Here is a 57671-nt window from a genome sequence, read left to right as displayed (position 1 = left end):
TGTCAGTAGTCAAAATACTCTTCCTGTCAAATGTACTAAGTAGCAATAATAACACGGCCTGCCGGTTTATAAGAAAGCCGACAGGCCGAGAAGTTTAGCGTTAAAACGGATGAACGCTTAGTCTTGTTGATCGATCTTGCGCTCGATGGCTTTGAGGCGCTTGCTCATATCATCAATATTCATTACCAGCGCTGCGGTTTTACGCCATACCTTGTTAGGTTGTAGCGGGATACCGGAGGAATAAATGCCGGGTTCAGTAATAGGACGCATCACCATGCCCATTCCTGTTACCGTAACCTTATCGCAAATTTCCATATGGCCGTTGATCACGCTGGCACCGCCGATCATGCAATAGCGGCCAATTTTCAGGCTGCCAGCCATGATAACGCCACCCGCAACAGCGGTATTGTCGCCAATCACAACGTTATGTGCAATCTGACACTGGTTATCGATAATAACACCGTTACCAATGATGGTGTCGTCGAGCGCACCGCGGTCAATCGTCGTACACGCGCCGATTTCAACGCGATCGCCAATGATCACGCGACCCAGCTGTGGGATTTTAACCCAGTTACCGCGATCGTTAGCGTAGCCAAATCCGTCCGCACCGATCACGGTGCTGGAGTGAACAAGGCAGTTTTCGCCAATCTCAATATCATGGTAAACGGACACATTGGCCCACAGGCGGGTTCCTGCGCCGATTTTCGTATTTTTCCCAACAAAGCAGCCGGGGCCAATGACGACGTTATCACCCAGCACGACGCCGGATTCGATAACGGCATTGGCACCTACGGCCACGTTGTTGCCCAGCGTCGCCGTCGGATCAATGGCTGCACTGGCAGCGATGTTCTGTGCCGGCTGCGGCGTGGTATCAAGAATTTGGGCCATACGCGCATAGGTCAGGTAGGGATTTTTCACTACCAGCGCGCTTCCCGTGGCAAACGGAAGATCGTCCTGCGTCAACACGACGGCGGACGCCTGGCACTGAGCCAGATGTTCACGGTACTTAGGACTTACCATGAAGGTAATGTTGCCCGGTTTAGCAGATTGCATGGACGCAACAGCGGTGATGACGAGATCGCCATCACCGTGTAATTCTGCATCCAACTGCTGAGCTAAATCAGCCAGTCGAATTGAAGGCATTACTTATTTAACCTGTTTCAGCACGTCAGCGGTGATGTCTTTAACATCGCTGCTGTTGAAAGCTACGGCGTTCGCATCAACAACCAGATCGATGCTCTGATCGGCAGCCACTGATTTAACAGCTGACTGGATACGAGTAACCAGTTTGCCACGCTCTTCGTTGGAACGACGCTGACGATCCTGCTCGAAAGCCTGCGCTTTCTGAGAGAAGGTCTGGCGTTGAGCCATCACGTCTTTTTCCAGCTTGCTACGATCGCTCGCTTTCATGGTAGAACCATCGCGCTGCAGACGCTGCATTTTGCTCTGCAGATCGCTTTCCATACGTTGCAGCTCGCTTGCACGGCCTTTGAACTCGTTTTCCAGCGTAGCAGAAACACCCGTTTTCTGAGCGACCTGCTGGAACAGATTACCCATGTTAACGATCGCAATTTTGTCGGCTGCCTGAGCAGACGTTACCATCGCTAAACCAAGACCTGCAGCTAATAACCACTTTTTCACAATAAACTCCTTACCATCCCATTGGTGCCCGAAGGCACCGTTCTTTGCGTGGCAAGGCGATCGTGTTACGGATCGCCGGTTGTCAGCGCTACACTGCCAACGCATTCCTTTGCAGCGGATTATTACCAGGTTTTACCAATGTTAAACTGGAACTGTTCCGCTTTATCTCCTTCGTATTTCTTAAACGGCTGGGCGTAGGAGAAGACCAACGGCCCCAACGGTGACATCCATTGTAATGCGATACCTGCAGACATGCGAATGTTGCTCGGATCGCTGTAGTCTGGAATATCGCTTGGCATACCTGTAGTACTCCAGTGGGTATCCCATACTGTACCCGCATCCACGAAGAAGGAGGTACGCACCGAGTTAGCATATTTATCGCTGATAAACGGCGTCGGAGTGATGAACTCCATGCTCGCAACGGCCATGGCATTACCGCCGACGGCATCGTCAGAGCTACACACTTTTCCAGCGCCCTGGTTACAGTTATCCGGATCGTTACCGCCGTAGTAGACCGCTTTCGGACCAATGTTGTTGGACTGGAAGCCGCGAACGGTGCTTGACCCACCCGCATAGAAGTTTTCATAGAACGGCAGTTCTTTACCGCCTAAGCCATCACCATAGCCCCAGCGGGTACGACCCAGAACAACCCATTTGTGATCGTCATCAATTGGGAAGTACGACGCGGTATCCAGCGTAACCTTGTAGAACTCGTTATCGGAGCCCGGAATGGTCACTTTACCGTTCAGGTTAACGCGCGAACCTGACGTCGGGAAGAAGCCACGGTCAAGACGGTTGTAGGTCCAACCGTAGTTAAACGTGAAGTCATCCGCGGTGAAACCGTTGTTGTCGCTGGTTGTGCTCGCCGACTGGCCGATAGAATCCAGATAACGCCACATCGCCACCTGCGGCTGCATGTTGGACAGGTCGTTGTGCACGTAACCTAAACCAGCACGCAAGGTGTTGTATTCGTTGATCGGGAAGCCCAGCGTACCGTCTAAGCCGTAGCTTTTGTTGGTATAGGTGGACAGATCGGCGTCATCGGCTTTGAAGTCGTTATAGAAGATTCGACCGCCCAGGCTTACACCGTCAACGGTGAAGTAGGGGTTCGTCACCGAGAACTCAGAGTAGGTCTGGTAGTCGTTTTTCGTGCCGTTGATACCGACAGAGTAACCTGTACCCAGCCAGTTATCCTGCTGAACGCCGACCTGGAAGCTCACGCCGCTTTCGGTACCGTAGCCAACACCAAAGTTGAAGCTACCGGTGTTACGCTCTTTCACTTTATAAACGACATCAACCTGATCCGGACGGCCCGGTACGCGCTGCGTGTCGGTATCAACCGTTTCAAAGTAGCCCAGACGGTTCAGACGCTCTTTCCCCTGGTCGACCAGGTCACTGCCCAGCCATGCCCCTTCCATCTGACGCATTTCGCGACGAAGAACGGAATCTTTAGAGGTGTCGTTACCTTCGAAGCGGATCTTACGCACGTAGAAACGGTTGCCCGCGTCAACGTTAACGTGAAGCTTCACGGTTTTATCCGCGTCGTTAATTTCAGGCTGAGTCTGTACGCGCGGATAAGCGTAACCATAGCGGCCGAGCAGCTTCTTAATGCTGTCTTCCATTTTGGTGACTTTAGAACCGCTATACAGCTCGCCCGGCTGAATCTTGGTCAGCGATTCGATCTCGGCAGAGTGACCGGCCAGGTTACCACTCACATCCACACCGGAAAGCTTGTACTGATCGCCTTCAGTGATGTTGATCGTGATGTAGATCCCTTTCTTGTCCGGCGTCAGGCTGACCTGAGTCGAGTCGATGTTGAAACGCGCGTAGCCGCGATCCAGGTAGTAACTGCGCAGGGTTTCGAGGTCACCCGCCAGCTTCTGTTTCTGGTACTTACGATCGCCAACGACGTTCCACCACGGCACTTCGTCGCGCAGCTGGAAGGTGGAAATCAGTTCATCGGTGCTGAACGCATGGTTACCCACGATGTTGATCTGCTGGATCTTCGCAGACACACCTTCCTGGAACACCAGCTTCAGGTCTACACGGTTACGCGGCAGCGGTGTAACAACTGCCTTCACGCTGGCGCTGTATTTACCGACGCTGTAGTAGAAATCTTCCAGACCTTTTTCAATATCCGAAAGGGTTGTACGGTCAAGGGACTCCCCGACACGCACGCCAGATGCTTCAAGGTTTTGCTTGAGCATGTCATCTTTCACCGACTTGTTGCCGGAGAAGGTGATACTGGCGATCGTTGGACGTTCTTTCACCTGAACCAGAAGCGTATCACCATCGCGCAGGACGCGAACATCCTCAAAGTTGCCGGTGGCAAACAGAGCACGGATGGTGTTACTGATATCTTCATCATTAACCGTATCGCCAGGGCGCACAGGCATGCTGAGGAGGGCCGCACCAACGGCGACACGCTGAAGGCCTTCGAAATGAATATCTTTCACTACGAACCCGTCAGCACCGTATACGGTCGCGCTGCTAAACAGCAGCGACGCTATGAGCAACTTTTTCATCGCCATCGTTATTATGCGTTCTTCCTAACTAACTCTCTTACAACCGAGAGAAATCATTGAAAAGTGCAAGCCCCATTAACAGCACCAGCAAAATCGAGCCGATGCGGTAACTAAAGTCTTGAACTCGCTCGGATACCGGTCCGCCTTTTAGCTTTTCAATCGCTAAAAACAGCAGATGGCCCCCGTCTAAAACGGGAAGCGGGAACAGGTTGATTATCCCGAGGTTCACGCTAATGAGCGCAAGAAACATGAGATAGTAAATCACCCCGAACTCCGCTGACATCCCAGCCCCTTGAGCTATCGAGATCGGCCCACTGAGGTTGTTCAGTTTGACATCACCGGTTATCAATTTCCCCAACATGTTGACCGTTAGCTTCATCAGTTGCCATGTCTTATCCGTGGCTTCAAGAATGGCGCTAAACGGCCCATACTGGCGTATTGTCTTGTACTCATCCGGCAGAGGGATCACTTTTGGCACTACGCCTGCGAACCCTTCCGCCTTACCGCTTCCCGATTTCGTATCCGGAATCAGCGTCAAAGAGAGCGGACTCCCTTGCCTTTCAACTTCCAGCGCAAGCGATGTGCCCGGATTATCACGCACCAGAGTAACAAAGGTCATCCACTGTGTTAATGGCTGACCATCGACTTTAACGATCCTGTCCCCCGCTTGCAAACCCGCTTTGCTCGCTGCCGAATTTGCCTGTACTTCGGCTAATACCGGCTCAAGCTGCGCGCTGCGCGGTCGAATCCCCAGTGAAGCCACCGGATCTTCTTTGTCAGGCTCGAAACGCCAGTGGCGTAAATCCAGCACTTTTTCCTGCCGCTGGTCAGTGCCAAACGGCGCTACGCTGACGGTTGTCTTTGCATCACCGATTTTGGCCACCAGCTGAAGGCGCACGGCATCCCAATCAGGGGTTTCGATACCATCAATCGCTTTAAGTTCCATTCCCGGCGTAATTTGCGCACTCGCCGCGATAGAGTCTGCCGCAATTTCACCCACCACCGGGCGCACGCCGGGAACACCGATGATAAACACCAGCCAGTAGGCAAAAATAGCAAAGATGAAATTGGCTACCGGACCGGCAGCGATGATAGCGGCGCGTTGCCCAACGGTCTTGTTGTTGAACGCGCTGTGTCGGAGTTCCGGGGCGACAGGCTCGACGCGCTCGTCGAGCATTTTGACATAGCCACCCAGAGGGATCAGCGCAACGACAAACTCAGTACCGTGCTTGTCGGTGCGTTTCCAGAGTGATTTACCAAAGCCAATGGAGAAGCGTTCTACGCGGACGCCGCAGCGCCGAGCAACCCAGAAATGGCCAAATTCGTGCACGGTAATCAGCACACCCAGTGCAACTATGAACGCCGCCAGATTCCAGAGAATGCTCAGCATAAAACCTTCCGTTAAATCGTCCCAAACACCAGTAAAAGCAGACAAGCGAACACAGGAACAGCCGCAGTCAGGCTGTCAATGCGATCCAAAATACCGCCGTGCCCTGGAATAAGGTGACCACTGTCTTTAATCCCTGCTTCGCGCTTAAACATACTTTCGGTGAGATCACCGAGTACCGATGCCAGCGCAGCGAAAATTGAGCACACAAGCAGCGTTGACGGCGCGACTTCCAGATTCGCCCAGACGCCGTAGCCCCAGGAGATTATCGCCGCCGTTACAAGGCCACCGAAAAATCCTTGCCAGGTCTTACCTGGAGACACTTTCGGTGCCAGCTTATGTTTGCCGAACAGTTTACCAAACATATAGGCCCCGGAGTCAGCCCCCCAGACGAGAATCATCACATAAAGCAGCCATAGCGCCCCGCTATAGTGATTATCGTCGTAGTGCCAGGCGCGAAGCGCGAGCATACCCCAGAAAAATGGAACAATAGTGAGCAGGCCAAATATAAGCCGTAATATTTTAGAATTACGCCAGATGGCCGCCGAACCGGGATAGAAAAGCACCAGCAAAAGGGCCCCTATCCACCAGGCAAGGGAAATCCACAATGAGCCTGCGATCAGCGGCTGGTGAATATCATGGTGATATTCCGGCAGAGTAAAGAGCATAAGGGCCAGTAAAAAGCCGCAGAGCACCGCCAGCCAGACTCGCTGAGTTCGCGACGTAAAGCCGCTAAGCTGCCCCCACTCCCACGCGGCGAGCATGCACACCACCAGCGTTAGAATAGCGAATCCCACCGGGGGCAGTAAAAACAGCGCCGCAATGACAATGGGTATTAAAACAAAAGCGGAAATCAGGCGATACTTCAGCAAAAGCTACCCCCATCAGGCGTTGTCGCCACCAGGCTCGGTGCCGCCGAAACGACGCTCTCGATTGGCAAAGGCATGCAGCGCACCTTCAAAGTCTTGTTCATCAAAATCGGGCCAAAGAACATCTGTAAAGTAAAGTTCGGCGTAGGCAATTTGCCAAAGCAAAAAGTTACTGATGCGATGCTCTCCCCCTGTCCTAATTACCAAATCCACAGGCGCCAGCTCATTCATGCAGATTTGCTGACCCAGCGCCTCTTCATCAATTTGGTCGGGACTTAATAGCCCTTCCTGAACCTGCTCGGCCAAATGCCGAACGCCCTGAATAATGTCCCAACGTCCGCCGTAATTCGCCGCAATGTTGAGCGTCAGGCCGGTGTTATTTTCCGTCAGCGCTTCTGCCTTGCGAATACGTTCCTGCAAACGTGAGTTGAAACGACGGGTATCGCCGATGATGCGCAGGCGGACGTTGTGGCGGTGCAGGCTTTTTACTTCGCTATCGAGCGCCCACACAAACAGCTCCATCAACGCACTCACTTCCTGCGCCGGTCGATTCCAGTTTTCACTGCTAAAAGCATAGAGCGTTAACGCATCAATGCCGTTATTGGCGGCAAAAGAAACGGCGCGGCGAACGGACTTCGCCCCAGCTTTATGCCCAAAGGCTCGTATCTTCCCTTGTCTTTTCGCCCAGCGGCCGTTGCCATCCATGATGATTGCAACATGACGGCAGCCATGTGCTGGCAAGTTTTCGCTTATTGGTTGATTCGCAGACAGCATAACGCGTTTTTAGTCCCTGAAAAGGATTTAACGGTACTCAGGAATACTGAAGCCTATACATAAAAAAGCCGTGTCAAACCACGGCTTACCTGACCACATTAAGTCAAATACCTGCGATCAGGTGGCGCAGACTATATCACCGAAGCCCAACGCTAACAAATAGCACGACAATTAGTGGTTGCTTTATCACCAGCCTGCGAGGCGCGTCACCTGTTTATGTGCCGCCCTACGCGCTTCTGCATCCACTTTCAGCACGTCTTCCACGCTTTGCGGCTCGCGCAGATCCATCTCGTCCAGCACCGCCTGATTCAATGCGGCAATTTCCGTAAAGCGGATCTGCTGCTTCAAAAATGCGTCAACGGTGATTTCATTGGCGGCATTCAGCGCCGTCGTAGCCGCCTGTCCACGATCGAAAGCGGTCATCGCCAGCTTCAGGCACGGATAGCGATCGTAGTCAGGCTCGCTAAAGGTGAGTGAGCTGAGCTTGCAGAAATCGAGCGGTTTCACCCCGGATTTCACGCGATTTGGCCACGCCATGGCGTGTGCAATAGGCGTTCGCATATCCGGCTCACCCAGCTGCGCCAGTACGCTACCGTCCTGATAACGCACCATTGAGTGAATCACCGACTGCGGGTGAATAAGCACTTCCATCTGATTCGCCGAGGCGTTAAACAGCCAGCGCGCTTCAATGTATTCCAGACCTTTGTTCATCATGGTAGCGGAGTCGACGGAAATTTTACGGCCCATCGACCAGTTCGGATGACGGCACGCCTGATCCGGCGTCATAGCGCGCAGTTCAGACAGGGGCGTTTCCCGGAACGGGCCACCAGACCCGGTGAGCAGAATTGATACAACGCCATTCTGCTCCAGGTCAGCGTAACCCAGGTTCTGTTGAAAAGGTTGCGGCAAACTCTGAAAAATCGCGTTGTGTTCGCTATCAACAGGTAAAAGACGCGCCCCGCGCTGCTTAACCGCCTCCATAAACAGGCGTCCGCAGGTCACCAGCGACTCTTTGTTCGCCAGCAATACCTCTTTACCAGCATCGATAGCGGCAAGCGTCGGCAGAAGCCCTGCCGCCCCGACGATTGCCGCCATCACCTGATCAACTTCATCCAGCGCTGCCATTTCGCAGGCGGCCTGCTGCCCGCTCAATACCTCGGTGCGGCTGCCCTGCTCTTTCAACAGCGATTTTACCTGGCGAGCACTTTCCTCGTCATCCATCACCGCGTAGCGGGGAGTAAACTCCAGACATTGCTCGACCATACGCTGTACATTCCTACCGGCAACAAGCGCGGTCACCGTATAGTTTTCAGGATTGTGGCGAACAACGTCGAGAGTGCTGCAACCGATAGAGCCGGTTGAGCCAAGAAGAGTTAAATGCTTCATGAAATGCCCGGAAAAAGTTAGACCAGATAAAAGCAAAACGCCGCCAGCAAGACATGAAGCCCTCTGAACGGCGTTTATCAGTGTACGACAGAAATCAGAACTGCATCAGTTCCGCTTCTTTTTCTGCCAGCGCCGCATCAATTTTCTTGATGGCCGCGTCAGTCATCTTCTGAATGTCGTCCTGAGAACGACGATCGTCGTCTTCGCTGATCTCTTTGTCTTTCAGCAGCGCTTTCACTTTGTCGTTCGCATCACGACGCACGTTACGCACGGAAACACGCCCCTGCTCGGCTTCGCCACGCACGATTTTGGTCAGGTCTTTACGACGCTCTTCGGTCAGTGGAGGCAGCGGAACGCGAATGTCAGCGCCCGCAGAGCTTGGGTTCAGGCCCAGGTCCGACGCCATGATCGCTTTTTCAACAGCCGGGCTCATAGAGCGATCGAATACGTTGATTTTCAGCGTACGGCTGTCTTCTACAGTCACGCTCGCCAGCTGACGCAGCGGCGTAGGCGTACCGTAATATTCTACGATGATGCCATCCAGCAGGCTTGGAGAAGCGCGGCCAGTACGGATTTTGCTGATTTGGTTTTTGAACGCTTCAACGCATTTGTCCATGCGTACTTCAGCATCTTTTCTGATGTCGTTAATCACGTTACGAATCCTTGAAAACTTGTCTCAGGCAGACTATCCGCCAGCACAGCGCTACAGGTGTGCTAAGTATAGTCGCGTTTATTTCATGACAGCGCCAATGGCGCGTCCAGGTAAAAAATCACTACAAAATAAAGCGGAATCTTACCTGTATTTATCGCCGACGGAAATTATTCCGTGATCAAAGTGCCTTCTTTTTCACCCATGACCACGCGGCGCAGCGCACCTGGCTTGTTCATGTTGAAGACACGGATCGGCAGTTTGTGGTCACGAGCCAGCGTGAAAGCGGCAAGATCCATCACTTTCAGCTCTTTATCCAGCACTTCGCTGTAGGTCAGCTGATCGTACATGGTTGCAGCAGGATCTTTTGCCGGATCGGCAGTAAACACGCCATCGACTTTGGTCGCTTTGAGCACCACGTCGGCTTCGATTTCGATCCCGCGAAGGCAGGCCGCGGAATCAGTGGTAAAGAACGGGTTACCCGTACCGGCGGAGAGGATCACCACGCGGTTGTTGCGCAGCAGGCTGATCGCTTCTGCCCAGCTGTAGTTATCGCACACGCCATTCAGTGGAATAGCGGACATCAGGCGGGCGTTCACATAGGCGCGATGCAGTGCATCACGCATTGCCAGGCCATTCATCACGGTTGCCAGCATACCCATGTGGTCGCCCACAACGCGGTTCATCCCCGCTTTCGCCAGACCAGCACCACGGAAAAGGTTGCCACCGCCAATCACCACGCCAACCTGGATACCCAGTTCGACCAGTTCTTTGATTTCCTGTGCCATGCGGTCAAGGATGCTTGCGTCAATACCGAAGCCTTCCGTTCCCTGCAGCGCTTCGCCACTCAGCTTAAGCAGAATGCGTTTGTACACGGGTTTTGCATTGGTAGCCATGTTTCTTTCCTGAGACTGTCAACGATTAAGATGGGGGTTAATTCTGGCGACATGTTATGCCGCAAATCAGCATAGCGGTAGTAGAGCCTGTCTGATTTTGTATGACGGGTGACAAAAAGAAGCCGCCCTCAGGCGGCTCCTTTTCAATCATTAAGACTGCTTGGACATGGCAGCAACTTCTGCTGCGAAGTCAGTCTCAACTTTCTCGATGCCTTCGCCCACTTCGAAGCGGATGAAGCCAGTTACGTCAGCGTTGTGCTCTTTCAGCAGCTGAGCAACAGACTTGCTTGGGTCCATTACGAAAGGCTGGCCAGTCAGAGAAACTTCGCCGGTGAATTTCTTCATGCGGCCTTCAACCATTTTCTCTGCGATTTCTTTTGGCTTGCCAGACTGCATGGCGATGTCCAGCTGAACCTGGTACTCTTTTTCTACAACTTCAGCAGACACGTCTTCTGGCTTAACGAATTCTGGCTTGCTAGCAGCAATGTGCATTGCCAGCTGCTTAACCAGCTCTTCGTCAGCGCCTTTAGCCGCAACCAGAACACCGATACGCGCGCCGTGCTGGTAAGAGCCCAGAACGTCACCTTCCAGGGAAGCAACGCGACGGATGTTGATGTTCTCACCGATTTTAGCAACCAGCGCAACGCGTTCTTCTTCGAACTGTGCTTTCAGCACTTCAACGTCAGTGATTTTGCCAGCAACAGCTGCGTCCAGAACTTTGTTCGCAAAGGCCTGGAAACCAGCATCTTTAGCCACGAAGTCAGTCTGGCAGTTAACTTCCAGAATGATGCCGTAGGTGCCGTCGATTTTGGTGATGATCACGCCGTCAGCAGCAACGTTGCCTGCTTTCTTAGCTGCTTTGATCGCACCGGATTTACGCATGTTTTCGATTGCCAGCTCGATGTCGCCGTTCGCTTCGGTCAGCGCTTTTTTGCAATCCATCATGCCTGCGCCAGTACGCTCACGCAGCTCTTTTACCAGGGATGCGGTAATTTCAGCCATTCTTAAATCCTCGGGAGATGTGAACTGCCCGGCCAGAAGCCAAACAGTATAAATTGAAAAAAGGGGCCGAAAATTGGCCCCTATTCATACACGGTACTAATAAGGGGTAAAACCTTATTATTCAGCTTCTACGAAGCTTTCTTCCGCCTGAGAAGCCAGATCCTGGGAACGGCCTTCACGAACGGTAGCAGCTACAGCGCTCAGGTACAGGCTAACAGCACGGATTGCGTCGTCGTTACCCGGGATAACGAAGTCAACACCGTCCGGATCGGAGTTGGTATCAACGATAGCGAATACCGGGATACCCAGGTTGTTAGCTTCTTTAATTGCGATGTGCTCGTGGTCTGCATCGATTACGAACAGCGCGTCTGGCAGGCCGCCCATATCTTTGATACCGCCCAGGCTGTTTTCCAGCTTGTCCAGTTCACGAGTGCGCATCAGCGCTTCTTTCTTAGTCAGCTTATCGAAAGTACCGTCCTGAGACTGGGTTTCCAGATCTTTCAGGCGTTTGATGGACTGACGAACAGTTTTCCAGTTGGTCAGCATGCCGCCCAACCAGCGATGGTTCACGAAGAACTGGTCGCAGCTGTTAGCAGCATCTTTCACAGCTTCGCTTGCAGCGCGCTTAGTACCAACGAACAGAATCTTACCTTTACGGGAAGAAATCTTGTTCAGCTCAGCCAGGGCTTCGTTGAACATTGGTACAGTTTTCTCAAGGTTGATGATGTGAACTTTGTTACGCGCGCCGAAGATGAAAGGCTTCATTTTCGGGTTCCAGTAACGGGTCTGGTGACCAAAGTGAACACCAGCCTTGAGCATGTCGCGCATGGAAACAGTTGCCATGTTTAAAACCTCTATAGTAAAAGTTGGGGTTATGCCTCCACGTATCCCATATTACCGACCCCAAAGGGCACCCCGGAATATGTGCCGATACGTGTGTGTTGTTACACAAAGTGAGATTATCGCTTCCGTCCAGCCTGTGTATCTGAAATGGATCGGAAGTCCGGCGCGCTTTATACCACAAAACACGACCAGAAACCAACAGTTGTTGGCTGTGAGTGCTGTTAATGATTCTCAATTTGGCACGAGGTGCGCCCGACTGATACCATTGACAACACTTAGACTGGTATTGTCGAAAAAATCGACGCTGATGGACAGATTACATGGCTATCTCTATTAAAACCCCTGAAGAAATTGAAAAGATGCGCGTCGCCGGTCGTCTGGCCGCTGAAGTGCTGGAAATGATCGAGCCGCACATTAAGCCGGGCGTCAGCACCGGCGAGCTGGACCGTATCTGCAACGACTACATCGTGAATGAGCAGCACGCGGTTTCTGCCTGCCTGGGCTATCACGGCTTCCCGAAATCGGTCTGCATCTCTATTAATGAAGTGGTGTGCCACGGCATTCCGGATGACGAAAAGCTGCTGAAGGACGGCGACATCGTCAACATCGACGTGACCGTGATTAAAGACGAATACCACGGCGACACCTCGAAGATGTTTATCGTCGGCAAGCCGACCATCCTCGGCGAGCGTCTGTGCAAAGTGACGCAAGAGAGTCTCTATCTTGCGCTGAAGATGGTGAAGCCAGGCATTCGTCTGCGCACAATCGGCGCGGCGATTCAGAAATTCGTTGAAGCTGAAGGTTTCTCCGTGGTGCGCGAGTACTGCGGTCACGGCATTGGTCGCGTCTTCCATGAAGAGCCGCAGGTTCTGCACTATGATGCGGATGACGGCGGCGTAGTGCTGCAAAAAGGCATGACCTTCACCATCGAACCGATGGTCAACGCGGGCGACTACCGCATTCGCACCATGAAAGACGGCTGGACGGTGAAGACCAAAGACCGGAGCTTGTCTGCGCAGTACGAGCATACTATTGTGGTAACCGACAACGGCTGCGAAATAATGACGTTGCGCAAGGATGACACCATCCCGGCAATACTGACGAACAATGAGTGATAAGAAGCCGGCGATTGCCGGCTTTTTTAATGGCGATAGCTTTTCCTTATGGGTGGCGAACGATGAGCAATCTTTTACCTGAACAGTATGCAAATACGGCACTTCCCACCCTGCCCGATCAGCCCGACAACCCGGGCGTCTGGCCGCAGCGCGAGTTAACCTGCGCCGACATTAAGGCCCATATGGACGTCTTCCAGCGCTGGCTCAGGAGCGCGTTCGATGCGGGCATCTCCGCTGAACAGCTTATCGAAGCGCGCACCGAATTTATCGACCAGCTTCTGCAGCGCCTGTGGATAGACTATGGGTTCGGGCAGGTCAGCGACGTCGCGCTGGTCGCCGTAGGCGGCTATGGCCGCGGCGAGCTGCATCCCCTCTCAGACATTGACCTGCTGGTTCTGAGCCGTAAAAAGCTGCCGGACGAGCAGGCGCAGAAAATTGGCGAGCTGCTGACGCTGCTCTGGGACGTCAAGCTGGAGGTTGGCCACAGCGTGCGTACGCTGGAAGAGTGCCTGCTGGAAGGGCTATCCGACCTGACCGTCGCCACCAACCTGATCGAGACCCGCCTGCTGATTGGCGACGTCGCGCTGTTTCTGGAGCTGCAAAAACACATTTTCAGCGACGGCTTCTGGCCTTCTGAAAAGTTCTTCGCCGCCAAGGTTGAGGAGCAAAATCAGCGCCACCAGCGCTATCACGGCACCAGCTACAATCTTGAACCGGACATCAAAAGCAGCCCGGGCGGCCTGCGCGACATCCACACGCTACAGTGGGTGGCCCGCCGCCACTTTGGCGCCACCTCAATGGACGAGATGGTCGGCTTTGGCTTTTTAACCGAGGCCGAACGTAACGAACTGAACGAGTGCCTGCATCTGCTGTGGCGCATCCGTTTTGCCCTGCATCTGGAAGTGACCCGCTACGATAACCGCCTGCTGTTTGACCGTCAGCTCAGCGTGGCGCAGCGTCTTAATTATCAGGGCGAAGGCAACGAGCCGGTTGAACAGATGATGAAGGATTTCTTCCGCGTCACCCGCCGCGTCACTGAGCTCAACCAGATGCTGTTGCAGCTGTTCGATGAAGCGATTCTGGCCCTGCCCGCCGACGAAAAACCGCGTCCGATTGACGACGAATTTCAGCTGCGCGGCACGCTTATCGATCTGCGCGACGAAACGCTGTTCATCCGCGAGCCGGAAGCGATCCTGCGCATGTTCTATACCATGGTGCGCAACAGCACCATTACCGGGATCTACTCCACCACCCTGCGCCATCTGCGCCATGCCCGCCGCCATCTGAAACAGCCGCTGTGCTATATCCCGGAGGCGCGTTCACTGTTCCTGAGCATGCTGCGCCATCCGGGGGCCGTTAGCCGCGGTCTGCTGCCAATGCACCGCCACAGCGTGCTGTGGGCCTATATGCCCCAGTGGTCGCACATCGTCGGCCAGATGCAGTTCGATCTTTTCCATGCCTACACCGTGGATGAGCACACCATCCGCGTGATGCTCAAGCTGGAAAGTTTTGCAAAAGAAGAGACGCGCGCGAAACACCCGCTGTGCGTAGAGCTGTGGCCTCGCCTGAACCACCCCGAGCTGATCCTGATTGCCGCCCTGTTCCACGACATCGCCAAAGGCCGCGGCGGAGACCACTCGGTGCTGGGCGCGCAGGACATCCTTAAATTTGCCGAGCTGCACGGCCTGAACTCGCGCGAGACGCAGCTGGTCGCCTGGCTGGTGCGCCATCATCTGCTGATGTCAGTCACCGCCCAGCGCCGCGATATCCAGGACCCGGAGGTTATCAAGCAGTTCGCCGAAGCGGTGCAAACGGAAAATCGCCTGCGCTATCTGGTCTGCCTGACGGTGGCGGATATTTGCGCCACCAACGAAACCCTGTGGAACAGCTGGAAGCAGAGTCTCTTGCGCGAGCTGTATTTCGCCACCGAAAAACAGCTGCGCCGCGGGATGCAAAACGTCCCGGACATGCGCGAACGCGTGCGCCACCACCAGCTTCAGGCCCTGGCGCTGCTGCGGATGGACAACATTGACGAAGAGGCGCTGCACCAGATTTGGTCGCGCTGTCGCGCCAACTATTTCGTGCGCCACACGCCAAACCAGCTTGCCTGGCACGCCCGGCACCTGCTGAATCACGATCTGTCCAAACCGCTGATCCTTCTTAGCCCGCAGGCCACGCGTGGGGGAACCGAGATTTTCATCTGGAGCCCGGACAGGCCGTATCTCTTTGCCGCCGTCTGTGCCGAACTGGACCGGCGTAACCTGAGCGTTCACGACGCGCAGATTTTCACCACCCGCGACGGCATGGCGATGGATACCTTTATCGTGCTGGAGCCGGACGGCAGCCCGCTGTCGTCGGACAGGCATGAAGCGATACGCTTTGGGCTGGAGCAGGCCATAACCCAGCGCAGCTGGCAGCCGCCCCAGCCGCGCCGCCAGCCCGCAAAACTGCGCCACTTTACCGTCGATACCGAGGTCAATTTCCTGCCGACCCATACCGACCGTAAATCGTTCCTGGAACTGATCGCGCTCGACCAGCCTGGGCTGCTTGCCCGCGTTGGCCAGGTTTTTGCCGATCTGGGAATTTCGCTTCACGGCGCCCGAATTACAACCATTGGCGAGCGAGTAGAAGATTTATTTATAATCGCCACGGCCGACCGACGTGCGCTTAATAATGACCTTCAGCTTGAAGTACAACAACGGTTGACAGCAGCCCTCAATCCAAACGATAAAGGGTGATATGTTTTTTAGTGAAATGGAAAGAGTAAACAATGCAGCAGTTACAGAACGTTATTGAGTCCGCTTTTGAGCGTCGCGCCGAGATTACCCCGGCAAATGTGGATACCGTGACCCGTGAAGCGGTAAACCAGGTGATTTCCCTGCTGGATTCCGGCGCGCTGCGCGTGGCAGAAAAAATCGACGGTCAGTGGGTGACTCATCAATGGCTGAAGAAAGCCGTGCTGCTCTCTTTCCGCATCAACGATAACCAGGTTATCGACGGCGCCGAAAGCCGCTACTTCGATAAGGTGCCAATGAAATTCGCCGACTACGACGAAGCGCGTTTCCAGAAAGAAGGCTTCCGCGTGGTGCCGCCTGCGGCGGTTCGCCAGGGCGCGTTCATCGCCCGCAATACCGTGCTGATGCCCTCCTACGTGAACATCGGCGCCTACGTTGACGAAGGCACCATGGTTGATACCTGGGCGACCGTCGGCTCATGCGCGCAAATCGGTAAAAACGTTCACCTGTCCGGCGGCGTCGGCATCGGTGGCGTACTGGAACCGCTGCAGGCTAACCCAACCATCATCGAAGACAACTGCTTCATCGGCGCGCGCTCTGAGGTGGTCGAAGGCGTGATCGTGGAAGAAGGCTCCGTGATCTCCATGGGCGTTTACATCGGTCAGAGCACCCGTATTTACGATCGCGAAACCGGTGAAGTTCACTACGGCCGCGTTCCTGCGGGCTCCGTGGTGGTGTCTGGCAACCTCCCGTCAAAAGACGGTAAATACAGCCTGTACTGCGCGGTCATCGTGAAAAAAGTGGATGCGAAAACCCGCGGCAAGGTGGGCATCAACGAGCTGCTGCGCACCATCGATTAATCGGATATCGATAAAAGCGGGGGCCACCCCGCTTTTTTTATATCTGAAGGTGGCGGAAATAGATTTTTTCGTTAATTATTCAAAGGTTATGTTGAGATCAAGGGTACCGCTATGTACGATAATCTGAAAAGTCTGGGCATTACCAATCCTGATGAAATCGATCGTTATAGCCTCCGTCAGGAAGCCAACAACGATATTTTGAAAATCTATTTCCACAAGGACAAAGGAGAGTTTTTCGCCAAAAGCGTGAAGTTTAAATACCCACGCCAGCGTAAGACCGTTGTTGCTGACGGCGTAGGTCAGGGATACAAAGAAGTTCAGGAAATCAGCCCTAACCTGCGCTACGTGATCGACGAACTCGATCAAATCTGCCAGCGCGACCGCACCGAAGTCGATCTCAAACGTAAGATCCTTGAGGATCTGCGCCATCTTGAAAACGTTGTCACCAACAAGATCAGCGAAATTGAAGCGGATCTTGAGAAGTTGACGCGGAAATAAAAGCAAAACGGCAATCCTTGATTGCCGTTTTTAATGTTTGCGCCCTCTCCCGTGGGAGAGGGATGAAATGAGGGCACCAGACCGCACTCAGTCACCGCTGCTCATCCAGCTGAAGCGCCACATACAGCAGCAGCCTGTCGTCAAAGTTTCCCAGATCCAGCCCCGTCAGCTCCGAAATCCGGTTTAACCGATACTCAAGCGTATTGCGATGGATAAACAGCGCTTTTGACGTCGCCAGCGGCTGCACGTTATGGCGGAACCACGCCTGAAGCGTGCGGCGCAGCAGGCCGTTATTATCCATTGCCTTCAGGCGAACAAGCGGACGCGCCAGCTCGTTGGCCTGCCAGCCGCCGCGCAGGCTATCAAGCAGCACCGGCAGCATCAGGTCCTGGTAGAAATAGCTACGGCTTTCCGGCATCCGCTGCTTGCCCACCATCATGGTGGTTCGCGCCGTTCGCCACGAGCGCGCAATGCTGCCCGGCCCGGTAAAATAGTTGCCCAGCGCCACGCGAAAGCGCAGCTGGCCGTTCTCCTTCATGCGCGAGATCAGCAGCTCCACGCGCCGACGGTGGTCTTCCGCATCCCAGCGTCCAAACGCGTTAAGCGCGGGCTTCAGCACCACCATCTCCGTCAGGGAGACAATCGCCACCAGGTTATCACGCTCCGGCGTCGCCAGCGCGTTTTGCAGCTGCTGGAGTTCCGTCATGGCGCTGTCCACGCCGAGCTGGCCGCTATCGACCTCAATCACCGCCACGACGCGCGGCTGATTGAGGTCAATGCCCAGGCGCTGCGCCCATTCGCTCAGTGCGGGCGTCTGCTCCTCGGCCTGGATCAGGTTCATGACCAGCTCTTCGCGCAGGCGGCTGTCCTGCGCCAGCAGGTGCATCAGGCGCGACTGCTCAAGCATCATCTCGGCCGTCATGCAGACCAGCTCGCCGTACTTTCTCAGCGATTCGGGCTCTCCAGTGAGGCCGATAACGCCCACAATTTCCCCCTCAAGCCGCAGCGGCAGGTTAATCCCCTGACGCACGCCGTGAAGGTGCCTGGCCACCGCGTCATCAATGTCCACCACCCGCCCCTGGGAGAGCACCAGCAGCGCGCCTTCGTGCAATTCCCCAATTCGTTCACGATCGCCGCTGCCGATAATGCGCCCACGGGCGTCCATAACGTTAATATTGGTGTCGATGATGCGCATCGTGCGCGCCACGATATCCTGCGCCATTTTGGTATCAAGATGCCAGCCAGCCATGCAACCCTCCTCTGAGCAGAGCTCAAGCATAGGCGAGTGAAGGGCATGCCGCACTGTGCAGATGCACAAAGTCAGAGGGAGAACTATGGACTTGTGGAAAAGGTCACAGAAATGAAAAAGCCCCCGCCGGACGCATCCGGCGGGGGCTTGAAGGATTACCGCATTACTGCATCAGCAGGTAGATTGAAGTATCACCACGCTGGATATTCAGCGCCAGCACGGAAGGCTTGCCGTCGAGAATTTTGCGCAGTTCAGCAATGTTTTTCACAGGCTGCTGGTTAGCCCCCATGATGACATCGCCTTTCTTCAGGCCGATACGGGCAGCCGGTGAGTTCGCCTTCACGTTATTCACCACGACGCCTTTATCTTCACCCTTGTTGCTCATCTCAGCGCCTTCGATCCCGCTGAAGATGGTGCTGGAATCAACCTGATTCTGGCTGCTCTGCTGAAGCTCAAGGCTGACGTTAACCGGCTTGCCGTCGCGCAGCAGGCCAAGCGTGACTTTGCTGCCGATCGGCATTGAGCCTACTTCGGCACGCAGAGCGGCGAAGCTGCTGATCGGCTTACCGTTCAGGGAGGTAATCACATCACCCGCCTTGATACCGGCTTTAGCGGCCGAGGAGTTTGGCATTACCTGGCTCACAAACGCCCCGCGCTGCGCGTCAACCTTCATCGCTTTCGCCAGCTCGGAGTTCAGTTCCGTGCCCATGATGCCCAGCTCGCCGCGTTTCACCTGGCCATACTTCACCATCTGCTCGGTCAGGTTTTTCACCATGTTGCTTGGAATAGCAAAGCCGATACCGATGTTGCCGCCGTCCGGTGCAAGAATCGCGGTGTTAATCCCGATCAGCTCGCCGTTAAGGTTAACCAGCGCGCCGCCGGAGTTACCGCGGTTGATCGCGGCATCCGTCTGGATAAAGTTTTCGTAGTTTTCAGCGTTCAGGCCGCTACGGCCCAGCGCAGAGACGATGCCGGAGGTCACGGTTTCACCCAGGCCGAACGGGTTACCGATCGCCACGGTGTAGTCGCCCACGCGCAGCGCGTCGGAGTCGGCAAGCTTAATCGCCGTCAGGTTTTTCGGGTCCTGAATCTGAATCAGGGCAATGTCAGAGCGCGGATCTTTACCGACGACTTTGGCATCAAACTTGCGGCCGTCGCTCAGCTGAACCTTAATAGTGTTCGCATTATCCACCACGTGGTTGTTGGTCACGACATAGCCTTTGGCCGCGTCAATGATAACGCCCGAACCCAGCGCCATGAATTTCTGCTGCTGGCCGCCACCGTTATCCGCGGCGCCGCCGCCCTGGCAGAACGGGGAGCTCTGGAATGGAGAACCGTCCTGGCAGAACGGCGAGTTATCGCCAAAGAACTGCTGGAAGTTACGCGGCATGCGCGGCGTATTGACGGTGGTGCTGCCTTCAACGTTGATACTCACCACCGATGGCATCACTTTTTCGAGCATCGGTGCCAGGCTTGGCATTTGCTGCGCGGTCGCTGCCGAAGAGGCAGTCTCAGCAGCCGTTGCTGCCACAGGAGACAGCGCTAAACCTAAACTCAGAGCCAGTGCACTCATTGCTAATGTGGTTTTTTTCATGTTTCTCATTCTCGATTCACAGATAACGCAAAATTGCTGTGTAACTCAGATTCATTTTATACCGCTTAGTTCCGGAATTAAGTTTATGGAAAAAGTAAAAATTTATTGGTCGTCTTTACAAAACTACCGACTTATTCCACGGCCATCAGCTTGCGGTATTCATCCCAGGCATACAAATCGGTCATGCCGCTGATATAGTCCTGGATCAGGCGACAGCGATAATAATATTCCATCACCGGCCACTGCGCGGAGTGGCGCTCAATTTTACTGACTGATTCGATGTAGGCCAGTCGATGACGGGTAGAAAGTTTCTGATACAACCGCGATTCAATTGGCAAACGGCGCACGCGCTCTTGTTCCACCAGCTCGCTAAACTCATCAACGGATAATTGCAGTAAAGGCCGATAAATTTCCAGCAGCCCGCTTATCACGCGGTATCCCTGTAATTCCAGCTGCTCAACGTCGGGATGGCTGAAAACATGGCGGACGGCCACATTTTTATATAGCTCAAGGAGCTGGCTGAAGCTGCTGTCATCTTCCAGCAGGGCATGATTAAATTCCCCGCTAAAAATCATCGGCAGGTTGTCAATGAACCGCGCGGCGGCATACGGTACCAGCTTATTAAGGGTATTGACCCGAAGATACATAAAGAATTGGTCTTCGGTGCTGCGGCTCAATGAATTTGAGCGCGATTTTTCCCATGCGTTTTCGACGACCTGGGCAAATAAAGAGCCTTTTTCATGCGGCCCCCAGGCGTCATAAAGATGCTGATAAAGTTCTTCGACGCTGAATATCCGTTTCTCAACGGCGTCTTCCAGATCGGCAACGCAATAAGAAATATCGTCAGCGGCCTCCATAATCCACGTCAATGGGAAACGGCCGTTTGGCGTCAGGGAAAGTTCTTTACGCAACCGCTCAATATAGGTTTCTTCAGAAAGGTAATAGCCCGGTTTTTTCATCAGGTAGCTGTGGGACGCCGGAGGATCGCCCATCCACCAGGCCGGACGCGTATATTTCAAAATGCAGCCAACCTGCGCCCAGGTGAGGTTCATCCGCATCAGGGAATGTACCAGCCGAATCCCTTGCGCATTGCCTTCGAAGTGGCACAGGTCCTGGCGCACCTTGCGCCGCAGGTCGTTCAGGCTCTCCTCTCCCTCGCGCAGTCGCAGCTCCCGCACCGTGCAGCGGTCATCGCTGAGCGGCTGGCTTTTGGCATCCGTTGGGTAGAGACGCTGCTTGAACCAGTCATTAATCGCCGCCTCGCCAAAATGGCCGAACGGCGGGTTGCCAATGTCGTGCATCAGGCACGCCATCTCGACGATGCTTTCAAACGGCCCGGTGAGCTCGTCCAGGCCATACGTTTCCAGCAGCCGTTGCTCTTTGAGGCGGCTTAAAATCTCTTTGGCGATATAGCGGCCAACCTGCTGAACTTCCATGGAGTGGGTCAGGCGCGTACGCACCGCGGCGTTACGCTCAAGCGGGAAGACCTGCGTCTTCTGCTGAAGGCGGCGAATGGCGGGAGAGTTAATGATGCGCCCGCGATCGCTTTCGAAGATGCGCAGGATTTCATGTTCATTCTTTACGCCCTGCGGCGACCGAAACCGCCGGTGCCAGTTAATTTTGCTGCGAAAATCGATCTGCGCCATGTGCTCCCCCGCGTGAGAAATGCGCTTCCACTAAAGCCCATGATAGACTATGCATCTTAACAAGGCACATCGCGAGTAAATCTATGAAAATCGGCATTATTGGTGCAATGGAAGAAGAAGTTACGCTGCTGCGTGACAAAATTGAGAACCGTCAGACTCTCGCTTTAGGTGGGTGTGAAATCTACACCGGCCAGCTGAACGGCGTTGACGTTGCTCTGCTGAAATCAGGCATCGGTAAAGTGGCAGCAGCACTGGGCGCAACGCTGCTGCTAGAGCGCTGCAAGCCAGACGTTATCATCAACACCGGTTCTGCGGGCGGCCTCGCGCCGACGCTGAAAGTGGGTGATATCGTGGTGTCCGACGAAGCGCGTTACCACGATGCGGACGTGACCGCATTCGGCTATGAATACGGCCAGCTCCCGGGCTGCCCGGCGGGCTTCAAGGCTGATGACAAGCTGATTGCCGCTGCAGAAGGCTGCATCGCCGAGCTAAACCTGAACGCCGTGCGCGGCCTGATCGTCAGCGGTGATGCGTTCATCAACGGCTCCGTCGGCCTGGCCAAAATTCGCCATAACTTCCCGCAGGCCGTGGCGGTTGAGATGGAAGCCACCGCGATTGCCCACGTTTGCCATAACTTCAGCGTGCCGTTCGTGGTCGTTCGCGCCATTTCCGACGTGGCCGATCAGCAATCTCACCTGAGCTTCGACGAGTTCCTGGCCGTTGCGGCAAAACAGTCCACCGTGATGGTGGAAACCCTGGTGCAGAAACTGGCTCGTGGGTAAACACAACATCAGGGCGCTTGCCGCCCTGCTTCTGATCATCCCGGCGTGGCTTGTCGCCGCGCCGCGGGTGATAACACTTTCCCCTGCGAATACCGAGCTGGCCTTTGCCGCCGGGATCACCCCGGTAGCCGTCAGCAGTTTTTCTGATTATCCCCCCGAGGCGGCCAGTATCGAACAGGTTGCCACCTGGCAGGGGATGAACCTCGAACGCATCATAGCGCTCAGGCCCGATCTGGTTCTGGCCTGGCGCGGCGGCAACGCCGAACGGCAGGTTAATCAGCTGACCTCGCTGGGCATTAAGGTAATGTGGATTGACGCGGTGAGCATTGAGCAGGTCGCTCAGGCGCTGCGCACTCTGGCGCCCTACAGCCCCACGCCCAAAAAAGCCGAGCAGGCCGCGCAGCAGATGCTAAGCGACTACGCTGCGCTAAAGAACAAATACGCAACGCAGAATAAAAAACGCGTTTTCCTGCAGTTCGGCAGCCAGCCGCTGTTTACCACCGGAAAAGGCTCCATTCAGAACCAGGTGCTGGAGGTCTGCGGCGGTGAGAATATCTTTGCGGCCAGCCGGGTGCCGTGGCCTCAGGTCAGCCGGGAACAGGTTCTGTCACGCCAGCCGCAGGCCATCGTCGTGGTCGGAAGTGCGGGCGAGATTCCTAAAATCGAACAGTTCTGGCAGCGCCAGCTCAAAATTCCGGTGATTGCCCTTCATAGCGACTGGTTTGAACGAGCCGGCCCGCGTATTATCCTCGCCGCTAAACAACTCTGTGCCGCGCTGGCCGAGAGTCAAACATAGACCTGAACGTTCGAGGATTTCACGATGCTCGTATATTGGCTGGATATTCTTGGCACAGCCGTTTTTGCTATCTCCGGCGTTTTACTCGCGGGAAAACTGCGCATGGACCCTTTTGGCGTGCTGGTCCTCGGCGTCGTCACGGCGGTTGGCGGCGGGACCATCCGCGACATGGCCTTAGCCAATGGTCCCGTTTTTTGGGTGAAAGATCCCACTGATTTAGTAGTGGCGATGGTCACCTGCCTGCTGACGATTGTGCTTATCCGCCAGCCGCGCAGGCTGCCCAAATGGATACTGCCGGTCCTGGATGCCGTGGGGTTGGCCGTGTTTGTGGGCATTGGCGTGAATAAGGCTTTCCTGGCGGGAACCGGCCCCCTGGTCGCTATCTGTATGGGCGTGCTGACCGGCGTGGGCGGCGGGATTATTCGCGACATTCTGGCGCGCGAAGTGCCGATGATTCTGCGAACGGAAATCTACGCCACCGCCTGTATCATCGGCGGGATCGTTCATGCGACGGCGTACTACACCTTCGCCGTCCCGCTGGAGAACGCAGCCATGCTGGGGATGCTAGTGACGCTGGTTATACGCCTGGCGGCGATACGCTGGCACCTGAAGCTGCCGACGTTTGCACTGGATGAAAACGGAAGGTAAAAGCAAAAACGGTAACCTGAAGGTTACCGTTTTTTTATGTTTACTCCCTCTCCCCGTCGGAGAGGCCCGGGGTGAGGGCATCAGCCCGCACCGCCAGAAACATTAAATACTGAACGACGAACCGCACCCGCAGGTGCTTGTCGCATTGGGGTTGGTCACCACAAAGCGCGATCCTTCCAGGCCCTCGGTGTAGTCAACCGAACCGCCCACCAGATACTGCAGGCTCATCGGGTCAACCACCAGCGCGACGCCCTGCTTCTCAATGGTCATATCGCCATCGTTCACCTGATCGTCAAAGGTAAAACCGTACTGGAAACCGCTGCAGCCGCCGCCGGTAATATAAACGCGCAGTTTCAGATCCGGATTGTCTTCGTCGGCAATCAGGGTTTTCACTTTATTGGCCGCTGCTTCGGTAAACTGCAGCGGCAGCGCTACGTCATCACTCATCTTATGCTCCCATGAATACTGCCATTGGGTAAAAATCACCCAATTCTTATCGTCATTATCTAATACCCTGGTAATTCATTCAAGTATTCTGCTGAGCCTCCTGCTTCGCCAGGGTGCGAGCAAGAATGGTGGAGTATAGCGGTTTTCCCCCCAGGAATTGGGCTAATAGTGTCGCGCCGAGGCAGGTAATGATCATTGGCAAAATGAGCTGATAATTGTCCGTCATCTCCAGAACCAGCACGATACCGGTTAGCGGCGCGCGAAGCGAGGCCGCCAGCAGCGCGCCCATTCCCGCAATCGCAAACGTCCCCGCCTCCAGATGGTAGGCCGGAAATCCTGCCGCCGCCGCCATGCCAAACGCGGTGCCCAGCAGCGTGCCGAGCGCCAGCATCGGCGCAAAAATACCGCCGGGCGCGCCGGATGAGAAGCAGAGCACGGTGGTAATCACCCGGGAGATAAACATAAACAGCAGCAGGCCCATGCTGAAATTACCGGCTGCCGCAATCGGGATCAGCCCGAAGCCGCCCCCCGCCGCGTTGGGTTCAGCAAATCCGAGAATGCCGCAAACGCCGCCAAGCAGGCCGCCCACCAGCACCCATTTCGTCGTGTTGCCGCCGTGGATGCGCTGGAACATATCCTGCGCGCGCAGGATCAGCGTATTGAACAGCGGGCCGACGACGCCGAAAATCATGCCAAGGATCAGATACAGCCACAGCGTGTTCACCGGGGCATTGGTCAATTTCCCGACCTCAATCACCGCCCCTTCGCCGTTGAACAGCCGGAAAACGATGCTCGACATGATCACGCCGGTAAAGACAGCCTTAATGGAGATCAGGTTGTAGCGGAACTGCGCGCGCATCTCTTCGATGATGAACAAAATGCCCGCCAGCGGGGCGTTAAACGCCGCGGATAGCCCTGCCGCCGCGCCCGTTGCCAGCAGCGTATGGCGCGCTTCGGCGCTGCGCATCCGAAAAAGATCCCCCACCATGCGCCCCACGTTCCCGCCGAGCTGTACCGTTGGCCCTTCGCGCCCGAGCACCATGCCCGCGCCGAGGGTTCCCATGCCGCCGATAAACTTCACGGGGATCACGCGCCACCAGCGCACCGGGCGCAGCTCTTCCAGCGCGCCTTCAATCTCTGGAATGCCCGACCCGCCCGCTTCCGGCGCAAACCGGCGCACCAGAAAATAGCCCACCATCGCCAGCAGCGCGGAGAAGCCGAATGCGAAAACCCAGACCAGCGCGCCGCTGTCGGCAAACCCGGCCACCGTTCCAATGCGCCAGTTCAGCACCGCATTGACCGCTTTTTCGAACGCGACGCCAACCAGCCCGGCCAGCGTACCCACGACGGCGGCGGCCAGCAGGATCGCCAGCGGCGTTTTGTCGCGCTCCAGCAATCGCCGAATACTGATGCGGTGACGCGCGCGCGCAAACTGCTGTTCTTCAAAAGAGGGAGTATCTGCTTTCATTACCTGCTCACTATCATCATACAAATCGCCGCGAGGATTTTAGCAGAGTCACTCTCCCCGTCAGCCGAAAAAACCTTAACAATTGTTTAGAGGGGAACGGGCAAAAATTTCATTACCTTCCGCGTATCGCATAGAATAGTGTGCTTATCTTCTTTTTACGAACCAGGAACGACGCCATGAGCAAGTCTGAAAACCTCTACAGTGCAGCCCGCGAGCTGATCCCGGGCGGCGTAAACTCGCCCGTTCGCGCCTTTACCGGCGTAGGCGGAACGCCGCTGTTTATCGAACGCGCTGACGGCGCGTACCTGTACGATGTCGATGGCAAAGCCTATATCGATTATGTCGGCTCCTGGGGCCCGATGGTGCTGGGCCACAACCACCCCGCCATTCGCAACGCGGTGATTGAAGCGGCGCAGCGCGGCCTGAGCTTTGGCGCGCCAACCGAGATGGAAGTGAAAATGGCGGAGCTGGTGACCGAGCTAGTGCCAACCATGGACATGGTGCGCATGGTTAACTCCGGTACCGAAGCGACCATGAGCGCCATCCGCCTGGCGCGCGGTTTTACCGGCCGCGACAAAATCATTAAGTTCGAAGGCTGCTACCACGGCCACGCGGACTGCCTGCTGGTGAAAGCGGGCTCCGGCGCGCTGACCCTCGGCCAGCCAAACTCGCCGGGCGTGCCTGCTGACTTTGCTAAGCACACCCTGACCTGCACCTACAACGATCTGGACACCGTGCGCGCGGCGTTTGAGCAGTATCCGCAGGAGATCGCCTGCATCATCGTTGAGCCGGTCGCGGGCAACATGAACTGTATTCCACCGCACGCTGACTTCCTGCCGGGCCTGCGCGCCCTGTGCGACGAGTTCGGCGCGCTGCTGATCATCGACGAAGTGATGACCGGCTTCCGCGTTGCGCTGGCGGGCGCACAGGATTACTACGGCGTCGTGCCGGACCTGACCTGTCTTGGCAAAATCATCGGCGGCGGCATGCCGGTGGGCGCATTCGGCGGTCGTAAAGATGTGATGGACGCGCTGGCGCCAACCGGACCGGTTTACCAGGCGGGCACGCTCTCCGGCAACCCGATCGCGATGGCGGCCGGTTTCGCCTGTCTGACCGAGGTGGCGCAGCCGGGGATCCATGAAACCCTGACCGACCTGACCACGCAGCTGGCAAACGGCCTGCTGGAAGCAGCTGAAGAAGCCGGGATCCCGCTGGTGGTGAACCACGTGGGCGGCATGTTCGGGATCTTCTTCACCGACGCGAAAACCGTGACCTGCTACCAGGACGTCGTGAAGTGCGACGTGGAACGCTTCAAGCGCTTCTTCCACCTGATGCTGGAAGAAGGCGTCTATCTGGCGCCTTCGGCGTTTGAAGCGGGCTTTATGTCCGTGGCGCACAGCAAGGACGATATCAACAATACCGTCGACGCGGCGCGCAGGGTGTTTGCGAAGCTGTAAGATGTGCGGCTTGATGCCCTCACCCCAACCCTCTCCCACGGGGAGAGGGAGCAAATATTAAAACGGCAATCTAAGGATTGCCGTTTACTTTTATTACCGACTCTGCTTTCTCAACAGATAAATAAAGTACGGCGCACCGATAAAGGTCGACAGCAAGCCCGCCGGGATCTGATACGGGAACAGCACCATCCTGCCGCACCAGTCGGCAAAGACCAGCATCACGCCGCCCGTCAGGGCGGACATCACGATATGCGGCATCGTCCGGCGGAAGCCGAGCATTCTGGCGATGTGCGGCGCCATCAGCCCAACAAAGCTCAGCGGACCAATGGTCATGGTTGCCGTGGCCGTCAGGCAGGCCGCCAGCAGCAGCAGGCCAACGCGCGCTGGCGTGAGCGCAATTCCCACGGCGCGCGCGGTTTCGCCGCCGAGCGGCAGAATGGTCATCCAGCGGCGGCACAGCGGCACGATTGCCAGCAGCACCACCATCGCCAGCCCGGTAAACACAACCTGACCTTCGGTTGCCCGGTAGGTCGAGCCGGAAATCCACGTCAGGATCTGCGCCATGCGCGGATCGCCGCTGGCCTGCAGCATCATCAGCAGCATGGTAAACGCGGTGCTTAGCGCCATCCCCGCCAGCAGCATGCGGTGCGGAGAAAAGCCCCCGCGACCGGCGGCGATCATGATGATCAGCAGCGTGACGGCCGCGCCGAGGCTTCCGGCAGGCATCAGCCAGCCAAAGGCGTTGCCCGGCACGAAGAACAGCATCAGGACCACGCCGAACGCCGCGCCGGAGCTGATCCCCAGCACTTCCGGGCTCGCCATCGGGTTGCCGGTCAGACGCTGAATAATGCAGCCCGCGACCGCCAGCATCACGCCCGCAATCAGCGCGGCGCCGATGCGCGGCCAGCGCCACTGGAGCAGATCGTTGAGCAACGTACCGCTCGCCCAGTGCCAGCCCGCCGCGTCGCGCCCTAAAGAGAGCGCGGCCACCGCGGCCAAGAGCAGAACCGCCATGCCCGCCAGCGCATACCACAGCAGATGCTGGCGCTCGGTGTATACTTTGTCGCCGGCATCCATCGCCGGAGCGCTCATGCTGCGAAGGCGCGGCAGCAGCCACAGCAGCAGCGGCGCCCCGATCAGCGCGGTCACCGATCCGGTGGAGAACTCCATCCAGACCCGCGCCAGCCAGAGAATGATTTGGTCGGAAAGCCAGAGGATCAGCGCGCCGATCATCGGCGCCAGCACCAGCCGCGCCAGCAGGCGACGCGCCCCGAGCATTTTCGCCAGCAGCGGCGCAAACAGGCCGATAAAGCCGATGATACCTACCGCGTTCACCAGCAGGGCGCTTAGCACAATCGCCAGCGTCAGGGCCGCCAGGCGCGCCAGCGACAGCGCCAGGCCGAGGTTGCGCGCAACGCCGTCGTCCAGCCCCATCAGCGTGAGCGGGCGCAGCAGCAGCAGGGTCAGCACCACGCCGCCGATCAGCTGCGGCCACAGGCGATCGACGATGTCCCAGTCGGTCTGGGTCAGCGTCCCCGTACTCCACAGGAACATGCTTTGCAGCTGATCGTGGTGGAACAGCACCAGCAGCTGGTTGATTGCCCCGCAGTAGAGGCTCACCACCAGCCCCGCCAGAATCAGCGTGACGGGCGAGAGGCGTTTGCCCCAGGCAACGCCGAAGACCACGGCCCCAACAACGCACGCCCCCGCCAGCGCGGCAAACTGAGAGGTTAACGCCCCCGGCAGCGCCCACAGCGTCGTAATCGTGATCCCGAGCTGCGCGCCGGTGGCGACGCCCAGCGTAGTGGGCTCTGCCAGCGGGTTACGCAGCACCTGCTGGAACAGCACGCCCACCAGCCCCAGCCCGGCCCCGACCAGCAGGGAAATTACCAGGCGCGGCAGCAGGCTGTAGTGGAACAGCATTTGCTGAATATTATCAATATCCGGGGTCGCGAAGGCCTCGCCCCACTGCCCGCGCGGTAAGGCCGCCGACAGGTTGAGCCAGGTCAGCGCGAGGGCGACGAGAAAAATCAGCCCCAGCAGCAGCGCCGGAAAACGAGCGATGCGGGTGCTCATGCTTTTCCTCCCAGCGCGTTGTCCAGCACGCGCGCAAAATGCATCGCCGACAGCGTCGCGCCGTAGAACCACACGGCGGGGGCGCGCTGGAAGCGCCCTTCGCGCACGAACGGCATCGCCTGCCACAGCGGGGTTGCCATCAGCGCCTGCATCTCGCGCTCGTTGCCGTGATCGAAGCACAGCACGTCCACGTCCCGGAACGCCGCCAGGCGGTCAATGCCCACGGCGGTGCTGCCCCAGAAGGTCATCTCCCCTTCCCAGGCATTGCGAATGCCGAAGCTATCAAGCACTTCCTGGAACAGGCAGTTTTTCCCGAAGACCAGCATATGGCGGGCATCCAGCAGCGTGACCATCAGCAGAGGCCGATCGCCGCGGTTGGCAAAGCGCGGCCTGAGCGAGTCAATCAGCGCGTCAAATTCCGCGAGATGCGTTTTCGCCTCGGCTTCGCGATTGAGAAACTGCGCCATTTCGTTGATGGACTTTTTCGCCATCGCCAGCGGCTTTTTGCCGTCGCTGAAGGTGAAGCCGCGGCCGGGCGCAATGCGCGACATGATCGCTTCCGACGGGCCGTAGCCCGCCGACCAGAATAGAAATGACGGCTTCATTTGGGTGAGAAGCTCAAGGTTAGGCTCGGTGCGCAGGCCGATGTCGATAACCGACTCCGGCAGCTTCGGCTCGTTCACCCACAGGTTGTAGTTGGGAATATCGGCGACGCCGTAGGGCGTGACGCCCAGCGCCATCATCAGCTCGACGGGAAGCCATTCCAGCGCCACGATGCGGCGCAGATCGATGTTCTCCGCGCGCGCCGTATTCATCTTCAGCAGCAGCGGAGAGAGCGCCATCGCCGTCAGCAGGCGGCGGCGGGTAATGCGTGTATTGTCCAGCATCAGTAAACAAAGCTCACCGGTGCAGCCCCGGCAGGGTGAGGCAGGATACCCATTGGAATACCGTAGATGTGTTCCAGCGTTTCGCTGCGCATCAGCTCGGACGGCGAGCCCTGGGCAATCATCTCTCCGCCGCGCAGCGCCACGAGGTAGTCACAGTATCGCGCCGCCATGTTGATATCATGCAGGACCGCGATCACCGTCAGGCCGCGCTGCTGGCTCAGGCGATGCACCAGCGCCAGCACGTCGACCTGATGGGCAATGTCCAGCGCGGACGTTGGTTCATCAAGCAGGAGGCAGCGGCTGTCCTGCGCCACCAGCATCGCAATCCACGCGCGCTGGCGTTCTCCGCCCGACAGGCTATCCACCAGGCGGTGCGCCAGCGGCTTCAGCCCGACCAGCCCAATTGCCTCTTCCACCTTCTCCCGGTCGGCCACGCCGAAGCGCCCAAGCGCGCCGTGCCAAGGGTAACGCCCAATCGCCACCAGCTCGCGCACCGTCATGCCTTCCGCCTGCGGCAGCTGCTGCGGCAGATAGGCGACCTTGCGGGCGAAGGCTTTGCTGTTCCAGCTTTCGAGCGGCTGACCGTCCAGCAGGATCTCGCCTTCAGAAGGCGCCTGATGGCGGCCTAGCATTTTCAGCAGCGTGGATTTGCCCGAGCCGTTGTGGCCAATCAGGCCGGTTACTTTGCCCGCGGGAAACGTGAGGGAGAGCGGGTGCAGCAGCGTGCGCCCGGGTACGCGAAAGGAGAGATTATCTAGCGCAAAGGTGGTATCGGACTGCGTTTTATTATCCTGCATGTCGGCCAACTTAAATAAAAAGGGCACGGCGAACCGTGCCCAAAGCGAGATTAGAAGCGGAAGGTCGCCGTCGCGACAACCTGACGTTCGGCACCCCAGAAGCATCCGTAGGTGTTGAAGCAGCTGGCAACGTATTCACGATCGAACAGGTTGTTCACGTGCAGCGCCACGTTGGACCCCGCCAGGCCAACGCGGGCCAGATCGTAACGCACCAGCGCATCCACAACGGTGTAGCTGCCCACAGTGAAGCTGTTCGCCGGGTCGCCTTTGCTGGAGCCGGTGTAACGCACGCCCGTGCCCAGCGTCAGGCCAGACAGCGCGCCGTCATACAGGGTGTAATCGCCCCAGACGGACGCCATGTGTTTTGGCACCTGCGCAGGCGTGTTGCCTTTGTAGTTGGTGTCGGTGGTGTATTCCGCATCGGTGTAGGTATAAGAACCGACAACGTTCACGCTGGCAGACAGCGCGGCTTTGGCTTCAAGCTCAACGCCGCGGGCGCGGATTTCGCCGCCTTCAACGGAGAAGAATCCGCCCGCCGGATCGGCCATCAGGTTGTTGGTTTTCGTCAGCTGGTACAGCGCGCCGGTGATAACAATCGGACGATCGCTCGGCACGTACTTCACGCCCGCTTCGTACTGTTTGCCTTTAGACGGCGAGAACAGCTTGCCCTGCGCGTCGGTCTGGGAAGACGGTTCGAAGGATTCGCTGTAGCTGAAGTACGGGGTTACGCCGTTATCGAACAGATAGTTAACGCCGCCGCGCCAGGTGAACTGGGTATCATCGCGTTTGGAGGTGGTGTTTGCCACGCGGTTATACGACTCCTGATCTGCCCAGTCGTAGCGGCCGCCCAGGGTGACCAGCACCTTGTCCCACTGCGCCTGATCCTGCACGTACAGGCCGGTTTGCTTCTGGCGGTTTAGGATCTGATACGGGCCGGAGTTGGCCGGATCTTTCGCACCAAAATCAAAATCGCTGCTCACCGGATTGTAGAGATCCAGCAGCGGCACGGAGTCGTCGTAGCCGAACCAGGAGTTGATGTCGTTGCGCATGCGCATGAAGTCAACGCCGGTCAGCAGGGTGTGGTCCATTGCGCCGGTCGCGAACTTGCTCTGCAGCTGGGTATCGACGGTGAAGTTCTGCAGCTTCTCGTCATCGATAACGTATTTACGCGCCAGGAAATGGCCTTTGTCCGCAGAGGATAGCGCCGCACACTGCTTGCTGCCGGCGTTCGCCGGGTCGGTACAAACGCCGTAGCCGTAAACGCTGTTCTGCGAGGTTTTATTCTCGGCGAAGCGCAGGTTCTGACGCACGGTGAAGGTGTCGTTAAACTCGTGGTCGAAGCTGTATCCCACCATCTTCTGGTTGCGGGAATAGGTGTTGTTCTTCGCCCCTTCGTTGAAGTTGGTCGGCAGACGACTGCCGTTCGGCAGCGGATCGACCGTTCCCTCTTTTGGCAGCCAGCCGTAGTAGCCCGTTTCCGGCTCGTTCTGGAAGTAAGAGAGGAAGGTGAAGGTGGTTTTGTCATCCGGACGCCAGGAGAACGACGGCGCGATGGCATAACGCTGCTCGCCTTTGTCTTCCTGCTGCGCGTTGTTGGAGCGCGCCACGCCGGTCAGGCGGTAAGAATAAACGCCGTCGTCATCGATCGCATCGCTGAAGTCAAAGCCGGTCTGGAACAGGCTGTCGGTGCCCATTTTGAACTGGATCTCTCGCAGCGGCTCGGTGGTTGGGCGCTTGCTTACCATGTTCAGCAGGCCGCCCGGGCTGCTTTTTCCATACAGAACGGAAACCGGACCGCGCATGATTTCAGCGCGCTCCAACATATAAGGGTCAATTACCGCGTCGTTATAGAAGTTGCCCTGCATCTTCATGCCGTCGAGGTAGTTGTTCTGGCTCTGGCCGTCGGCCGCAAAGCCGCGAATGACCAGATAATCATAGGTATTGGACGCACCACGCGTGCCAACCGCAACGCCCGGCGTGTAGCTCAGGGCTTCTTTCACCGAGCGCGGCTGGTGCAGCGCCATCTCTTCGGCGGTGACCACGGAAATAGACTGCGGAACCTTCTGGATCGGCGTGTCTGTTTTCGTCCCGGTCGCGGATTGTCTTGCTGCGATGGTCGCAGCGGGTCCCCAGGCACTTTCCTGTGCAGCCGGTGCGGCGGTGACGGTAATAGTATCTTCTTTTTTTGAGGTGTCGGCGGCCTGCGCATAAGCGGACATGCCGGCAACCGCTGTGGCGACGACAACCGCGATTTTACGCAGCGCCGTATTAATTGGCTGAGCAGTATTGGAAAGCGCCATGATGGTTCTCTGATGAAAGAGTGAATGATAACGTAAACGAGAATTATTATTATGACCGCAGAATAATATGCGAAACGCTGGCGGCATAGCAAGCGATAAGCGGCCCTACGAGAATTAAGGGTTTAAGATTTAATCAGGAGAAAATGAAGAGTTAATACGAAATAAAATGTCGGTTAAAGAAATGAGATGGAAGGGTGAAAACATTCCCCCTTCCGAAGAAGGGGGAATGTTGAGCGCTAGTTACCGCCGAACATGTCCTTAATCCAGCCGGCAACGCCATCGCTGTCTTTCTTCTCGTTCTGCGGCGGCTGTTGCTGTTGTTGCTGCTGCGGTTGAGAAGACTGATCGAACGGATTCCCCGTCGGCTGTTCAGGCTGGCTCTGCTGGCACAGCGAGTCCGGATTCGTCGTCCACACCGGCAGCGAACGCATTCCGCCGCCGCACACGAAGTTACCGGCATCGTCCACGCCCATGTCGACAACATCTTCCGGCGCGACCAGATTCAACGGCACAGGAGACTGATTCGCCAGATAGCGCTGGTAAATCGACATCGCCCCGCTGGCGCCGTACAGCTTGGTCGGCTGGTTATTGTCGCGGCCTACCCAGGTGATCACCACTTCACGCCCGTCAATACCGGCAAACCAGGTATCAACGTTGTTGTTGGTGGTCCCGGTTTTGCCCGCCAGATGCAGTCCGGGATACTTCGCGCCCAGCTGGCGGCCGGTGCCACGCTGCACAACCTGCTGCATGGTCCACAGCGTCATATACGCCGCCTGGGCCGGTACCGCACGCTCCGCCTGCGGGAAGCTCTGGTACAGCACGGAGCCATCTTCCGCGATCACCGAGCGCAATGCGGAAAGCGGCGCGCGGTTGCCGCCGCTGGCGATCGTCTGGAATGCCTGCGCCACTTCAATTGGCGTCAGGTTTAGCGCGCCCAGAATCATCGCCGGCACCGGGTGCAGCTGATCCTTCGGCACGCCCAGCTTCTGCCAGGTATCCGTAATTGCAGGCAGCCCCAGCGCCATCCCCAGGTTCACCGTCGGCACGTTCATGGAGCGGGTTAACGCATCCACCAGCATCACCTGGCCGCTGAACTGCTTATCGTCGTTCTGCGGCGACCATACCTGGCCGTTAGGCTGGCGCAGGGAGATTGGCGCATCGGCGATCCAGGTGTTCAGACGATAAAGATTCGGCTGGCTCAGCGCGGTCAGATAGGTCGCCGGTTTTGCCAGAGAGCCAATCGAACGGCGCGCCTGCATCGCGCGGTTGTAGCCCGCGAACTGCGGCTCGGCGCCGCCAACCATCGCGCGGACCTCGCCGGTGTTGCGGTCAACGACCACCATTGCGGTTTCCAGATCGCTCAGCTTGCGCTGCTTCTTCAGCACCGGGATCCCTTCAACGGCGGCCTTTTCCGCCGCGTCCTGCGCAACGGAGTCGAACGTCGTAAAGATCTTCACGCCGGAGAGATCTTTCACCTTATCGCCGAGCTTGCTCTGCAGCTCCTGGCGCACCATCTGCATAAACGCAGGCTGCGGTGAAATCACGCCGCCGCGCGGCTGAACGCCCAGCGGACGCGCGCTCAGCATGTCGTACAGCTCCTGGTCAATCACCTGCTGCTGTTGCAGCAGACGCAGCACAAGGTTACGACGCTCGAGCGCCAGCTTCGGGTTGCGCCACGGGTTATAGATGGATGCCCCTTTCACCATGCCCACCAGCAGCGCCTGCTGGTCAAGGCTCAGCTCTTCCACCGGGCGGCCAAAGTAGTACAGGCTCGCCAGCGGGAAGCCGCGGATCTCGTTGTCGCCGCTCTGGCCGAGGTACACCTCGTTCATGTACAGCTCAAGGATGCGATCCTTGCTGTAGCGCGCGTCCATCAGCACAGCCATGTACGCTTCGTTGGCCTTACGCCAGTAGGAGCGCTCGCTGGAGAGGAACAGGTTCTTAACCAGCTGCTGGGTCAGCGTACTCGCCCCCTGCACCGTGCGGCCCGCCGTCAGGTTTGCCAGCACCGCACGCCCGATGGAGTAAAGGCTGATGCCGTCGTGCTCGTAGAAGTGACGGTCTTCGGTTGCCAGCAGCGTATCCACCAGCAGGTCCGGGAAGCCGTTACGCGCGACGAACAGACGCTGCTCGCCGTTCGCCGAGGAGAGCATTGTGATCAGGCGCGGATCGAGACGGAAGAACCCGAACTGGCGGTTGTTGTCCATGTTCTCGATCGTTTCAAGGCGATCGCCGTCGAAGGTCAGACGCGCGCGCACCTGCCCCTCTTTGCTGTCCGGGAAGTCGAACGGACGGCGGATCATCTCAATGCTTTTCGCCTGCACGGTAAATTCGCCGGGGCGGGTCATTTTCGTGACCTGACGATACTGCGTGGCCTGCAGCAGCTTCACCATCTCGTTCTTGCTGATGGACATGTCCGGCTCAAGGTTCACCATGCGGCCATACACCGCCGCCGGCAGTTGCCAGACTTTCCCGTCGATACGGCTGCGGATCTTCTGATCCAGATACACGCCGTAAATCGCAATCAGCACGACAAAAATAATGAACAGCTTCAGCAGCAGCCACAACCAGCCGCGCTTGCCGCGAGGCTTGCGCCCTTTGCCTTTTCCTTTACGCGGCATCGGTTCCTCATCCTCATAATCGTCTTCATAGTCATCGTCATAGTCCTCATCTCTGAGGCGACGACGGCTTACCTTTTCTTTCGCCGGACGCGAGGGTTTTCCCTTCCGTCCTATTGGCTCGCGGTCATTCCCCGCCATGCTTTTTCTCCGCAACATTCAGGCGCAAAGGCCAGATTCTCTTGTCTTCCACCGAACGGTGAAAGAAGAAATCTCTCAAAACAAAAGCAAAACGGTAACGAGAGTTGCCGTTTTTAGTGTCTTCTCCCTCTCCCCGTGGGAGAGGGCCGGGGTGAGGGCATCAGGCCGCACAATCCGGCATCAGGCCGCATTCCCCTTTCACGAATACTTCTTCGTTCGCCGCGTCGGCGCCGCGTTCGCCGGATCGTCCGGCCAGACGTGCTTCGGGTAGCGCCCCTTCATCTCTTTCTGCACTTCACGGTAGCTGCCCGCCCAAAACGCGCTCAGATCGCGGGTGATCTGCAGCGGCCGATGCGCCGGAGAGAGCAGTTCGAGCACCAGCGGAACCCGCCCTTCGGCGATAGACGGCGTAGCGGCTTCGCCGAACATCTCCTGCATTCGCACCGCCAGCGCCGGAGGGTTATCCTCGTGATAACGAATGGCAATCCGGCTTCCGGTCGGCACAGTGTAATGCCCAGGCAGTTCACTATCCAGACGTTGACGTAATGACCAGTCCACTAAATTCTGTAACGCCGCCTTAACATCAAGCGATTTTAACGCCCGCAGCGAGTGAACGCCGCTCATTTGCGGCAGGAGCCAGCGCTCCAGAGACGCCAGCAGCGCCTCATCGTCAACCTGCGGCCAGCTATATTCCGGCAGCCAGCGCGCGGCGCAGCGCAGGCGAAGACGATATTGCTCTGCCTCCGGCGTCCAGTTTAGTACGCCAAGCCCTTTTTCCCGAATGCCGTTCAGCATCGCCTGGTGCAGCTCCTCTTCCGACGGCTTTGCCAGCGGCTTCATCCCAAGAGTGAGCCTGCCAATCTGGCTGCGGCGAAACGCCTTCAGCGTCCCCTGCGCATCGTCCCACTCCACGGTGTCAGAGCTTTCCAGTAACTGAGGGCATTCCCGCGTAAGGGCGTCGATATCCACCGAGATGGCCTGCAGGATCCGCGCGTCGGGAGAGTGGCTGCCCTGCAGCAGAAGCGGGGCAATCAGCCATTCACGGCGCGTCAGCGGGTCGTCGCCGTCCAGCATCGCGCCCATGCCGTTCGCCAGCTGGTAACGGCCGTCCAGACCGCGCCGACGGGCAATTCTGTCCGGGAAAGCCTGCGCCAGGAGAATAGGGATACGGTCGCTATCAAGCGCCCCGCCCCGGGCGTTGAGCCGCTTAGCAAGCTGCTGCGCGCGCTGCTGCCAGTTTGCCTGGCTGCGTGAAAACGCCTGCGCCAGATCGCTGCTGCCGCCGCGCGGCGGCTCTTCCAGGATCGCCGCCAGCTTTGCCGCCGTGGCAATGTCGTCACTATCCTGCGCGGCCACCAGCATGGCGGCCAGGCGCGGATCGTTGCCCAGCGCGGCCATTTTCTGCCCGCGCGGGGTCAGGCGTTCGCCCTCCAGCGCTCCCAGCCGCGCCAGCAGCGCGCGCGCGGCCGCAAGGTTCACCGCGGGCGGCGGATTAAGCCACGTCAGCTGGGCCGGGTCCGGACAGCCCCACTGCAGAAGGTCCATCACCAGCGCGGAGAGATCGCTCTGCAGGATTTCCGGCGTGCCGTGCGCCGCCGCGCGTTCGGCCTGCTCGGCGCTGGTTAAATGCAAACAGATACCCGGCTCAAGACGCCCCGCTCGGCCCGCGCGCTGCACCATCGACGCCTGGCTTATGCGCTGGGTCAGCAGCCGGGTAAGTCCGGTTCTCGGATCGAAGCTGGCCACCCTCTCCTGCGCGCTGTCCACCACCAGGCGGATACCTTCGATAGTCAGGCTGGTTTCGGCAATGTTCGTGGCCAGCACAACCTTGCGCTGGCCCTCAGGCGCGGGAAGGATCGCTTTACGCTGTTCGCTCAGCGGCAGCGCGCCGTACAGTGGGCAAAGCATAACGTCGCGCCCCACCCGTGAGGCGAGCTGTTCCTGCACGCGCTGGATCTCGCCCACGCCGGGCAAAAACAGGAGCAGCGATCCCGGCTCGTGACGCAAAAGCTCTGCGGTCGCCACGGCAACCGCCTCGTCGAAGCGCTGATGCGCCGCCAGCGGCTGATAGCGCCGCGCCACCGGAAAGGCTCGCCCTTCGGAGGAGATAACCGGCGCGTCGGGCAAGGTTTGCTGAAGGCGCTCGTTGTCCAGGGTGGCCGACATAATCAGCAGCTTAAGGTCGTCGCGCAGCCCCTGCTGCACGTCCAGCAGCAGCGCCAGCGCCAGATCCGCCTGCAGGCTGCGCTCGTGGAACTCATCCAGAATCACCAGCCCGACGCCGGTCAGCTCCGGGTCGTTTTGCAGCATGCGGGTGAGAATGCCTTCGGTCACCACTTCAAGGCGCGTATTCGGCCCGGTGCAGCTTTCGGCACGCATGCGGTACCCGACGGTTTCGCCCGGTTTTTCATTGAGCAGCTCCGCCAGGCGCTGCGCCACGTTGCGCGCGGCCAGGCGGCGCGGCTCGAGCAGGATAATTTTCCCGGGGATCGCGCCCGCGTTCAGGATCTGCAGCGGCAGCCAGGTGGATTTGCCCGCGCCCGTGGGGGCGTTGAGCAAAACCTGCGGGGCGTGGCGTAGGGCAGAAAGCAGCTCGGGAAGGACGACGGCGACCGGCAATGAGGACACGAACAGCTCCAGAGGGTTAACATTAGTCGGCGTACATTGTAGCATCGGCGCATATCATTACCGAGTCCCTCGTATGTCTGAGTCGAAACGACTTTTCTTTGCCGTTGAAATGCCCGCCGCAATCCAGCGGAAAATCGTTCGCTGGCGCGCCGAAAGCTTCCCGGCGGAAGCGGGCCGCCCGATTGCCGCCGCCAACCTGCACCTGACGCTCGCTTTTTTAGGCGACGTCAGCGCCGAAAAGCAGCGGGCGCTCTCCGCCATGGCCGGGCGGATATCCCAGCCGGGCTTTACCCTGCGCCTTGACGATGCCGGTCAGTGGCTGCGCTCTCGCGTGGTGTGGCTCGGCACGCGCCAGCCGCCGCGCGGGCTGTTGCAGCTTGCAAATATGCTGCGGGCCCAGGCCGCGCGCAGCGGATGCTACCAAAGCCCACAGCCTTTTCATCCACACATCACCCTGCTGCGCGATGCGGGCCAGGCGGTTGCGATTCCGCCCCCCGGCTTTTGCTGGTCGTTTCCAGTGAACGCCTTCGCCCTTTATGAATCCGTCTTTGCAAATGGACGCACCCGATACACGCCGCTGCAGCGCTGGACGCTGGGCGATCCCCCAAAGGAACTGTAATGAAGTTTAATCCTGCGCTACGGCGCGCCACGCTTATTCAGCGCTACAAACGCTTCCTCGCCGACGTGGTTACGCCTGAAGGCGAAACGTTAACGCTGCACTGCCCCAATACCGGCGCGATGACCGGCTGCGCCACGCCGGGCGACACGGTCTGGTATTCCACTTCAGAAAATACTAAACGCAAATATGCCCATACCTGGGAAATGACCGAAACCCAGCAAGGGGCATTTATTTGTGTGAATACTTTGCGCGCCAATCAATTAGTAAAAGAGGCGTTAATGAACGGAACGCTCCCTGAACTGGTGGGTTACGGTACGCATAAAAGCGAAGTGAAATATGGCGATGAGGGCAGCAGAATTGACTTTATGCTCCAGGCGGAAGATCGTCCTGAGTGCTATATTGAAGTCAAATCAGTCACATTAGCGGAACACGAAAATGGCTATTTCCCGGATGCGGTGACGCTGCGTGGCCAGAAGCATCTGCGGGAGCTGATGAGCGTTGCGGCGGCGGGGAAACGCGCCGTGTTGCTGTTTGCCGTATTGCATTCAGCCATACAGCGATTTTCCCCCGCCCGCCATATCGATCCTAAATACGCGCAATTGTTGAATGAGGCACAAAAGCAGGGGGTAGAAATTTTCGCCTATAAAGCGGAACTTTCTGCCGATAATATGACTCTGAAATCCTCTCTTCCCATTGTCTTATAAGGGATTAGATGATTGTTTATTATCTGTTCTGGCCGCGTGCGCAAATACGCTTTTCCTCACAGGCTTGTCAAGTGTTACGTTTAGATAATTGCCTTACGGAAAAGCATCTGCTATTTATAGCGACCTGATTTTTCCCCCGACACGGGGATCGATAGTGCGTGTTAAGGAGAAACAACATGCAAGAAGGGCAAAACCGTAAAACATCGTCCCTGAGTATTCTCGCCATCGCTGGGGTGGAGCCGTACCAGGAGAAGCCGGGCGAAGAGTATATGAACGAAGCCCAGCTGTCGCACTTCAAGCGTATTCTTGAAGCATGGCGTAATCAACTTAGGGATGAAGTCGATCGCACCGTTACACATATGCAGGATGAAGCTGCCAACTTCCCGGACCCGGTCGACCGTGCCGCCCAGGAAGAAGAGTTCAGCCTCGAACTGCGTAACCGTGACCGCGAGCGCAAACTGATCAAAAAGATCGAAAAAACGCTGAAAAAAGTGGAAGACGAAGATTTCGGCTACTGCGAATCCTGCGGTGTTGAGATCGGTATTCGTCGCCTGGAAGCGCGTCCAACCGCCGACCTGTGCATCGACTGTAAGACGCTGGCTGAAATCCGCGAAAAACAGATGGCTGGCTAATTCCGGCACGCTAAACATACTGCAAAGGCGGGAGTCTCTCCCGCCTTGTTAATTGATATGTCTGAATCTCATTATATCGGGCGCTTTGCGCCATCCCCCTCTGGTGAACTCCACTTCGGCTCATTAATTGCCGCGCTCGGCAGCTACCTGCAGGCCCGCGCCCGTCAGGGTAAATGGCTCGTTCGCATTGAAGATATCGATCCTCCCCGTGAAGTTCCCGGTGCGGCAGACACTATTCTGCGTCAGCTGGAACATTACGGCCTGCACTGGGACGAAGACGTTCTCTGGCAGTCGCAGCGGCACGAGGCCTACCGTGAGCGCCTGGCCTGGCTCAGCGCGCAAGGGCTCTCCTACAACTGCACCTGCACCCGCGCGCGGATTCACGGCGTGGGGGGCGTTTATGACGGCCACTGCCGCTCGCTGAACAACGGCCCGGAAAATGCCGCCGTTCGCCTGCGCCAGCACGCGCCCGTCACGCGCTTTACCGATCTGCTTTCTGGTGAAATCTGCGCGGATGAGCGTTTGGCGCGCGAAGATTTCATTATCCACCGCCGCGACGGACTGTTTGCCTATAACCTGGCCGTCGTGGTGGACGACCATTTCCAGGGCGTGACGGAAATCGTGCGCGGGGCCGACCTGGTTGAACCTACCGTACGGCATATTTCGCTCTATCAGCAGTTTGGCTGGCGCGCGCCGGATTACATTCATCTGCCGCTGGCGGTCAATGAGGCAGGCGCTAAACTGTCGAAGCAAAACCACGCGCCGGCCCTGCCGGACGGCGATCCGCGCCCCATTTTGATCGACGCGCTGCGGTTTCTCAACCAGGCTGTCATCACCGGCTGGCAGGATCTCACCGTTGACGAACTGCTGAAATTGGCCGTGTCCGGCTGGACGCTTAACGCCGTGCCGAAAATCCAGCATTCTCAAATGCGTCGCGCTGAGCTATGATTAGCCGCTTTTTTCATAACAAAACACACTACGAGGTGTACCATTTTTACCCGAGTCGCTAATTTTTGCCGTAAAGTGCTGAGCCGCGAAGAGAGCATGGCGAATGACGCTATTGCGCAGAACCGCATGTCGGTTGTTCCCCGTGAGCAGCACACTATTTCCCGCAAAGATATCAGTGAAAATGCCCTCAAGGTGCTCTACCGTCTGAATAAAGCGGGCTATGAGGCTTATCTTGTCGGCGGCGGGGTACGTGATTTACTGCTGGGCAAAAAGCCAAAGGATTTCGACGTGACGACCAGCGCCACGCCTGAGCAGGTGCGTAAACTATTCCGCAACTGCCGCCTGGTTGGCCGTCGCTTCCGCCTGGCTCACGTCATGTTTGGCCCCGAGATTATTGAAGTCGCGACGTTCCGCGGCCATCACGAGGCGGGCGCGAGCGATCGCACAACCTCGCAGCGCGGCCAGAACGGCATGCTGCTGCGCGACAACATCTTCGGCTCAATCGAAGAAGATGCCCAGCGCCGTGATTTCACGATTAATAGCCTTTACTACAGCGTGGCGGACTTTACCGTTCGCGACTACGTTGGCGGTATGCAGGATCTGCAGGACGGCCTGATTCGCCTGATCGGCACGCCGGAAACGCGCTATCGCGAAGATCCCGTTCGCATGCTGCGCGCCGTGCGCTTTGCGGCCAAGCTGAATATGCGCATCAGCCCGGAAACCGGGGAGCCGATTCCGCGCCTGGCAACGCTCATCAACGACGTGCCTCCTGCCCGTCTGTTTGAAGAGGCGCTGAAGCTGCTGCAGGCCGGCCATGGTTTTGAAACCTACAAGCTGCTGCGTGAATACAGCCTGTTCCAGCCGCTGTTCCCAACCATCACGCGTAACTTCACCGAAAACGGCGACAGCCCGATGGAGCGCATGATTGCGCAGGTGCTGAAGAACACCGACACCCGCATTCAGAACGACATGCGCGTGAATCCGGCGTTCCTGTTCGCGGCGATGTTCTGGTATCCGCTGCTCGAAACGGCGCAGCGCATCGCGCAGGAAAGCGGGCTGGCCTACTACGACGCCTTCTCGCTAGCCACCAACGACGTGCTGGACGAAGCGTGCCGCACGCTGGCGATCCCGAAACGCATCACCACGCTGGTTCGCGATATCTGGCAGCTTCAGCTGCGCATGTCGCGTCGTCAGGGCAAGCGTGCCTGGAAGCTGATGGAGCATCCTAAGTTCCGCGCCGCCTTCGACCTGCTGGCGCTGCGGGCCGAGATTGAAAAAAATCAGGAGCTGCAGCGTCTGGCGCAGTGGTGGGGAGAGTTTCAGGTCTCCGCTCCGCCCGAGCAGAAAGATATGCTGACTAACCTCGACGACGAGCCGGAACCGCGTCGCCGTCATCGCCGCCCGCGCAAGCGCTCGCCGCGCCGCGAAGGATCTGCATGACCCTCGCGTACATCGCCCTCGGCAGCAACTTAGCCTCTCCTCTGGAGCAGGTTAATGCTGCCGTTAAAGCGATCGGCGAGATCCCACAAAGCCGGATCGTTGCCGTCTCGTCGTTTTACCGCACGCCGCCGCTCGGCCCGCAGGATCAGCCTGACTACCTGAACGCCGCCGTGGCGCTGGAAACGGAGCTGGATGCCGACACGCTGCTGGACAATACCCAGCGCATCGAGCTTCAGCAGGGCCGCGTGCGTAAAGCCGAACGCTGGGGGCCGCGCACGCTGGACCTCGACATCATGCTGTTTGGCAACGACGTGATAAACACCGCGCGCCTGACGGTCCCGCATTACGACATGAAAAACCGCGGGTTTATGCTCTGGCCGCTGTTTGAAATTGCCCCTAACCTCCTCTTCCCTGACGGAATTTCCCTGCAGGCCGTTCTCGACGGTCTTGGCGCGGAAAAACCCGCTCGCTGGTGATATTACCCTCATCGATTAACCCTGAAATATTTGCAGGTAATCGTTTACCTAAAATCATTGTTCCCCCGAATGTTACTGTTAGAATGCGCAAAGATTCGCTTTGGGCTATCAGGAAACAGTATGAAACCAACCACCCTCTCCGTACTGCAGAAGTGCAAACAGGATAAAAAACGTTTCGCCACCATCACCGCCTATGACTACAGCTTCGCCAAACTGTTTGCCGAAGAAGGTATTAACGTGATGCTGGTCGGTGACTCTCTGGGCATGACCGTTCAGGGTCATGATTCCACCCTGCCTGTGACCGTTGAAGACATCGCCTACCACACCCGTGCAGTTCGTCGCGGTGCGCCAAACTGCCTGCTGCTTTCCGACCTGCCGTTTATGGCTTACGCCACGCCCGAACAGGCGTTTGAAAACGCCGCCGCGGTGATGCGCGCCGGGGCCAACATGGTCAAAATTGAAGGCGGCGCCTGGCTTGTCGACACGGTGAAAATGCTCACGGACCGCGCCGTACCGGTGTGCGGACACCTGGGCCTGACGCCGCAATCGGTGAACATCTTTGGCGGCTATAAGGTGCAGGGCCGCGGCGACGCGGCGCAAACGCTGTTTGATGACGCCCTGGCGCTCGAAGCCGCAGGCGCACAGCTGCTGGTGCTGGAATGCGTACCCGTTGCGCTGGCGAAACGCATTACCGACGCGCTCTCTATTCCGGTCATCGGCATTGGCGCGGGCAACGTCACCGACGGGCAGATTCTGGTGATGCACGACGCGTTCGGCATTACCGGCGGGCACATTCCAAAATTTGCCAAAAATTTCCTGACGCAAGCAGGCGACATGCGCGCCGCGGTGCGGCAGTATATTGCCGAGGTTGAGTCCGGGCTTTATCCGGGCGAAGAACACAGTTTCCATTAAGGAGTCTTGTTGTGCTAATCATTGAAACCCTGCCGCTGCTGCGCCAGCACATCCGCCGGGCGCGTCAGGAAGGTAAACGCATCGCGCTGGTCCCCACCATGGGCAACCTGCACGACGGCCACATGAAGCTGGTCGATGAAGCGCGCGCGCGTGCGGACATCGTGGTCGTCAGCATCTTCGTTAACCCGATGCAGTTTGACCGCGCTGACGACCTGGCCCGCTACCCGCGCACGCTGCAGGAAGATTGTGAAAAGCTGAAAAAGCGCCACGCGGACATCGTCTTCGCCCCCGCACCGGCGGACGTTTACCCGCAGGGCACCGGCGAGGCAACCTACGTGGACGTGCCGGGGATTTCAACCATGCTGGAAGGCGCGAGCCGTCCGGGCCACTTCCGCGGCGTATCCACCATCGTCAGCAAGCTGTTCAACCTGGTGCAGCCGGACATCGCCTGCTTCGGCGAAAAAGATTTCCAGCAGCTGGCACTGATCCGCAAGATGGTGGCCGACATGGGCTATGACATCGAAATCGTCGGCGTGCCGATCGTGCGCGCGAAGGACGGCCTGGCGCTAAGCTCGCGCAACGGCTATCTGACCGCGGACCAGCGCAAGCTTGCGCCGGGCCTGAGCAAGGTCATGAACGAGATGGCGGAGCAGCTTCTGGCAAAAGCGCTGGCGGCAGAAGAGATTATCGCCCTCGCCGAACAGGCGCTGAACGAGAAAGGCTTCCGCGCGGACGATATCCAGATCCGCGATGCCGACACGCTGCTCGAACTGACGGAAGCCAGCAGGCGCGCGGTGATCCTCGTCGCGGCATGGCTTGGCCAGGCGCGTCTTATCGACAACAAAGTGGTTGAGCTGGCGTAGTGCTATCACCCTCCCCTCCTGCAGGAGGGGTTAACGTATAATGAAAGGTAAACGTAATGATTCGCAAAATGCTGCAAGGTAAGCTTCACCGTGTAAAAGTGACTCAGGCAGACCTGCACTATGAAGGCTCCTGCGCGATCGACCAGGATTTTCTCGACGCGGCGGGCATTCTGGAAAACGAAGCCATTGATATCTGGAACGTGAACAACGGCAAGCGTTTCTCCACCTACGCGATTGCCGCCGAGCGCGGGTCTAAAATCATCTCCGTCAACGGCGCCGCCGCGCACTGCGCCGACGTGGGCGATATCGTTATCATCGCCAGCTTCGTGATGATGTCTGACGAAGAAGCGCGCCGCTGGCAGCCAAAAGTGGCTTACTTCGAAGGCGACAACGAAATGAAACGTACCGCGAAGGCGATTCCGGTTCAGGTTGCCTGATCATTACCCCTGCGGCTGGTTGCTAATCAGCCGCGACATCGTCTCCAGCGAATCCGTTCTGAGAATATACAGGCGCTTCAATAAGAACGGATTATCCCCCGGCTTTACCTTTCCTTTTACCGTGGTCACCGCCAGGTGGAATCCCGCGTCATTTGCCGCTTTTATCGCTTTATTATCGTAGCCGCCAAACGGGTAGGAGAGATACAGCACGCGCGGGTTAAACTGCCCCAGCGCCCGGCGCGAGCGCTCAAAATCAAACAGAATGACGTGCTCGCTGCGGCTCAATAATATGGGGTGCCGGTAGGCGTCAACGCGGTGCAGAAAGTGCGTATGGGACTGAATATCAAAGACGTCCTGAATGCCCTTAATTTCCTGTACGCTCATAAACTGCAGCGATTTCGGGTCCCACTTTTGAGGATGCCGTTTAATGCGCGACGAGATGATAAACGCCGTCGCGTTAAAGCCATACTCTTTGAGAATCGGATAGGCGTAGCGGCTTACCGACTTCAGCCCGTCATCGAAGGTGATCGCGACGGACCTCGCGGGCAGGTTGATTTTGTTACGCACGTATCCTTCCAGCTGGTACATCGTCAGCGTGGTGTATCCCCGATCGCGCAGCCAGGTCATCTGGTTGCTGAACGCGCGCACGCTGGTGGTGGTGGAGGTATGCCGGAAGCGGGTATTTTCTTCATCGCGCAGAATGTGGTGATAGGTCAGCACCGGAATGCCGCTATCTTCCTGCGCGTCCAGGCTGCTTATCCACGCCAGGCGGTTGCCGATGCGTATTTGAAACCAGGTCTGGTTTAGCCTGTCTTTGAGCTTGTTCAAAATGGGGTAGCGCAGGTTTTCGCTGAGCGTGCCGAACGGGGCGCTGCCGCTGCTCGGCGCGTTATAGACCGGCGTGTCTTTCCAGGTGATCAGGTTTTGGTTGCTGAGCGGCTTATTCAAATCCCCCAGGCTGTCCGCCACGCGCTGTTTTCCCTGAACCGGCTCCAGATGCTCTTTATCGATGAAGCCCGTGCCGAAACCGAAGCGAAATTCATAATAGTCCGCCGCCGCAGGAACAACCGCCAGGATCTGCCCCGCCCGCACGTTCCCCACGTTAATGACGTCGTTGCCCACCTGCGCCCATATCGCCGCGTCTTCGGTGGTTTGCATATACTGCGCAGGCAGGCTTTGCTGACTTAACAGGCTGGCAGAACAGATGCCGGAAACGAAAATGAACAGCAGGAGAGTTAAGCGCGTCAACATGGAATTATTATCGGTACGAAAAAACTGACGCCATTGTAACAAAAGCGCCATCAATACCAACGTCTAATTCTTATACAGGTCGTGAAGCAGGACGAAGGGAGGATTTTTCTGCTGCTGATGCCACAGGCTGCTTACGCCCGCCCCGCCCTGCGCGACAATGGCGTTACGGAACGCCGCGCTGGTTAACTGCTCGCGTAGCGGATACATTTGTTCCAACAATGAATAGCTGATACCCGAAATGACTTCGCAACTGTCGTGCTTGTGGCTCATCAGTGCGGCCGAGCGATAGGGCGCGGCGCCCGTTTTATCGGTGAGAAAAATGACGCCGTCCCCAGAATCAGTTTCGTGCAGGGCATCGCACATCATGCGGCTCAGCATATTGGTGCTTAACCCGCGCCAGTAATTCACCGCGCGGCATTGCGCCAGCGGACCAAACCTGGCTTCAAGCCCGATCAACATGTCCTGCGCGTCTTCATCGTGGCAGGTAATAACCCATCCCAGCATAACTCTCTCCTTAGCAGGCAAGCAGTTTAGCGAAGTGAAGGTTAGTTTACGGTGATAACTATCAAAGAAAAGCGCCCGGCAGGCAAACTGCCGGGCGAGAGGTTAGCTGCGCAGGCCGCGGCCGCGCTGGATCAGATACCAGCAAAGTAGATAGAAGGCGATGATAAAGACCGCCAGTACGGCGACCGTGGTGAACAGCGGCACGTCGGTAATGCCGAGGAAGCCGAAGCGGAAGCCGCTGATCATGTAGACGATTGGGTTCAAATGCGACAGCGCCTGCCAGAACGGCGGCAGCAGCGTCAGCGAATAGAACACCCCGCCGAGGTAGGTCAGCGGCGTCAGCACGAAGGTTGGGATCAGGCTAATGTCGTCAAAGGTTTTCGCAAACACGGCGTTCAGCAGGCCGGCCAGCGAGAACAGGATCGCCGTCATTACCAGCGTCAGCGCCACGAAGAGCCACGAATGCACCTGGAACGGCACGAAGAACAGCGAAATTGCCGTCACCAGAATGCCGACGCACAGGCCGCGGGCCACGCCGCCGCCCACGTAGCCCGCGATGATCACGTGCGTGGGCACCGGTGCCACCAGCAGCTCTTCAATATTGCGCTGGAACTTGGCGCTGAAGAACGACGACGCCACGTTGGCGTAGGCGTTGGTGATCACCGCCATCATGATCAGGCCCGGCACGATAAACTGCATATAGGTGAAGCCGTGCATTTCACCAATGCGCGAGCCGATCAGGTTGCCGAAAATGATGAAGTACAGCGTCATGGTAATGACGGGCGGCACCAGGGTTTGTACCCAGATGCGCATAAAGCGGTTAATTTCTTTCGCCCAGATGCTTTTCAGCGCGATCCAGTAAAGATGCGTCATGCCTTGTCTCCTTGTTTGTCCTGCACCAGAGAGACAAACAGCTCTTCCAGTCGGTTCGCTTTGTTACGCATGCTCAGGACCTGAATCCCCTGCGCGCTCAGCTGCGAGAACACGCTGTTAATCCCCTGCTCGCGCAGTACCTCAACTTCCAGCGTTGAGGTATCCACCAGGCGATACTGATACCCTTCCAGCTTTGGCAGCGCGCTTTTCGCCGCGAGATCGAGAATAAAGGTTTCTGATTTCAGCTTGGAGAGCAGATTCTTCATCGAGGTGTTTTCCACCAGCTCGCCGTGCTGAATAATCCCAATGTTCCGGCAGAGCATTTCCGCCTCTTCCAGATAGTGGGTGGTAAGGATGATGGTGGTGCCTTTGTCGTTAAGATCCTTCAGGAAGCCCCACATGGAGCGGCGAAGCTCAATATCCACCCCGGCGGTTGGTTCATCAAGGATCAGCAGCTTAGGCTCATGCATCAGCGCGCGGGCGATCATCAGGCGGCGCTTCATCCCGCCGGACAGCATCCGCGCGCGCTCGTTGCGCTTTTCCCACAGATCGAGCTGCTTCAGGTACTTTTCGCTGCGCTCAACCGCGTCTTTGTGCTCAACGCCGTAGTAGCCCGCCTGCTGAACGACGATTTGCTGTACCGTCTCGAACGGGTTGAAGTTGAACTCCTGCGGCACCAGCCCCAGCTGGCGCTTGGCGTTAACCACGTCTTTTTCCAGGTCGTAACCAAACACGCTCACCCGGCCAGAGGTCTTGTTCACCAGCGAGCTGATAATCCCGATCGTCGTGGATTTACCGGCCCCGTTCGGCCCCAGAAGCGCATAAAAGTCGCCGGCCTCTACTTTGAGGTCTATCCCGCGCAGCGCCTGAACGCCGCCCGGATAGGTTTTTTTTAGCTGCTCAAGCTCTAGTGCAATCGCCATGAATTAAACTTACCTATAGTTCTGACACACGTTGTGTGGTTTCATTAAAAGTCGAGTTACCCTATATTAGCGCAACGCTATCACTCGGTTACAGGCCGTTAACCTCCATGAACGACATAGATACACTCATCAGCAACAATGCACTATGGTCAAAAATGCTGGTAGAAGAAGATCCCGGTTTTTTTGAAAAATTGTCGCAGGTGCAAAAGCCACGCTTTCTGTGGATTGGATGTTCGGATAGTCGAGTACCGGCCGAGCGCTTAACCGGCCTGGAGCCGGGCGAGCTGTTTGTCCATCGTAACGTGGCTAATCTGGTGATCCATACCGATCTCAACTGCCTGTCGGTAGTACAGTATGCCGTTGATGTGCTGGAAGTTGAACACATAATCATTTGCGGCCACTACGGCTGCGGCGGCGTACAGGCGGCGGTGGAAAACCCGGAGCTGGGGCTGATTGACAACTGGCTGCTGCACATTCGCGATATCTGGTTTCAACATAGCTCACTGCTGGGCGAAATGCCGCAGGAGCGCCGCCTTGATACCCTGTGCGAGCTGAACGTGATGGAGCAGGTGTATAACCTCGGGCATTCCACCATCATGCAGTCGGCGTGGAAGCGCGGGCAAAAAGTGTCGGTTCACGGCTGGGCCTACGGTATCCACGACGGCCTGCTGCGCGATCTGGACGTCAGCGCGACCAACCGCGAAACGCTGGAGCAGCGCTACCGTTCGGGAATTGCGAACCTAAAGCTTAAGCATACTAACCATAAATAAAGCCGGAGATTTTCTCCCTCTCCCAGAGGGAGTCGAGACAGTCCGGCGCGATGTGGTTTTCTCCCTCTCCCGTGGGAGAGGGCCGGGGCGAGGGCATCAGCCCGCCATTACTCGTCCAGCAAGACCACTTTCCCCACGTAAGGCAGATGGCGATAGCGCTGCGCGTAGTCAATGCCGTAGCCCACCACGAACTCGTCCGGGATAGAGAAACCAACGAACTCGACAGGCACCTGCACTTCGCGGCGCTCGGGCTTATCCAGCAGCGTACAGATCGCCAGGGATTTCGGCTCGCGCAGGCTCAGGATCTCGCGCACCTTAGAGAGCGTGTTGCCGGAGTCGATGATGTCTTCAACGATCAACACATCTTTGCCGCGAATATCTTCATCCAGGTCTTTCAGGATTTTCACATCACGGGTCGTGGACATGCCGCTGCCGTAGCTGGAGGCGGTCATAAAATCGACCTCATGGGGCACCTGCACCTCACGGCACAGGTCGGCCATGAACATGAATGAGCCACGCAATAGACCCACCAGCACCATTTCGCTGCCGCTGTCCTTGTAATGTTCGGTGATTTGACGACCCAGTTCGGCGATACGCGCTTTGATCTCGGCTTCCGGGATCATCACTTCAACAGTATGTTTCATATTACTAACCATATGATTTTAAAGAAAATCCATCAATGCAGTTGATTATTCGTCCAGCATCGATTCGCAAGCGGGCCATTATAACAGCAAATGGATAAGCCTGGCGTATGAGTTATAAAAGCAAATATTGTGATTCCGATCACAGTTGTTAATACCTATAATTAATTGCTAGCAAATAATTAACAAAACTGACGAGTACACTTTCTATGGCTGAATCTAAAACAAAACAGCCGCGTCTACTGGTGAACTTAACAGCGCTATTTGCCGCCTTCTGCGGCTTATACCTGTTAATCGGTGGCGTATGGCTTGTCGCTATTGGCGGCTCCTGGTACTACCCGATTGCGGGTCTGGTTATGCTCGGCGTAACCGTCCTGCTCTGGCGTAGCAAACAATCTGCACTGTGGCTTTACGCTGCTCTGCTCCTCGCAACCATGATCTGGGGCGTCTGGGAGGTCGGTTTCGACTTCTGGGCACTGACGCCGCGCAGCGACATTCTGGTCTTCTTTGGCATCTGGCTTATTCTGCCGTTCGTCTGGCGTCGCCTGATTGTGCCATCCAGCGGCGCGGTCGCCGGCCTGGTGGTTGCCCTGCTGATTACCGGCGGCATCCTGACCTGGGCCGGGTTTAACGACCCGCAGGAGATCAGCGGCACGCTGAATACGCAGGCCACGCCTGCTGAGGCTATTTCGCAGGTTGCTGACGGCGACTGGCCGGCCTACGGTCGTAACCAGGAAGGCCAACGCTATTCCCCGCTGAAGCAGATCAACGCGGATAACGTGAAAAACCTGAAGGAAGCCTGGGTGTTCCGCACCGGTGACCTGAAGATGCCGAACGATCCGGGCGAGCTGACCAACGAAGTGACGCCGATTAAGGTCGGCAACATGCTTTACCTGTGTACCGCCCACCAGCGCCTGTTCGCGCTCGACGCGGCCACCGGTAAAGAGAAATGGCACTTCGATCCGCAGCTGAACTCGAATCCTTCGTTCCAGCACGTGACCTGCCGCGGCGTCTCCTACCACGAAGCCCGCGCCGAGAATGCGAGCCCGGAAGTGGTTGCCGACTGCCCGCGCCGCATCATGCTGCCGGTTAACGATGGTCGTCTGTTCGCCATCAACGCCGAAACGGGCAAGCTGTGCGAAACCTTCGCCAACAAAGGCATCCTGAATCTGCAGACCAATATGCCGGACACCACGCCGGGTCTGTATGAGCCAACCTCTCCCCCCATCATCACCGATAAAACGATCGTGATTGCCGGTTCGGTAACGGATAACTTCTCTACCCGCGAAACCTCCGGCGTGATCCGCGGCTTCGACGTGAACACCGGTAAGCTGCTGTGGGCCTTCGATCCGGGCGCGAAAGATCCAAACGCGATCCCGTCGGATGAACACACCTTCACCTTCAACTCGCCGAACTCGTGGGCGCCTGCCGCGTATGACGCGAAGCTGGACCTGGTCTACCTGCCTATGGGCGTCACTACGCCGGATATCTGGGGTGGTAACCGCACGCCGGAGCAGGAGCGCTACGCGAGCGCCATCGTGGCGCTGAACGCGACCACCGGCAAGCTGGCGTGGAGCTACCAGACCGTTCACCACGATCTGTGGGATATGGATATGCCGTCCCAGCCGACGCTGGCGGACATTACCGTTAACGGCAAAACCGTGCCGGTGATTTACGCCCCGGCGAAAACCGGCAACATCTTCGTGCTGGATCGCAGCAACGGCAAGCTGGTTGTGCCTGCGCCGGAAAAACCGGTTCCGCAGGGCGCGGCGAAGGGCGACTACGTCTCTAAAACGCAGCCGTTCTCTGACCTGAGCTTCCGTCCGAAGAAAGACCTGAGCGGGGCAGACATGTGGGGCGCCACGATGTTTGACCAGCTGGTGTGCCGCGTGATGTTCCATCAGCTGCGCTATGAAGGCATCTTCACACCACCTTCTGAGCAGGGCACGCTGGTCTTCCCGGGTAACCTGGGAATGTTCGAGTGGGGCGGGATCTCCGTCGACCCGAACCGTCAGGTCGCGATTGCTAACCCAATGGCGCTGCCGTTCGTTTCCCGCCTGATCCCTCGCGGGCCGGGCAACCCAATGGAGCAGCCGAAAGACGCCAAGGGCAGCGGTACCGAAGCCGGCATTCAGCCGCAGTACGGCGTGCCGTATGGCGTAACGCTGAACCCGTTCCTGTCTCCGTTTGGTCTGCCGTGTAAACAGCCTGCCTGGGGGTATATCTCCGGCCTGGATCTGAAAACCAACCAGATCGTGTGGAAAAAACGTATTGGTACCCCGCAGGACAGCATGCCGTTCCCGATGCCGGTTCCGGTGCCGTTCAATATGGGTATGCCGATGCTGGGTGGCCCAATCTCTACCGCCGGTAACGTGCTGTTCATCGCGGCAACCGCAGATAACTACCTGCGCGCGTACAACATGACCAACGGTGAGAAGCTGTGGCAAGGCCGCCTGCCAGCGGGTGGACAGGCAACGCCGATGACCTATGAAGTGAATGGCAAGCAGTACGTTGTCATCTCTGCGGGCGGTCACGGTTCGTTTGGCACGAAGATGGGCGACTATATCGTCGCGTATGCGCTGCCTGACGACGCAAAATAAATGCAAAACGGCAACGAAAGTTGCCGTTTTTAGTATCTGTTCCCTCTCCCCATGGGGAGAGGGTTAGGGTGAGGACATCAGGCCGCACCTGCTTTAAACAGTGAACCCCAGCATCATCCCCGTATCCTCATGCTCAAGCAGATGGCAGTGGGCCATATAGGCAAACTCCTTCGGCGCGTCGTGGTCGAACTTCACCAGCACTTCGCTGACGCCGCCCTCTACCCTTACCGTATCTTTCCAGCCCCGGCGATGCGCCGCAGGCGCGCTGCCGTTTTCGGACAGGATGCGGAACTGCGTGCCGTGAATGTGGAACGGATGCAACATCATGTCGCCTTCGCCGGAAATCACCCAGCGCTCATACTTGCCCTTTTCGGCGGCAAACATCGGCGTGTTCATGTCGAACGCTTTGCCGTTGATCGTATTGGCGTTATGGAAATCAAATCCGTGGCCGCCGTGATTCATGTTTCCCATGCCGCCCATTTTCCCGTGATCCATATTCATATGGCCCGTCATTTCGCCGTGCTGCATACCGGCCATCGCCTGATTGCCGTATTTCTTCATCAGCGCCTGCATGCCCATCATGTCGAGCATCGGGTCCATTGCGAGCTGCAGCTTGCGCTGGGTTAACCCTTCAAGAGAAGGCAGCGCCGGGAGCGTAGCCAGCGCGTCCGGCAGCACGCCGGAGGCGGTGACCTGCAGCGGCTGGATGCGCAGCACCGGATGCGGCTTATCAAACGGCGCAACGGCCATCCCCATCTGGCTCACCGGCAGCGTAATGAGGTCAAACGCCTTGCCGTCGCTGATGTCCACCAGCACCTCAAAGCGCTCGCCCATCAGCATCGGCAGCTCGCTCACCTTAACCGGCTCGGGCAGCAGGCCGCCGTCGCTTGCCACCACGTAAAGCGGGCGCTGATCGCTGGCGGCAAAATTCAGCGACCGGGCGTTACAGCCGTTAAGCAAACGCAGGCGCAGCCAGCCCTTCGGCGCGGCGTGCTGCGGGTAGATCGCGCCGTTGGTCAGCAGCGTATCGCCAAACCAGCCTACCGCCGCGCTCATTACGTCCAGCTGATAGTCAATCTGCCCGTCCGCGTTGAATTTTTTGTCCTGCACGATAACGGGCACATCGTCGATGCCCCACTGTTTCGGCAGGCGAAGCTGGCGGCTCTCATCATCCTCAATCAGCACCAGACCGGCCAGCCCCATCGCCACCTGATGGCCCGTTTTGCCGTGCTGATGCGGGTGGAACCAGCAGGTTGCCGCGCGCTGGTCAGGGGTAAAGGTGACGGAGCGCTTGCCGCCGGGCTTAATCACGCCCTGCGGCCCGCCGTCGACCTCGCCCGGCACTTCCAGGCCGTGCCAGTGCAGGGTGGTCTCATCAGCAAGGGTGTTGTGAATGTCAACGGTGACCGCCTTCCCCTTACGCAGCTGGAGCGCAGGGCCGAGCAAATTGCCGTTATAACCCCACGTTGTTGCGGCGTGCTGACCGAACGTGGTTTTACCGGCCTGCACCACAAGCTGAATGCGGCTGCGGGCGTCTGCGGCGAGTAATTCAGGAATGGGTAAAGCCGGTCTGTCGGCGGCAAAAACGGCGCGGCTCCAGAGTGGTAACGCGCTGGCAACCCCCAGCGCGGCAGAATATTTCAAAAAATCACGACGTTGCATGTGCATTTCCTTATTTCCACCAGGCGATCTTTTGAGCATAAACCCTCCCCTTACCGGAAGGTCAAGCGCGGCGGCGATAATAAAGATCGTCGGCCTGGCATCAAGTGTGCTAACGTTAATTTTCCGTGATGCAGTGGTAAAGGTAATGAAGACGTTTTTCAGAACAATTTTGTTCGGTAGCCTGATGGCGATGTGTGCGAACAGTTACGCGCTAAGTGAAAACGAAGCGGAAGATATGGCCGATCTGACGGCAGTTTTTGTTTTTCTGAAGAACGATTGTGGTTACCAGAATTTGCCCAATGGGCAAATTCGTCGCGCACTGGTCTTTTTTGCCCAGCAGAACCAATGGGACCTCAGCAACTACGACAGCTTCGACATGAAGGCGCTCGGTGAAGACAGCTACCGCGATTTAAGCGGTATTGGCATTCCCACTGCTAAAAAATGCAAAGCGCTGGCTCGCGATTCACTCAGCCTGCTCGCCTACGTGAAGTAACCTTCCCGACGCCCCTTGTTGACCCGCTAACCGCTTCACGGCGGTTTTGTGTTGCGCCCATCTGCCGGATGTAATGGATGTTAACGAAGGAGGTGCTCCCCATGACCGATAAAACGGTATGGCAAGAAACGCTGCATGACCAGTTTGGTCAGTATTTTGCCGTGGATAACGTGCTTTATCATGAGAAAACCGATCATCAGGATTTGATCATCTTCGAGAACGCCGCCTTTGGCCGCGTGATGGCGCTGGACGGCGTGGTGCAAACCACCGAGCGCGATGAGTTTATCTATCACGAAATGATGACCCACGTGCCGCTGCTGGCGCACGGCCACGCGAAGCGCGTCCTCATCATCGGCGGCGGCGACGGCGCGATGCTGCGCGAAGTTTCTCGCCATCGCACCGTAGAATCGATCACCATGGTGGAAATCGATGCGGGCGTTGTGTCGTTCTGCCGTCAGTATCTGCCTAACCATAACGCGGGTAGCTACGACGATCCGCGCTTTAACCTGGTTATCGACGACGGCGTCAATTTTGTTAACCAGACGACGCAAACGTTTGACGTGATTATCTCCGACTGTACCGACCCTATCGGCCCTGGCGCATCGCTGTTTACCTCCGCCTTTTACGAAGGCTGCAAACGCTGCCTGAACCCGGGCGGCATCTTCGTTGCGCAAAACGGCGTCTGCTTCCTGCAGCAGGATGAGGCCCTCGACAGCCACCGCAAGCTGAGCACCTATTTTAGCGACGTCAGCTTCTATCAGGCGGCCATTCCGACCTACTACGGCGGGATCATGACCTTTGCCTGGGCGACGGACAATGACGTGCTGCGTCATCTCTCCGCCGAAATCATTCAGGCCCGCTTCCACAAGGCCGGGCTCACGTGCCGCTACTACAACCCTGCAATCCATACCGCCGCGTTTGCCTTACCGCAGTATCTGCAAGACGCACTGTCCTCCGAGGGGGTGAACTAATTGAAAAAGCTTAAACTGCATGGCTTTAACAACCTGACCAAAAGCCTGAGTTTTTGTATTTACGATATCTGCTACGTTAAAACCGCAGAAGAGCGCGATGGCTACATCGCCTATATCGATGAACTCTACAACGCCAACCGTCTGACCGAAATTTTGTCAGAGACCTGCTCCATTATCGGCGCGAACATCCTGAACATCGCGCGTCAGGACTACGAGCCGCAGGGCGCAAGCGTGACCATTCTGGTGAGCGAAGAGCCCGTCGACCCGACGCTTATTGACAAGACCGAGCACCCGGGCCCGCTGCCGGAAGCGGTGGTGGCCCATCTCGATAAAAGCCACATCTGCGTACATACCTACCCTGAAAGCCACCCAGAGGGCGGCCTGTGCACCTTCCGCGCGGATATTGAAGTGTCGACCTGCGGGGTGATTTCACCGCTGAATGCGCTGAACTACCTTATCCACCAGCTGGAGTCCGACATTGTCACCGTTGACTATCGCGTGCGCGGTTTTACCCGCGATATCAACGGCATGAAGCATTTCATCGATCATGAGATTAATTCCATCCAGAACTTTATGTCAGAGGATATGAAGTCCCTGTACGACATGATGGACGTGAACGTGTATCAGGAAAATATCTTCCATACCAAGATGCTGCTGAAAGAGTTCGATCTGAAGCACTACATGTTCCACACCAGGCCGGAAGACCTGAGCGAAGAAGAGCGCGAGGCGATTACCAGCCTGCTCTGGAAAGAGATGCGCGAAATCTACTACGGCCGCAATATTCCGGCCGTGTAAAGCGCGCGGGAGCAAGGACGCTCCGACGTGTTACTTCTGTTTCATGAAATCGCGATACGCAGCCACTACCTGCAAAAAGTCCTCAACGCCGCACAGCGACAGGCTCTCTTCGTCGTAGTAGCTCATCCCCTCTTCCATTTCGTCCCCTGAAAACTCAAGCTGGTTGGCGCGTACCATCACCTCTTCGCCGTCCATCCACAGGGTGTATTCGTGCCCGGCTCGCTGCCAGGAGCGCTCGCTGCCTTTTACCGTCAGCGCCGCCTGCTCCACCTCATCCAGCAGCGCGAGGTTCTCTTTCACCTCTTCGTTAAACCAGTGCCCAACGGCTTCGTGGCCCATCGACATACGCACCTTCACCACGCCGGTGATGTCGCGCAGAAATTCGTAATCCATAGTATTTTCCTCTGCAAAGCCAATAGGGTAATTATCGCAGCAGCGAGGAA

At 57.3% G+C, this 57671-nt stretch carries 52 protein-coding genes (1 of these 52 running past the window's edge); 22 read left to right on the top strand and 30 right to left on the bottom strand.

Features of this window, described 5'->3' with window-relative positions:
- The 12 genes from fabZ to rpsB all read right to left on the bottom strand — a co-directional run.
- A protein-coding gene (gene fabZ / locus DBY73_RS19945; RefSeq protein WP_010426706.1) for a 3-hydroxyacyl-ACP dehydratase FabZ crosses the window boundary here: on the bottom strand, positions 1-13 show its start. It extends 443 nt beyond the left edge of the window; 13 of the gene's 456 nt are visible here — the first part of the coding sequence; it begins with the start codon at positions 11-13; its stop codon lies off the left edge, out of view.
- Positions 14-117: 104 nt separating this feature from the next.
- Positions 118-1143: a UDP-3-O-(3-hydroxymyristoyl)glucosamine N-acyltransferase gene (gene lpxD / locus DBY73_RS19940; RefSeq protein ID WP_112012861.1), complete on the bottom strand. Its 1026-nt coding sequence runs from the start codon at positions 1141-1143 to the stop codon at positions 118-120.
- A 3-nt stretch (positions 1144-1146) separates the two neighbouring features.
- On the bottom strand, positions 1147-1641 hold the full coding sequence (gene skp, locus DBY73_RS19935) for a molecular chaperone Skp (protein WP_112012859.1): 495 nt from the start codon (positions 1639-1641) through the stop codon (positions 1147-1149).
- A 122-nt stretch (positions 1642-1763) separates the two neighbouring features.
- On the bottom strand, positions 1764-4172 hold the full coding sequence (bamA, locus tag DBY73_RS19930; RefSeq protein WP_112012857.1) for an outer membrane protein assembly factor BamA: 2409 nt from the start codon (positions 4170-4172) through the stop codon (positions 1764-1766).
- 31 nt (positions 4173-4203) lie between these two features.
- A complete protein-coding gene (rseP, locus tag DBY73_RS19925) occupies positions 4204-5556 on the bottom strand; it encodes a sigma E protease regulator RseP (RefSeq protein ID WP_112012855.1) in 1353 nt (450 codons plus the stop codon).
- A gap of 11 nt (positions 5557-5567) precedes the next feature.
- Positions 5568-6425 (bottom strand): phosphatidate cytidylyltransferase, encoded by an 858-nt coding sequence (gene cdsA / locus DBY73_RS19920; RefSeq protein ID WP_112012852.1) that lies wholly within the window; start codon positions 6423-6425, stop codon positions 5568-5570.
- A 12-nt stretch (positions 6426-6437) separates the two neighbouring features.
- The gene (gene ispU, locus DBY73_RS19915; protein ID WP_112012851.1) at positions 6438-7196 is read right to left on the bottom strand and encodes a (2E,6E)-farnesyl-diphosphate-specific ditrans,polycis-undecaprenyl-diphosphate synthase; all 759 of its coding nucleotides are present in this window, start codon (positions 7194-7196) and stop codon (positions 6438-6440) included.
- A gap of 186 nt (positions 7197-7382) precedes the next feature.
- On the bottom strand, positions 7383-8582 hold the full coding sequence (gene ispC / locus DBY73_RS19910) for a 1-deoxy-D-xylulose-5-phosphate reductoisomerase (protein ID WP_112012849.1): 1200 nt from the start codon (positions 8580-8582) through the stop codon (positions 7383-7385).
- 94 nt (positions 8583-8676) lie between these two features.
- Positions 8677-9234 (bottom strand): ribosome recycling factor, encoded by a 558-nt coding sequence (gene frr / locus DBY73_RS19905; protein ID WP_112012848.1) that lies wholly within the window; start codon positions 9232-9234, stop codon positions 8677-8679.
- A gap of 167 nt (positions 9235-9401) precedes the next feature.
- Positions 9402-10127 carry a UMP kinase gene (gene pyrH, locus DBY73_RS19900; protein WP_112012846.1) on the bottom strand — a complete coding sequence of 242 codons (726 nt, stop codon included), beginning with the start codon at positions 10125-10127 and terminating at the stop codon, positions 9402-9404.
- A gap of 150 nt (positions 10128-10277) precedes the next feature.
- A complete protein-coding gene (gene tsf / locus DBY73_RS19895; RefSeq protein WP_006810044.1) occupies positions 10278-11129 on the bottom strand; it encodes a translation elongation factor Ts in 852 nt (283 codons plus the stop codon).
- A 117-nt stretch (positions 11130-11246) separates the two neighbouring features.
- On the bottom strand, positions 11247-11972 hold the full coding sequence (rpsB, locus tag DBY73_RS19890; protein WP_003856207.1) for a 30S ribosomal protein S2: 726 nt from the start codon (positions 11970-11972) through the stop codon (positions 11247-11249).
- Between the two features lie 320 nt (positions 11973-12292).
- On the opposite strand from rpsB, the gene map reads away from it, so the two are divergent.
- The 4 genes from map (at position 12293) to DBY73_RS19870 (ending at position 17180) form a co-directional block, all read left to right on the top strand.
- Complete coding sequence (map, locus tag DBY73_RS19885; protein ID WP_112012844.1) at positions 12293-13087, top strand: type I methionyl aminopeptidase; 795 nt, start codon at positions 12293-12295, stop codon at positions 13085-13087.
- Positions 13088-13149: 62 nt separating this feature from the next.
- The gene (gene glnD / locus DBY73_RS19880; protein WP_112012843.1) at positions 13150-15825 is read left to right on the top strand and encodes a bifunctional uridylyltransferase/uridylyl-removing protein GlnD; all 2676 of its coding nucleotides are present in this window, start codon (positions 13150-13152) and stop codon (positions 15823-15825) included.
- A 32-nt stretch (positions 15826-15857) separates the two neighbouring features.
- Entirely contained in the window at positions 15858-16682 is an 825-nt protein-coding gene (gene dapD, locus DBY73_RS19875; protein WP_008501915.1) for a 2,3,4,5-tetrahydropyridine-2,6-dicarboxylate N-succinyltransferase, read from the top strand.
- A gap of 111 nt (positions 16683-16793) precedes the next feature.
- Positions 16794-17180: a DUF3461 family protein gene (locus DBY73_RS19870; RefSeq protein ID WP_112012841.1), complete on the top strand. Its 387-nt coding sequence runs from the start codon at positions 16794-16796 to the stop codon at positions 17178-17180.
- Between the two features lie 91 nt (positions 17181-17271).
- Here DBY73_RS19870 and cdaR read toward each other — a convergent pair whose 3' ends face one another.
- The 3 genes from cdaR to dgt all read right to left on the bottom strand — a co-directional run bounded on the left by cdaR (position 17272) and on the right by dgt (position 21669).
- On the bottom strand, positions 17272-18429 hold the full coding sequence (cdaR, locus tag DBY73_RS19865) for a DNA-binding transcriptional regulator CdaR (RefSeq protein ID WP_112012839.1): 1158 nt from the start codon (positions 18427-18429) through the stop codon (positions 17272-17274).
- A 163-nt stretch (positions 18430-18592) separates the two neighbouring features.
- The gene (degP, locus tag DBY73_RS19860) at positions 18593-20023 is read right to left on the bottom strand and encodes a serine endoprotease DegP (RefSeq protein WP_112012837.1); all 1431 of its coding nucleotides are present in this window, start codon (positions 20021-20023) and stop codon (positions 18593-18595) included.
- A 131-nt stretch (positions 20024-20154) separates the two neighbouring features.
- Entirely contained in the window at positions 20155-21669 is a 1515-nt protein-coding gene (dgt, locus tag DBY73_RS19855) for a dGTPase (RefSeq protein ID WP_112012835.1), read from the bottom strand.
- Positions 21670-21752: 83 nt separating this feature from the next.
- Between dgt and mtnN the strand changes: the two genes are divergently transcribed.
- Genes mtnN through DBY73_RS19840 form a run of 3 tightly spaced genes read left to right on the top strand, consistent with a single transcriptional unit; the run spans position 21753 to position 23895 of the window.
- A complete protein-coding gene (gene mtnN, locus DBY73_RS19850) occupies positions 21753-22451 on the top strand; it encodes a 5'-methylthioadenosine/S-adenosylhomocysteine nucleosidase (protein WP_112012833.1) in 699 nt (232 codons plus the stop codon).
- Positions 22444-23247, top strand: coding sequence for a vitamin B12 ABC transporter substrate-binding protein BtuF (btuF, locus tag DBY73_RS19845; RefSeq protein ID WP_112012832.1), 804 nt, complete (start codon positions 22444-22446; stop codon positions 23245-23247). Before mtnN ends, btuF begins: the two co-directional genes overlap by 8 nt.
- Before the next feature lie 24 nt (positions 23248-23271).
- Entirely contained in the window at positions 23272-23895 is a 624-nt protein-coding gene (locus tag DBY73_RS19840) for a TRIC cation channel family protein (protein ID WP_112012831.1), read from the top strand.
- Positions 23896-23997: 102 nt separating this feature from the next.
- Here the strand turns inward: DBY73_RS19840 and erpA are convergent, their stop codons facing one another.
- Entirely contained in the window at positions 23998-24342 is a 345-nt protein-coding gene (erpA, locus tag DBY73_RS19835) for an iron-sulfur cluster insertion protein ErpA (protein WP_112012828.1), read from the bottom strand.
- 79 nt (positions 24343-24421) lie between these two features.
- Positions 24422-25810: a H(+)/Cl(-) exchange transporter ClcA gene (gene clcA, locus DBY73_RS19830; RefSeq protein ID WP_112012827.1), complete on the bottom strand. Its 1389-nt coding sequence runs from the start codon at positions 25808-25810 to the stop codon at positions 24422-24424.
- Between the two features lie 176 nt (positions 25811-25986).
- Between clcA and hemL the strand changes: the two genes are divergently transcribed.
- Complete coding sequence (hemL, locus tag DBY73_RS19825) at positions 25987-27267, top strand: glutamate-1-semialdehyde 2,1-aminomutase (RefSeq protein ID WP_112012825.1); 1281 nt, start codon at positions 25987-25989, stop codon at positions 27265-27267.
- 93 nt (positions 27268-27360) lie between these two features.
- Here the strand turns inward: hemL and fhuB are convergent, their stop codons facing one another.
- The 6 genes from fhuB to hrpB all read right to left on the bottom strand — a co-directional run bounded on the left by fhuB (position 27361) and on the right by hrpB (position 38714).
- A complete protein-coding gene (fhuB, locus tag DBY73_RS19820; RefSeq protein WP_112012823.1) occupies positions 27361-29343 on the bottom strand; it encodes a Fe(3+)-hydroxamate ABC transporter permease FhuB in 1983 nt (660 codons plus the stop codon).
- The gene (gene fhuD / locus DBY73_RS19815; protein WP_112012821.1) at positions 29340-30230 is read right to left on the bottom strand and encodes a Fe(3+)-hydroxamate ABC transporter substrate-binding protein FhuD; all 891 of its coding nucleotides are present in this window, start codon (positions 30228-30230) and stop codon (positions 29340-29342) included. The genes fhuB and fhuD overlap by 4 nt, the downstream gene beginning before the upstream one ends.
- Positions 30230-31027 carry a Fe3+-hydroxamate ABC transporter ATP-binding protein FhuC gene (fhuC, locus tag DBY73_RS19810; protein ID WP_112012819.1) on the bottom strand — a complete coding sequence of 266 codons (798 nt, stop codon included), beginning with the start codon at positions 31025-31027 and terminating at the stop codon, positions 30230-30232. Before fhuC ends, fhuD begins: the two co-directional genes overlap by 1 nt.
- A 50-nt stretch (positions 31028-31077) precedes the next feature.
- Entirely contained in the window at positions 31078-33327 is a 2250-nt protein-coding gene (fhuA, locus tag DBY73_RS19805) for a ferrichrome porin FhuA (RefSeq protein WP_112012817.1), read from the bottom strand.
- A gap of 236 nt (positions 33328-33563) precedes the next feature.
- Positions 33564-36086: a bifunctional glycosyl transferase/transpeptidase gene (gene mrcB / locus DBY73_RS19800; protein ID WP_112012815.1), complete on the bottom strand. Its 2523-nt coding sequence runs from the start codon at positions 36084-36086 to the stop codon at positions 33564-33566.
- 198 nt (positions 36087-36284) lie between these two features.
- A complete protein-coding gene (hrpB, locus tag DBY73_RS19790) occupies positions 36285-38714 on the bottom strand; it encodes an ATP-dependent helicase HrpB (protein WP_112012811.1) in 2430 nt (809 codons plus the stop codon).
- Between the two features lie 73 nt (positions 38715-38787).
- On the opposite strand from hrpB, the gene thpR reads away from it, so the two are divergent.
- The 9 genes from thpR to panD all read left to right on the top strand — a co-directional run bounded on the left by thpR (position 38788) and on the right by panD (position 45745).
- Positions 38788-39333, top strand: coding sequence for an RNA 2',3'-cyclic phosphodiesterase (gene thpR, locus DBY73_RS19785; RefSeq protein WP_112012809.1), 546 nt, complete (start codon positions 38788-38790; stop codon positions 39331-39333).
- Positions 39333-40037: a DNA/RNA nuclease SfsA gene (sfsA, locus tag DBY73_RS19780; protein ID WP_112012807.1), complete on the top strand. Its 705-nt coding sequence runs from the start codon at positions 39333-39335 to the stop codon at positions 40035-40037. The genes thpR and sfsA overlap by 1 nt, the downstream gene beginning before the upstream one ends.
- 176 nt (positions 40038-40213) lie before the next feature.
- Positions 40214-40669: an RNA polymerase-binding protein DksA gene (gene dksA, locus DBY73_RS19775; RefSeq protein ID WP_001155232.1), complete on the top strand. Its 456-nt coding sequence runs from the start codon at positions 40214-40216 to the stop codon at positions 40667-40669.
- Positions 40670-40726: 57 nt separating this feature from the next.
- The gene (gene gluQRS, locus DBY73_RS19770; protein WP_112012805.1) at positions 40727-41617 is read left to right on the top strand and encodes a tRNA glutamyl-Q(34) synthetase GluQRS; all 891 of its coding nucleotides are present in this window, start codon (positions 40727-40729) and stop codon (positions 41615-41617) included.
- 42 nt (positions 41618-41659) lie between these two features.
- Positions 41660-43057, top strand: a complete 1398-nt coding sequence (pcnB, locus tag DBY73_RS19765) for a polynucleotide adenylyltransferase PcnB (RefSeq protein WP_220092933.1) — start codon at positions 41660-41662, stop codon at positions 43055-43057.
- Positions 43054-43533 (top strand): 2-amino-4-hydroxy-6-hydroxymethyldihydropteridine diphosphokinase, encoded by a 480-nt coding sequence (folK, locus tag DBY73_RS19760; RefSeq protein ID WP_112012801.1) that lies wholly within the window; start codon positions 43054-43056, stop codon positions 43531-43533. Before pcnB ends, folK begins: the two co-directional genes overlap by 4 nt.
- Positions 43534-43653: 120 nt before the next feature.
- Entirely contained in the window at positions 43654-44445 is a 792-nt protein-coding gene (gene panB / locus DBY73_RS19755) for a 3-methyl-2-oxobutanoate hydroxymethyltransferase (RefSeq protein WP_112012799.1), read from the top strand.
- Between the two features lie 11 nt (positions 44446-44456).
- Positions 44457-45308, top strand: coding sequence for a pantoate--beta-alanine ligase (gene panC, locus DBY73_RS19750; RefSeq protein ID WP_112012797.1), 852 nt, complete (start codon positions 44457-44459; stop codon positions 45306-45308).
- Positions 45309-45364: 56 nt separating this feature from the next.
- On the top strand, positions 45365-45745 hold the full coding sequence (panD, locus tag DBY73_RS19745; protein WP_003856284.1) for an aspartate 1-decarboxylase: 381 nt from the start codon (positions 45365-45367) through the stop codon (positions 45743-45745).
- Between the two features lie 3 nt (positions 45746-45748).
- Here panD and DBY73_RS19740 read toward each other — a convergent pair whose 3' ends face one another.
- The 4 genes from DBY73_RS19740 to DBY73_RS19725 form a co-directional block, all read right to left on the bottom strand.
- A complete protein-coding gene (locus DBY73_RS19740; RefSeq protein ID WP_112012896.1) occupies positions 45749-46996 on the bottom strand; it encodes a polysaccharide deacetylase family protein in 1248 nt (415 codons plus the stop codon).
- A 63-nt stretch (positions 46997-47059) separates the two neighbouring features.
- Positions 47060-47500, bottom strand: coding sequence for a PTS sugar transporter subunit IIA (locus DBY73_RS19735; RefSeq protein ID WP_112012795.1), 441 nt, complete (start codon positions 47498-47500; stop codon positions 47060-47062).
- Between the two features lie 102 nt (positions 47501-47602).
- Positions 47603-48373, bottom strand: coding sequence for an ABC transporter permease (locus tag DBY73_RS19730; protein WP_112012793.1), 771 nt, complete (start codon positions 48371-48373; stop codon positions 47603-47605).
- The gene (locus tag DBY73_RS19725) at positions 48370-49296 is read right to left on the bottom strand and encodes an ABC transporter ATP-binding protein (protein ID WP_112012791.1); all 927 of its coding nucleotides are present in this window, start codon (positions 49294-49296) and stop codon (positions 48370-48372) included. Before DBY73_RS19725 ends, DBY73_RS19730 begins: the two co-directional genes overlap by 4 nt.
- A 107-nt stretch (positions 49297-49403) precedes the next feature.
- Here DBY73_RS19725 and can point away from each other — a divergent pair, with 107 nt between their 5' ends.
- Entirely contained in the window at positions 49404-50066 is a 663-nt protein-coding gene (gene can / locus DBY73_RS19720; RefSeq protein WP_112012789.1) for a carbonate dehydratase, read from the top strand.
- 107 nt (positions 50067-50173) lie between these two features.
- On the opposite strand, the gene hpt is transcribed toward can, so the two are convergent.
- Positions 50174-50710, bottom strand: coding sequence for a hypoxanthine phosphoribosyltransferase (hpt, locus tag DBY73_RS19715; protein ID WP_032644976.1), 537 nt, complete (start codon positions 50708-50710; stop codon positions 50174-50176).
- Between the two features lie 206 nt (positions 50711-50916).
- On the opposite strand from hpt, the gene DBY73_RS19710 reads away from it, so the two are divergent.
- Positions 50917-53307, top strand: coding sequence for a glucose/quinate/shikimate family membrane-bound PQQ-dependent dehydrogenase (locus DBY73_RS19710; protein WP_112012787.1), 2391 nt, complete (start codon positions 50917-50919; stop codon positions 53305-53307).
- A gap of 93 nt (positions 53308-53400) precedes the next feature.
- On the opposite strand, the gene cueO is transcribed toward DBY73_RS19710, so the two are convergent.
- Positions 53401-54969, bottom strand: a complete 1569-nt coding sequence (cueO, locus tag DBY73_RS19705) for a multicopper oxidase CueO (RefSeq protein ID WP_112012785.1) — start codon at positions 54967-54969, stop codon at positions 53401-53403.
- 145 nt (positions 54970-55114) lie between these two features.
- Here cueO and DBY73_RS19700 point away from each other — a divergent pair, with 145 nt between their 5' ends.
- The 3 genes from DBY73_RS19700 (at position 55115) to speD (ending at position 57228) form a co-directional block, all read left to right on the top strand.
- A complete protein-coding gene (locus DBY73_RS19700) occupies positions 55115-55462 on the top strand; it encodes a YacC family pilotin-like protein (protein ID WP_014882582.1) in 348 nt (115 codons plus the stop codon).
- Positions 55463-55563: 101 nt separating this feature from the next.
- Positions 55564-56433, top strand: a complete 870-nt coding sequence (speE, locus tag DBY73_RS19695) for a polyamine aminopropyltransferase (protein ID WP_112012783.1) — start codon at positions 55564-55566, stop codon at positions 56431-56433.
- Entirely contained in the window at positions 56434-57228 is a 795-nt protein-coding gene (gene speD, locus DBY73_RS19690; RefSeq protein ID WP_112012781.1) for an adenosylmethionine decarboxylase, read from the top strand. It begins immediately after the preceding gene.
- 30 nt (positions 57229-57258) lie between these two features.
- On the opposite strand, the gene yacL is transcribed toward speD, so the two are convergent.
- Positions 57259-57621 carry a protein YacL gene (gene yacL / locus DBY73_RS19685; RefSeq protein WP_112012780.1) on the bottom strand — a complete coding sequence of 121 codons (363 nt, stop codon included), beginning with the start codon at positions 57619-57621 and terminating at the stop codon, positions 57259-57261.
- Positions 57622-57671 lie beyond the last annotated feature (50 nt).

The sequence above is a fragment of the Enterobacter sp. RIT418 genome, assembly GCF_003057745.1.
GTDB lineage: Bacteria > Pseudomonadota > Gammaproteobacteria > Enterobacterales > Enterobacteriaceae > Enterobacter.
The sequence above is the reverse complement of the archived record's forward strand: the minus strand, read 5'-3'. Positions and strand labels throughout refer to the sequence as shown.

Coding starts and splice junctions, on each gene's coding strand:
- lpxD (WP_112012861.1), bottom strand. CDS start 1,143: ATGCCTTCAATTCGACTGGCTGATTTAGCTCAGCAGTTGGATGCAGAA.
- fhuD (WP_112012821.1), bottom strand. CDS start 30,230: ATGCTGGACAATACACGCATTACCCGCCGCCGCCTGCTGACGGCGATG.
- DBY73_RS19740 (WP_112012896.1), bottom strand. CDS start 46,996: ATGTTGACGCGCTTAACTCTCCTGCTGTTCATTTTCGTTTCCGGCATC.
- hemL (WP_112012825.1), top strand. CDS start 25,987: ATGAGCAAGTCTGAAAACCTCTACAGTGCAGCCCGCGAGCTGATCCCG.
- cdaR (WP_112012839.1), bottom strand. CDS start 18,429: ATGGCTGGCTGGCATCTTGATACCAAAATGGCGCAGGATATCGTGGCG.
- can (WP_112012789.1), top strand. CDS start 49,404: ATGAACGACATAGATACACTCATCAGCAACAATGCACTATGGTCAAAA.
- dgt (WP_112012835.1), bottom strand. CDS start 21,669: ATGGCGCAGATCGATTTTCGCAGCAAAATTAACTGGCACCGGCGGTTT.
- fhuA (WP_112012817.1), bottom strand. CDS start 33,327: ATGGCGCTTTCCAATACTGCTCAGCCAATTAATACGGCGCTGCGTAAA.
- fhuB (WP_112012823.1), bottom strand. CDS start 29,343: ATGAGCACCCGCATCGCTCGTTTTCCGGCGCTGCTGCTGGGGCTGATT.
- dksA (WP_001155232.1), top strand. CDS start 40,214: ATGCAAGAAGGGCAAAACCGTAAAACATCGTCCCTGAGTATTCTCGCC.
- DBY73_RS19730 (WP_112012793.1), bottom strand. CDS start 48,373: ATGACGCATCTTTACTGGATCGCGCTGAAAAGCATCTGGGCGAAAGAA.
- thpR (WP_112012809.1), top strand. CDS start 38,788: ATGTCTGAGTCGAAACGACTTTTCTTTGCCGTTGAAATGCCCGCCGCA.
- mrcB (WP_112012815.1), bottom strand. CDS start 36,086: ATGGCGGGGAATGACCGCGAGCCAATAGGACGGAAGGGAAAACCCTCG.
- dapD (WP_008501915.1), top strand. CDS start 15,858: ATGCAGCAGTTACAGAACGTTATTGAGTCCGCTTTTGAGCGTCGCGCC.
- map (WP_112012844.1), top strand. CDS start 12,293: ATGGCTATCTCTATTAAAACCCCTGAAGAAATTGAAAAGATGCGCGTC.
- tsf (WP_006810044.1), bottom strand. CDS start 11,129: ATGGCTGAAATTACCGCATCCCTGGTAAAAGAGCTGCGTGAGCGTACT.
- fhuC (WP_112012819.1), bottom strand. CDS start 31,027: ATGCAGGATAATAAAACGCAGTCCGATACCACCTTTGCGCTAGATAAT.
- DBY73_RS19725 (WP_112012791.1), bottom strand. CDS start 49,296: ATGGCGATTGCACTAGAGCTTGAGCAGCTAAAAAAAACCTATCCGGGC.
- pyrH (WP_112012846.1), bottom strand. CDS start 10,127: ATGGCTACCAATGCAAAACCCGTGTACAAACGCATTCTGCTTAAGCTG.
- rpsB (WP_003856207.1), bottom strand. CDS start 11,972: ATGGCAACTGTTTCCATGCGCGACATGCTCAAGGCTGGTGTTCACTTT.
- panD (WP_003856284.1), top strand. CDS start 45,365: ATGATTCGCAAAATGCTGCAAGGTAAGCTTCACCGTGTAAAAGTGACT.
- ispC (WP_112012849.1), bottom strand. CDS start 8,582: ATGAAGCATTTAACTCTTCTTGGCTCAACCGGCTCTATCGGTTGCAGC.
- mtnN (WP_112012833.1), top strand. CDS start 21,753: ATGAAAATCGGCATTATTGGTGCAATGGAAGAAGAAGTTACGCTGCTG.
- sfsA (WP_112012807.1), top strand. CDS start 39,333: ATGAAGTTTAATCCTGCGCTACGGCGCGCCACGCTTATTCAGCGCTAC.
- rseP (WP_112012855.1), bottom strand. CDS start 5,556: ATGCTGAGCATTCTCTGGAATCTGGCGGCGTTCATAGTTGCACTGGGT.
- glnD (WP_112012843.1), top strand. CDS start 13,150: ATGAGCAATCTTTTACCTGAACAGTATGCAAATACGGCACTTCCCACC.
- DBY73_RS19710 (WP_112012787.1), top strand. CDS start 50,917: ATGGCTGAATCTAAAACAAAACAGCCGCGTCTACTGGTGAACTTAACA.
- cueO (WP_112012785.1), bottom strand. CDS start 54,969: ATGCAACGTCGTGATTTTTTGAAATATTCTGCCGCGCTGGGGGTTGCC.
- hpt (WP_032644976.1), bottom strand. CDS start 50,710: ATGAAACATACTGTTGAAGTGATGATCCCGGAAGCCGAGATCAAAGCG.
- DBY73_RS19840 (WP_112012831.1), top strand. CDS start 23,272: ATGCTCGTATATTGGCTGGATATTCTTGGCACAGCCGTTTTTGCTATC.
- DBY73_RS19735 (WP_112012795.1), bottom strand. CDS start 47,500: ATGCTGGGATGGGTTATTACCTGCCACGATGAAGACGCGCAGGACATG.
- degP (WP_112012837.1), bottom strand. CDS start 20,023: ATGAAAAAAACCACATTAGCAATGAGTGCACTGGCTCTGAGTTTAGGT.
- clcA (WP_112012827.1), bottom strand. CDS start 25,810: ATGAAAGCAGATACTCCCTCTTTTGAAGAACAGCAGTTTGCGCGCGCG.
- panB (WP_112012799.1), top strand. CDS start 43,654: ATGAAACCAACCACCCTCTCCGTACTGCAGAAGTGCAAACAGGATAAA.
- DBY73_RS19700 (WP_014882582.1), top strand. CDS start 55,115: ATGAAGACGTTTTTCAGAACAATTTTGTTCGGTAGCCTGATGGCGATG.
- DBY73_RS19870 (WP_112012841.1), top strand. CDS start 16,794: ATGTACGATAATCTGAAAAGTCTGGGCATTACCAATCCTGATGAAATC.
- speE (WP_112012783.1), top strand. CDS start 55,564: ATGACCGATAAAACGGTATGGCAAGAAACGCTGCATGACCAGTTTGGT.
- ispU (WP_112012851.1), bottom strand. CDS start 7,196: ATGCTGTCTGCGAATCAACCAATAAGCGAAAACTTGCCAGCACATGGC.
- erpA (WP_112012828.1), bottom strand. CDS start 24,342: ATGAGTGATGACGTAGCGCTGCCGCTGCAGTTTACCGAAGCAGCGGCC.
- yacL (WP_112012780.1), bottom strand. CDS start 57,621: ATGGATTACGAATTTCTGCGCGACATCACCGGCGTGGTGAAGGTGCGT.
- bamA (WP_112012857.1), bottom strand. CDS start 4,172: ATGGCGATGAAAAAGTTGCTCATAGCGTCGCTGCTGTTTAGCAGCGCG.
- gluQRS (WP_112012805.1), top strand. CDS start 40,727: ATGTCTGAATCTCATTATATCGGGCGCTTTGCGCCATCCCCCTCTGGT.
- folK (WP_112012801.1), top strand. CDS start 43,054: ATGACCCTCGCGTACATCGCCCTCGGCAGCAACTTAGCCTCTCCTCTG.